General features: G+C 72.8%; 52 protein-coding genes and 1 pseudogene (2 of these 53 only partly in view). 27 read left to right on the top strand and 26 right to left on the bottom strand.

Annotation, left to right across the window (positions count from 1 at the left end):
- Together ACQUQD_RS09000 and ACQUQD_RS08995 are read right to left on the bottom strand one after the other, a co-directional pair.
- Positions 1–496, bottom strand: the 5' portion of a protein-coding gene (locus tag ACQUQD_RS09000) for a LysE family translocator (protein ID WP_428951507.1). It extends 149 nt beyond the left edge of the window; only the first 496 of its 645 coding nucleotides appear in the window; the start codon lies at positions 494–496; its stop codon lies beyond the left edge, outside the window.
- A 145-nt stretch (positions 497–641) separates the two neighbouring features.
- Positions 642–1,475 (bottom strand): response regulator transcription factor, encoded by an 834-nt coding sequence (locus tag ACQUQD_RS08995; RefSeq protein ID WP_428951506.1) that lies wholly within the window; start codon positions 1,473–1,475, stop codon positions 642–644.
- 129 nt (positions 1,476–1,604) lie between these two features.
- On the opposite strand from ACQUQD_RS08995, the gene ACQUQD_RS08990 reads away from it, so the two are divergent.
- Both ACQUQD_RS08990 and ACQUQD_RS08985 read left to right on the top strand, forming a co-directional pair.
- Entirely contained in the window at positions 1,605–3,296 is a 1,692-nt protein-coding gene (locus tag ACQUQD_RS08990) for an AMP-binding protein (protein WP_428951505.1), read from the top strand.
- Positions 3,293–4,906: an AMP-binding protein gene (locus tag ACQUQD_RS08985; RefSeq protein WP_428951504.1), complete on the top strand. Its 1,614-nt coding sequence runs from the start codon at positions 3,293–3,295 to the stop codon at positions 4,904–4,906. The genes ACQUQD_RS08990 and ACQUQD_RS08985 overlap by 4 nt, the downstream gene beginning before the upstream one ends.
- A gap of 20 nt (positions 4,907–4,926) precedes the next feature.
- On the opposite strand, the gene ACQUQD_RS08980 is transcribed toward ACQUQD_RS08985, so the two are convergent.
- Both ACQUQD_RS08980 and ACQUQD_RS08975 read right to left on the bottom strand, forming a co-directional pair.
- Entirely contained in the window at positions 4,927–5,433 is a 507-nt protein-coding gene (locus tag ACQUQD_RS08980) for a GNAT family N-acetyltransferase (RefSeq protein WP_428951503.1), read from the bottom strand.
- A gap of 26 nt (positions 5,434–5,459) precedes the next feature.
- Positions 5,460–6,152, bottom strand: a complete 693-nt coding sequence (locus ACQUQD_RS08975; RefSeq protein WP_428951502.1) for a hypothetical protein — start codon at positions 6,150–6,152, stop codon at positions 5,460–5,462.
- Between the two features lie 229 nt (positions 6,153–6,381).
- Here ACQUQD_RS08975 and gcl point away from each other — a divergent pair, with 229 nt between their 5' ends.
- The gene (gene gcl, locus ACQUQD_RS08970) at positions 6,382–8,160 is read left to right on the top strand and encodes a glyoxylate carboligase (protein WP_428957494.1); all 1,779 of its coding nucleotides are present in this window, start codon (positions 6,382–6,384) and stop codon (positions 8,158–8,160) included.
- Between the two features lie 90 nt (positions 8,161–8,250).
- Here the strand turns inward: gcl and ACQUQD_RS08965 are convergent, their stop codons facing one another.
- The 4 genes from ACQUQD_RS08965 to ACQUQD_RS08950 all read right to left on the bottom strand — a co-directional run bounded on the left by ACQUQD_RS08965 (position 8,251) and on the right by ACQUQD_RS08950 (position 12,899).
- Positions 8,251–8,931 carry a DUF4232 domain-containing protein gene (locus tag ACQUQD_RS08965; RefSeq protein ID WP_428951501.1) on the bottom strand — a complete coding sequence of 227 codons (681 nt, stop codon included), beginning with the start codon at positions 8,929–8,931 and terminating at the stop codon, positions 8,251–8,253.
- 517 nt (positions 8,932–9,448) lie between these two features.
- A complete protein-coding gene (locus tag ACQUQD_RS08960) occupies positions 9,449–10,906 on the bottom strand; it encodes a catalase (protein ID WP_428951500.1) in 1,458 nt (485 codons plus the stop codon).
- Between the two features lie 206 nt (positions 10,907–11,112).
- Positions 11,113–12,009: a 2-hydroxy-3-oxopropionate reductase gene (locus ACQUQD_RS08955; RefSeq protein ID WP_428951499.1), complete on the bottom strand. Its 897-nt coding sequence runs from the start codon at positions 12,007–12,009 to the stop codon at positions 11,113–11,115.
- Positions 12,010–12,056: 47 nt separating this feature from the next.
- Positions 12,057–12,899, bottom strand: a complete 843-nt coding sequence (locus tag ACQUQD_RS08950; RefSeq protein ID WP_428951498.1) for a TIM barrel protein — start codon at positions 12,897–12,899, stop codon at positions 12,057–12,059.
- Positions 12,900–13,068: 169 nt separating this feature from the next.
- On the opposite strand from ACQUQD_RS08950, the gene ACQUQD_RS08945 reads away from it, so the two are divergent.
- The 12 genes and pseudogenes from ACQUQD_RS08945 to ACQUQD_RS08890 all read left to right on the top strand — a co-directional run bounded on the left by ACQUQD_RS08945 (position 13,069) and on the right by ACQUQD_RS08890 (position 25,007).
- Positions 13,069–13,332: a hypothetical protein gene (locus ACQUQD_RS08945; protein ID WP_428951497.1), complete on the top strand. Its 264-nt coding sequence runs from the start codon at positions 13,069–13,071 to the stop codon at positions 13,330–13,332.
- Positions 13,329–13,697 carry a helix-turn-helix domain-containing protein gene (locus ACQUQD_RS08940; RefSeq protein ID WP_428951496.1) on the top strand — a complete coding sequence of 123 codons (369 nt, stop codon included), beginning with the start codon at positions 13,329–13,331 and terminating at the stop codon, positions 13,695–13,697. Before ACQUQD_RS08945 ends, ACQUQD_RS08940 begins: the two co-directional genes overlap by 4 nt.
- A gap of 149 nt (positions 13,698–13,846) precedes the next feature.
- Positions 13,847–14,362, top strand: coding sequence for a 2-oxo-4-hydroxy-4-carboxy-5-ureidoimidazoline decarboxylase (uraD, locus tag ACQUQD_RS08935; protein ID WP_428951495.1), 516 nt, complete (start codon positions 13,847–13,849; stop codon positions 14,360–14,362).
- Positions 14,362–14,751: a hydroxyisourate hydrolase gene (gene uraH, locus ACQUQD_RS08930; protein WP_428951494.1), complete on the top strand. Its 390-nt coding sequence runs from the start codon at positions 14,362–14,364 to the stop codon at positions 14,749–14,751. The genes uraD and uraH overlap by 1 nt, the downstream gene beginning before the upstream one ends.
- 5 nt (positions 14,752–14,756) lie before the next feature.
- Positions 14,757–15,692 (top strand): factor-independent urate hydroxylase, encoded by a 936-nt coding sequence (pucL, locus tag ACQUQD_RS08925; protein WP_428951493.1) that lies wholly within the window; start codon positions 14,757–14,759, stop codon positions 15,690–15,692.
- 84 nt (positions 15,693–15,776) lie between these two features.
- Positions 15,777–17,195, top strand: a complete 1,419-nt coding sequence (locus tag ACQUQD_RS08920; RefSeq protein WP_428951492.1) for a nucleobase:cation symporter-2 family protein — start codon at positions 15,777–15,779, stop codon at positions 17,193–17,195.
- Between the two features lie 45 nt (positions 17,196–17,240).
- Positions 17,241–18,626: an 8-oxoguanine deaminase gene (locus ACQUQD_RS08915; protein ID WP_428951491.1), complete on the top strand. Its 1,386-nt coding sequence runs from the start codon at positions 17,241–17,243 to the stop codon at positions 18,624–18,626.
- 239 nt (positions 18,627–18,865) lie between these two features.
- Positions 18,866–20,326 (top strand): nucleobase:cation symporter-2 family protein, encoded by a 1,461-nt coding sequence (locus ACQUQD_RS08910; protein ID WP_428951490.1) that lies wholly within the window; start codon positions 18,866–18,868, stop codon positions 20,324–20,326.
- Positions 20,327–20,418: 92 nt separating this feature from the next.
- Positions 20,419–20,776 (top strand): annotated as a pseudogene (locus ACQUQD_RS08905) (hypothetical protein).
- 98 nt (positions 20,777–20,874) lie between these two features.
- Positions 20,875–22,287 (top strand): hypothetical protein, encoded by a 1,413-nt coding sequence (locus ACQUQD_RS08900; RefSeq protein WP_428951489.1) that lies wholly within the window; start codon positions 20,875–20,877, stop codon positions 22,285–22,287.
- A gap of 108 nt (positions 22,288–22,395) precedes the next feature.
- On the top strand, positions 22,396–23,667 hold the full coding sequence (locus ACQUQD_RS08895) for an AAA family ATPase (RefSeq protein ID WP_428951488.1): 1,272 nt from the start codon (positions 22,396–22,398) through the stop codon (positions 23,665–23,667).
- Positions 23,664–25,007, top strand: coding sequence for a vWA domain-containing protein (locus ACQUQD_RS08890; protein WP_428951487.1), 1,344 nt, complete (start codon positions 23,664–23,666; stop codon positions 25,005–25,007). Before ACQUQD_RS08895 ends, ACQUQD_RS08890 begins: the two co-directional genes overlap by 4 nt.
- A gap of 72 nt (positions 25,008–25,079) precedes the next feature.
- Here ACQUQD_RS08890 and ACQUQD_RS08885 read toward each other — a convergent pair whose 3' ends face one another.
- The 3 genes from ACQUQD_RS08885 to ACQUQD_RS08875 all read right to left on the bottom strand — a co-directional run bounded on the left by ACQUQD_RS08885 (position 25,080) and on the right by ACQUQD_RS08875 (position 29,253).
- Positions 25,080–25,910, bottom strand: coding sequence for a chitosanase (locus tag ACQUQD_RS08885; protein WP_428951486.1), 831 nt, complete (start codon positions 25,908–25,910; stop codon positions 25,080–25,082).
- Between the two features lie 129 nt (positions 25,911–26,039).
- The gene (locus tag ACQUQD_RS08880) at positions 26,040–28,229 is read right to left on the bottom strand and encodes an alpha-N-acetylglucosaminidase (protein WP_428951485.1); all 2,190 of its coding nucleotides are present in this window, start codon (positions 28,227–28,229) and stop codon (positions 26,040–26,042) included.
- Between the two features lie 124 nt (positions 28,230–28,353).
- Complete coding sequence (locus ACQUQD_RS08875) at positions 28,354–29,253, bottom strand: helix-turn-helix domain-containing protein (protein ID WP_428951484.1); 900 nt, start codon at positions 29,251–29,253, stop codon at positions 28,354–28,356.
- Between the two features lie 96 nt (positions 29,254–29,349).
- Between ACQUQD_RS08875 and ACQUQD_RS08870 the strand changes: the two genes are divergently transcribed.
- Positions 29,350–30,207, top strand: coding sequence for an SDR family oxidoreductase (locus ACQUQD_RS08870; protein WP_428951483.1), 858 nt, complete (start codon positions 29,350–29,352; stop codon positions 30,205–30,207).
- A 32-nt stretch (positions 30,208–30,239) separates the two neighbouring features.
- Here ACQUQD_RS08870 and ACQUQD_RS08865 read toward each other — a convergent pair whose 3' ends face one another.
- The 3 genes from ACQUQD_RS08865 to ACQUQD_RS08855 form a co-directional block, all read right to left on the bottom strand.
- Complete coding sequence (locus tag ACQUQD_RS08865) at positions 30,240–30,662, bottom strand: acyl-CoA thioesterase (RefSeq protein ID WP_428951482.1); 423 nt, start codon at positions 30,660–30,662, stop codon at positions 30,240–30,242.
- Positions 30,663–30,777: 115 nt separating this feature from the next.
- On the bottom strand, positions 30,778–31,416 hold the full coding sequence (locus ACQUQD_RS08860) for a hypothetical protein (protein WP_428951481.1): 639 nt from the start codon (positions 31,414–31,416) through the stop codon (positions 30,778–30,780).
- 60 nt (positions 31,417–31,476) lie between these two features.
- Positions 31,477–32,079 (bottom strand): histidine phosphatase family protein, encoded by a 603-nt coding sequence (locus ACQUQD_RS08855; protein WP_428951480.1) that lies wholly within the window; start codon positions 32,077–32,079, stop codon positions 31,477–31,479.
- Positions 32,080–32,293: 214 nt separating this feature from the next.
- On the opposite strand from ACQUQD_RS08855, the gene ACQUQD_RS08850 reads away from it, so the two are divergent.
- Together ACQUQD_RS08850 and ACQUQD_RS08845 are read left to right on the top strand one after the other, a co-directional pair.
- Positions 32,294–35,155, top strand: a complete 2,862-nt coding sequence (locus ACQUQD_RS08850; protein ID WP_428951479.1) for a DEAD/DEAH box helicase — start codon at positions 32,294–32,296, stop codon at positions 35,153–35,155.
- On the top strand, positions 35,152–36,462 hold the full coding sequence (locus tag ACQUQD_RS08845) for an SWIM zinc finger family protein (RefSeq protein ID WP_428951478.1): 1,311 nt from the start codon (positions 35,152–35,154) through the stop codon (positions 36,460–36,462). Before ACQUQD_RS08850 ends, ACQUQD_RS08845 begins: the two co-directional genes overlap by 4 nt.
- Before the next feature lie 61 nt (positions 36,463–36,523).
- On the opposite strand, the gene ACQUQD_RS08840 is transcribed toward ACQUQD_RS08845, so the two are convergent.
- Positions 36,524–39,283, bottom strand: a complete 2,760-nt coding sequence (locus tag ACQUQD_RS08840) for an ATP-binding protein (protein ID WP_428951477.1) — start codon at positions 39,281–39,283, stop codon at positions 36,524–36,526.
- 67 nt (positions 39,284–39,350) lie between these two features.
- Here ACQUQD_RS08840 and ACQUQD_RS08835 point away from each other — a divergent pair, with 67 nt between their 5' ends.
- Complete coding sequence (locus tag ACQUQD_RS08835; RefSeq protein WP_428951476.1) at positions 39,351–40,592, top strand: GNAT family N-acetyltransferase; 1,242 nt, start codon at positions 39,351–39,353, stop codon at positions 40,590–40,592.
- A 15-nt stretch (positions 40,593–40,607) separates the two neighbouring features.
- Entirely contained in the window at positions 40,608–40,748 is a 141-nt protein-coding gene (locus ACQUQD_RS08830; protein ID WP_428951475.1) for a hypothetical protein, read from the top strand.
- A 9-nt stretch (positions 40,749–40,757) separates the two neighbouring features.
- Here the strand turns inward: ACQUQD_RS08830 and ACQUQD_RS08825 are convergent, their stop codons facing one another.
- Positions 40,758–41,216 carry a hypothetical protein gene (locus ACQUQD_RS08825; protein ID WP_428951474.1) on the bottom strand — a complete coding sequence of 153 codons (459 nt, stop codon included), beginning with the start codon at positions 41,214–41,216 and terminating at the stop codon, positions 40,758–40,760.
- Positions 41,217–41,266: 50 nt separating this feature from the next.
- On the opposite strand from ACQUQD_RS08825, the gene ACQUQD_RS08820 reads away from it, so the two are divergent.
- Positions 41,267–41,575, top strand: a complete 309-nt coding sequence (locus tag ACQUQD_RS08820) for a hypothetical protein (protein ID WP_428957788.1) — start codon at positions 41,267–41,269, stop codon at positions 41,573–41,575.
- Between the two features lie 68 nt (positions 41,576–41,643).
- Here the strand turns inward: ACQUQD_RS08820 and ACQUQD_RS08815 are convergent, their stop codons facing one another.
- Entirely contained in the window at positions 41,644–42,288 is a 645-nt protein-coding gene (locus tag ACQUQD_RS08815) for a peptidase (RefSeq protein WP_428951473.1), read from the bottom strand.
- A complete protein-coding gene (locus ACQUQD_RS08810) occupies positions 42,285–43,493 on the bottom strand; it encodes a pyridoxal phosphate-dependent aminotransferase (RefSeq protein WP_428951472.1) in 1,209 nt (402 codons plus the stop codon). The genes ACQUQD_RS08815 and ACQUQD_RS08810 overlap by 4 nt, the downstream gene beginning before the upstream one ends.
- Positions 43,494–43,604: 111 nt before the next feature.
- On the opposite strand from ACQUQD_RS08810, the gene ACQUQD_RS08805 reads away from it, so the two are divergent.
- Entirely contained in the window at positions 43,605–44,249 is a 645-nt protein-coding gene (locus tag ACQUQD_RS08805; protein WP_428951471.1) for a winged helix-turn-helix transcriptional regulator, read from the top strand.
- Between the two features lie 169 nt (positions 44,250–44,418).
- Here ACQUQD_RS08805 and ACQUQD_RS08800 read toward each other — a convergent pair whose 3' ends face one another.
- The 3 genes from ACQUQD_RS08800 to ACQUQD_RS08790 form a co-directional block, all read right to left on the bottom strand.
- On the bottom strand, positions 44,419–45,180 hold the full coding sequence (locus tag ACQUQD_RS08800; RefSeq protein ID WP_428951470.1) for a hypothetical protein: 762 nt from the start codon (positions 45,178–45,180) through the stop codon (positions 44,419–44,421).
- Positions 45,180–46,457, bottom strand: coding sequence for a VWA domain-containing protein (locus tag ACQUQD_RS08795; protein ID WP_428951469.1), 1,278 nt, complete (start codon positions 46,455–46,457; stop codon positions 45,180–45,182). Before ACQUQD_RS08795 ends, ACQUQD_RS08800 begins: the two co-directional genes overlap by 1 nt.
- A 61-nt stretch (positions 46,458–46,518) precedes the next feature.
- On the bottom strand, positions 46,519–46,713 hold the full coding sequence (locus ACQUQD_RS08790; RefSeq protein WP_428951468.1) for a hypothetical protein: 195 nt from the start codon (positions 46,711–46,713) through the stop codon (positions 46,519–46,521).
- Positions 46,714–46,749: 36 nt separating this feature from the next.
- Between ACQUQD_RS08790 and ACQUQD_RS08785 the strand changes: the two genes are divergently transcribed.
- Both ACQUQD_RS08785 and ACQUQD_RS08780 read left to right on the top strand, forming a co-directional pair.
- On the top strand, positions 46,750–47,664 hold the full coding sequence (locus ACQUQD_RS08785) for a HipA family kinase (protein ID WP_428951467.1): 915 nt from the start codon (positions 46,750–46,752) through the stop codon (positions 47,662–47,664).
- 8 nt (positions 47,665–47,672) lie between these two features.
- Positions 47,673–47,951, top strand: a complete 279-nt coding sequence (locus tag ACQUQD_RS08780) for a SelT/SelW/SelH family protein (protein WP_428951466.1) — start codon at positions 47,673–47,675, stop codon at positions 47,949–47,951.
- Positions 47,952–48,044: 93 nt separating this feature from the next.
- Here the strand turns inward: ACQUQD_RS08780 and aceB are convergent, their stop codons facing one another.
- Positions 48,045–49,667: a malate synthase A gene (gene aceB, locus ACQUQD_RS08775; protein ID WP_428951465.1), complete on the bottom strand. Its 1,623-nt coding sequence runs from the start codon at positions 49,665–49,667 to the stop codon at positions 48,045–48,047.
- Positions 49,668–49,864: 197 nt separating this feature from the next.
- Positions 49,865–50,467, bottom strand: a complete 603-nt coding sequence (locus ACQUQD_RS08770) for a nucleotidyltransferase family protein (protein WP_428951464.1) — start codon at positions 50,465–50,467, stop codon at positions 49,865–49,867.
- Positions 50,468–50,662: 195 nt separating this feature from the next.
- Between ACQUQD_RS08770 and ACQUQD_RS08765 the strand changes: the two genes are divergently transcribed.
- Entirely contained in the window at positions 50,663–50,983 is a 321-nt protein-coding gene (locus ACQUQD_RS08765) for a DUF5955 family protein (protein ID WP_428951463.1), read from the top strand.
- A gap of 37 nt (positions 50,984–51,020) precedes the next feature.
- Here the strand turns inward: ACQUQD_RS08765 and ACQUQD_RS08760 are convergent, their stop codons facing one another.
- Positions 51,021–52,496 carry a PLP-dependent aminotransferase family protein gene (locus ACQUQD_RS08760; RefSeq protein ID WP_428951462.1) on the bottom strand — a complete coding sequence of 492 codons (1,476 nt, stop codon included), beginning with the start codon at positions 52,494–52,496 and terminating at the stop codon, positions 51,021–51,023.
- 100 nt (positions 52,497–52,596) lie between these two features.
- Between ACQUQD_RS08760 and ACQUQD_RS08755 the strand changes: the two genes are divergently transcribed.
- Positions 52,597–53,202: a universal stress protein gene (locus tag ACQUQD_RS08755; protein ID WP_428951461.1), complete on the top strand. Its 606-nt coding sequence runs from the start codon at positions 52,597–52,599 to the stop codon at positions 53,200–53,202.
- Positions 53,203–53,316: 114 nt separating this feature from the next.
- On the opposite strand, the gene ACQUQD_RS08750 is transcribed toward ACQUQD_RS08755, so the two are convergent.
- The gene (locus ACQUQD_RS08750; RefSeq protein WP_428951460.1) at positions 53,317–53,943 is read right to left on the bottom strand and encodes a response regulator; all 627 of its coding nucleotides are present in this window, start codon (positions 53,941–53,943) and stop codon (positions 53,317–53,319) included.
- Positions 53,940–55,118: a sensor histidine kinase gene (locus ACQUQD_RS08745; RefSeq protein WP_428951459.1), complete on the bottom strand. Its 1,179-nt coding sequence runs from the start codon at positions 55,116–55,118 to the stop codon at positions 53,940–53,942. The genes ACQUQD_RS08750 and ACQUQD_RS08745 overlap by 4 nt, the downstream gene beginning before the upstream one ends.
- A 136-nt stretch (positions 55,119–55,254) precedes the next feature.
- On the opposite strand from ACQUQD_RS08745, the gene ACQUQD_RS08740 reads away from it, so the two are divergent.
- On the top strand, positions 55,255–56,001 hold the 5' portion of the coding sequence (locus tag ACQUQD_RS08740; RefSeq protein WP_428951458.1) for an ABC transporter permease. It continues 330 nt past the right edge of the window; 747 of the gene's 1,077 nt are visible here — the first part of the coding sequence; it begins with the start codon at positions 55,255–55,257; its stop codon lies off the right edge, out of view.

Below are 56,001 nucleotides of genomic sequence, written 5' to 3'. Positions count from 1 at the left end.
CCAGGCCGATGGAGATCGGCACCAGCCCCAGCAGCAGCATCTGCGCGGGCAGCCGGCCCGCGTCGTGGTTCACGAACTGCGGCAGCACCGCCGCGAAGAACACGATGCCCTTCGGATTCGTGACGCCCACCAGCACGCCGTCGAGCACGGTCCGCAGATCGCCGCGCGCCGGTCCGGCCGGACCACGTATGTCGGCCGCCTTCATCGCGTGCCGGTGCCGGAACGCCTGGATGCCCAGAAAGACGAGATACGCGGCGCCCGCCAGCTTCACCGCGAGGAACAGCCCGGCCGAGCGCTCCACCAGAGAGCCGATGCCGAGCGCCACCGCCACCACCAGCAGGTACGAGCCGACGACATTGCCGAGCGCCGTCGCCACCGCCGTGCGCCGCCCGTGCGCGAGCGCCCGGCCGATCACGAACAGCACGCTCGGGCCCGGAATCACGATCACCAGCAGCGACATCGCCGCGAACGCCAGGAACCGTTCCGTCGACACCATGGACCTCACCCCCACGCCATTGACGACCAGAAGCCATTCAAGACCAGACGTCATTCAAGACAGACGTCATTCAGGACCAGAAGCCATTGAAGACCATCCCACCGACCATCGGGTCCTGAAGGCCTCGCCCGGGCCACCGGAACGGCTACGGCAGCAGCCCCGCCCGTCGCGCCGCCACCACGGCCTCGCCCCGCGTGTGCGCCCCCAGCTTCCGCATGGCGGACCGCAGATAGCCCTTGACCGTCTCCGGGCGCAGGCCGAGCCGCTCGGCCGCCACCGCGTTCGTCGCGCCCGCCGCCACGCACGCCAGGACGTCCACCTCGCGCGGCGCGAGCACCACCGCGGCCTCCCGGGCCGGCGGCGCCGTCGCCGACGCCAGCCGGCCGCACACCGCCAGGAGCTCGGCGCGCAGCGCCGGGTCGACGATCCGCGGAGCCAGTGCCCGCAGCGCCCCGTGCGCCTCCCGGACCTCCTCCCACGCCCCGGCGCCCTCGGCCACCGGCGCGCTCGCCGCCGCCAGCAACGTCCGGGCCTCGTCCCGCACCACCAGCGCCTGCTCCACGTCACGGGCCGCCATCACCGCAGCGTTCAACGCCCGGTCGCCCAGCGGCTGGGCCGAACGCAGCGCCCCGTACAGCACCCCGCGCACCCGGCGGCGTACGACCACGGGAACCGCGAGGACCGAGCGCAGCCCCTCGGCCGCCACGGCGGCGTCGTACTCGTGGCTGATGTGCCGCGAGTCCTGGTAGTCGGTGACCGCGCAGGCCCTGGCCAGGGTGAGGGCCTTGCCGCCCAGCCCGTTGCCCGCCGCCACCGCGAGGCCGCGCAGCGCGTTCGTCGACGCGCCGCTCAGCTCGGCGATCCGTACCTGGCCCGCGCTCGGGGTGAGCCCGCCGAACGCCACGGGCAGGCCCGTGCCCCGGCGCAGCCGCACCAGCGCGGCGCGCATCTCGACCGCCTCTGCGGCTTCTGCGGTCACCCTCAATCTCCTCGCCGTGCTCCGTTCACCCCCGTTCGGGGGTGGTGAGACCTGCGTCACGGACTACACGATGGCAGACACGGTCCGCAATGACGCGGGTGCGGGACAAGAAGGATTCCAGGAGCGCACATGACGACGCCGAACGGCCCCACGCAGCAGTTCCGCACGGCCCGTGACTTCCTGCTGCAGCACGCCCAGGACTACGAGACGGCGTACGAGGGCTTCGCCTGGCCCCGGCCCGACCGGTTCAACTGGGCCCTCGACTGGTTCGACGTCATCGCCGAGGGCAACGAGCGGACCGCGCTGCACATCGTCGAGGAGGACGGCCGCGAGATCACCCTCTCGTTCGCCGAGATGTCGCTGCGCTCGGACCAGGTCGCCAACTGGCTGCGCGCCCGGGGCGTACGGGCGGGCGACCGGGTGCTGCTGATGCTCGGCAACCAGCAGGAACTGTGGATGACCATGCTCGCCGCGATGAAACTGCGCGCGGTCGTCATCCCGGCGACGCCGCTGCTGGGCCCGGAGGACCTGCGGGACCGGATCGAGCGGGGCCGCGCCGCCCACGTCATCGTGCGCACGGAGGACACGGCCAAGTTCGACGGCGTGTCCGGCGACTACACCCGGATCGCCGTCAAGCCGGCGGGCGCGGACCCCGTCCCCGGCTGGCTGGACTTCGACGACGCCTTCGGCGCGGCCGCCGCCTTCGAGCCCGACGGGGTCACGCTCGCCGACGACCCGCTGCTGCTGTACTTCACGTCCGGCACGACGGCCCGCCCCAAGCTCGTCGAGCACACTCATGTCTCCTACCCTGTCGGCCACTTGGCGACGATGTTCTGGATCGGCCTGCGCCCCGGCGACGTCCACCTGAACATCTCCTCGCCCGGCTGGGCCAAGCACGCCTGGTCGAACTTCTTCGCGCCGTGGAACGCCGAGGCGACCGTCTTCCTCTACAACTACACGCGCTTCGACGCGGGCAAGCTGATGGCCGCGATGGACCGAGCGGGCGTCACGTCGTTCTGCGCGCCGCCCACCGTGTGGCGCATGCTCATCCAGGCCGACCTCACCCAACTGGCCACGCCGCCACGGGAAGTGGTCGCCGCCGGAGAGCCGCTCAACCCCGAGGTCATCGAGCAGGTAAAGCGCTCCTGGGGCATCACCATCCGGGACGGCTTCGGGCAGACCGAGACGGCCGTGCAGGTCTCCAACAGCCCCGGCCAGCTGCTCAAGCCGGGCTCCATGGGCCGCCCCAGCCCCGGCTTCAAGGTGGAGCTGCTCGACCCGGTCACCGGTGAACCCGGCGCGGACGAGGGAGAGATCAGCCTCGACCTCGCCGCCCACCCCGTCGGTCTGATGGTCGGCTACCACGGAGACCCGGAGCGCACGGCCGAGGCGATGGCGGGCGGCTACTACCGCACCGGCGACATCGGATCCCGGGACGCCGACGGCTACCTGACGTACGTGGGCCGGTCCGACGACGTCTTCAAGGCCAGCGACTACAAGATCAGTCCCTTCGAGCTGGAGAGCGCGCTCCTGGAGCACGAGGCGGTCGCCGAGGCGGCGGTCGTGCCCGCGCCCGACACGCTCCGGCTCGCCGTCCCCAAGGCGTACGTCGTGCTCGCCGAAGGGATCGAACCCGGCCCGGACACCGCCAAGTTGCTCTTCGAGCACTCCCGGGCCGTCCTCGCTCCGTACAAGCGGCTGCGCCGCATCGAGTTCGCCGAGCTGCCCAAGACGGTCTCCGGCAAGATCCGCCGCATCGAGCTGCGCGAGCGCACCGCGCAGGGTTCCACCGCCGAGTACCGCGAGGAGGACTTCCGGTGACCACCGAGCTCTCGTACGCCCACGGCACCAGCACCACCCCGCTCCTCGGCGACACCATCGGCGGCAACCTCCAGCGGGCCGTCGAGACCTGGCCGGACCGGGAGGCCCTCGTCGACGTGCCGAGCGGACGACGCTGGACGTACGCCCAATTCGGCGCGGCGGTGGCGGAGTTGGCGCGCGGACTCCTCGCGCGCGGCGTCGCCAAGGGGGACCGCGTCGGCATCTGGGCGGTGAACTGCCCCGAGTGGGTCCTCGTCCAGTACGCGACGGCCCGCATCGGCGCCATCATGGTCAACATCAACCCGGCCTACCGCGCCCACGAGCTGGCGTACGTGCTGAAGCAGTCGGGCATCTCCGTGCTGATCTCGTCGACCGGGCACAAGGGCACCGACTACCGGGCGCTGGTCGGGGAAGTCGCCCCGGACTGCCCGCAGCTGCGCGAGCGCGTCTTCATCGGCGAGGAGAGCTGGGACGCCCTCGTCGAGGCCGCGTCGGCCGTCACGGACGACCGACTCGCGGCCCTGGAAGCCGAGTTGTCTTGCGACGACCCGGTCAACATCCAGTACACCTCCGGCACCACCGGCTTCCCGAAGGGCGCCACGCTCTCCCACCACAACATCCTCAACAACGGCTACTGGGTGGGCGAGACCGTCGGCTACAGCGAACAGGACCGCGTGTGCCTGCCCGTGCCCTTCTACCACTGCTTCGGCATGGTCATGGGAAACCTGGGGGCCACCACGCACGGCGCCTGCATCGTCATCCCCGCCCCCTCCTTCGAGCCGGCGACGACCCTGCGCGCCGTCCAGCAGGAGCGGTGCACGTCCCTGTACGGCGTGCCGACGATGTTCATCGCCGAGCTGAACCTGCCGGACTTCGCCTCGTACGACCTGTCGTCGCTGCGCACCGGCATCATGGCCGGCTCCCCGTGTCCCGCCGAGGTGATGAAGCGGGTCGTCGCCGAGATGCACATGGCCGAGGTGTCCATCTGCTACGGCATGACCGAGACCTCGCCCGTCTCGCTGCAGACCCGCCGCGACGACGACCTGGAACGCCGCACCGGCACCGTCGGCCGGGTCCTGCCGCACATCGAGGTCAAGGTGATCGACCCGGTCACCGGGGTGACCCTGCCCCGCGGCGAGCCCGGCGAGCTGTGCACCCGCGGCTACAGCGTGATGCTGGGCTACTGGGGCGAGCCGGAGAAGACCGCCGAGGCCGTCGACGCCGGGCGGTGGATGCACACCGGGGACCTCGCGGTGCTGCGCGAGGACGGCTACGCGCAGATCGTCGGCCGCATCAAGGACATGATCATCCGAGGCGGCGAGAACATCTACCCGCGCGAGATCGAGGAGTTCCTCTACGGGCACCCGAAGATCGCCGACGTGCAGGTGGTGGGCGTGCCGCACGAGAAGTACGGGGAAGAGGTCCTGGCCTGCGTGATCCTGCGCGATCCGGCCGACGGCCTCACCCTCGACGAGCTGCGCGCCTACTGCGACGAGCGGCTCGCGCGCTACAAGGTGCCGAGCCGTCTGCGGATCCTCGACTCTTTCCCGATGACGGTCAGTGGAAAAGTCCGGAAGGTGGAACTCCGCCAAGGGTACGGCGAGTTGTAGGACGTGAGAGGGAGCGGCCGCTACAGCTCACGACGCATACAGACCCTGGGCCACCGGTCCAGGCCGTGCTCAGCCTCCGCCGCGCGGATGTCGCGCAGCCCGGGGGTGAGGGCGGCCTCGGGAAGCCGGCGGAAGCCGAGACGCTCGTAGTAGGGGGCGTTCCACGGCACGTCGGCGAAGCTGGTCAGGGTGAGACCGGCCCGGCCCTGGTCGCGCGCGCAGTCGGCGGCGTACGCGATCAGGGCCCGGCCCATTCCCCGGCGGGCGGCGTCCGGATGCACGGTGACCTGCTCGATGTGGAAGGCGCCGTCGACCACCTCGCCGACGAGATACGCGGCCACCGTCCCGTCCTCCGCCACGGCGACCCAGGCGTGTCCCGCGCGCCGGTAGCGCTCCAGCTCCTCGACGGCGGGCGGCTCGTCATCGGCGACGGCGTCCATGCCCAGCGTGCGGAAGACGGCGCCCGCGGCGACCTCGATCTCCTGGAGGCGGGGCAGTTCGGCCGCGGTGGCGTTGCGAATGATCATCGGGCCAGTATCGCGGAGGGCTCCGCTCAGGCCCCGCTCGCGATCAGTTCGTCCGCGGGGCTGTTCACCGGCTGCGGCACCCCGGCGAGATCGAGGACGAACAGCGGGACGCCCAGTTCGTCCGCCCGGGCGGGGGCCCCGTCCGTGTACCCGGCGAGCGAGAAGAGCACGCAGGCCGCCGACTCCGTCATCGACTGGAGCCACAGGCACTCCACGTCGCGCACCGTCGCGGGCCGTACCGACGGCTCGACCTGGGCGACGACTCCGCGCGCGGCGAGGCCGATCCCGGACGACGGACGCTGGTCGGCACGCCGTACGTCGCGGTAGCCGAGCCAGCCCAGATACAGCGCGGCCGCGGTCACCGCGTCGCGCGCGGTGCGGATGGGGACGGGCTGGAACGCGGGCCGCGGCGCGGGCGCCGTCCGCGGCAGCGGTATGTGGGACGGAGCGGGGGCCTGGTCGCTCTGGACCGGGACGCGCAGCAGGGTGCCGCAGTCGCAGCCCAGTTCCGGCCGGGGCCAGCGGTCGTGGCGCCCGCACATGGGGCAGCGCAGCGTGACCCAGTCGTCGGCCCAGGTGCGGGCGCTGACCGGCTCGGGCTCGGCGCCCCGCAGCAGCGGCGGGGCGACAGGGGCACCGCATGCGCAGGGCAGCACCGCGGGCGCGTAGAGGTGCTCCCGCCGACAGGCCGGACACCGAACGCGCACTGGCTCTGCCATGCCACACCCCCCTGGGCCCCGCGATGCCGGATCGACGTGAGTCTCATCATCCACCTTGACGGCCTCCGAGACCCCCCTCTACATTGCTTCCATATAGCAGAACATACTTTCCGCATTATGGAAGTACGGAATTCAGAGCTCGCCGCGGGGCGCGACGGGAGCGCGAATCCGACAGCCGGACACAGACGTACTCAGTCACAGCAGAAGTCGGGAGCACCTCATGGCTCGAATGACCGCCGCCCGCGCGGCCGTTGAGATCCTCAAGCGCGAAGGCGTCAGCAACGCGTTCGGCGTGCCCGGTGCCGCCATCAACCCCTTCTACAAGGAGCTCAAGGCGAGCGGCGGCATCGACCACACGCTCGCCCGCCACGTCGAGGGCGCCTCGCACATGGCCGAGGGCTACACCCGTGCCAACCCGGGCAACATCGGGGTGTGCATCGGTACGTCCGGCCCGGCCGGCACCGACATGATCACCGGCCTGTACTCCGCCATCGGTGACTCCATCCCGATCCTGTGCATCACGGGCCAGGCGCCCACGCACCTGATCCACAAGGAGGACTTCCAGGCCGTCGACATCTCCTCGATCGCCAAGCCGGTCGCGAAGATGGCGGTCACGGTCCTGGAGGCCGCGCAGGTCCCCGGCGTCTTCCAGCAGGCGTTCCACCTGATGCGCTCGGGCCGTCCCGGGCCGGTCCTCATCGACCTGCCGATCGACGTCCAGCAGACCGAGATCGAGTTCGACCCGGAGACGTACGAGCCGCTGCCGGTCTACAAGCCGGCCGCGACCCGCGCCCAGATCGAGAAGGCGATCGGCCTCCTCCTGGAGTCCGAGCGGCCGCTGATCGTCGCGGGTGGCGGCATCATCAACGCCGACGCGAGCGACCTGCTGGTCGAGTTCGCCGAGATCACGAACACGCCCGTCGTGCCGACCCTCATGGGCTGGGGCACCATCCCGGACGACCACGACCTGAACGCGGGCATGGTCGGACAGCAGACCGGCCACCGCTACGGCAACGCCACGTTCCTGGAATCGGACTTCGTCCTCGGCATCGGCAACCGCTGGGCCAACCGCCACACCGGCTACAAGCTCGACGTCTACCGCGGCGAGCGGAAGTTCGTGCACGTCGACATCGAGCCGACCCAGATCGGCAAGATCTTCGCGCCGGACTACGGGATCACCTCCGACGCCAAGGTCGCCCTCGAACTCTTCGTCGAGGTCGCCAAGGAGCTGAAGGCCGAGGGCAAGCTGCCCGACCGCGGCGCCTGGGTCGCCTCGCACCTGGAGCGCAAGGAGACCCTCCTGCGCCGTACGCACTTCGACGACATCCCCATGAAGCCGCAGCGCGTCTACGAGGAGATGAACAAGGCGTTCGGCAAGGACACCCGGTACGTCACGACGATCGGCCTCTCGCAGATCGCCGGCGCCCAGATGCTGCACGTCTACAAGCCGCGCCACTGGATCAACTGCGGCCAGGCCGGCCCGCTCGGCTGGACCATCCCGGCCGCGCTCGGCGTCGCCAAGGCCGACCCGGACACCCAGGTCGTCGCCCTCTCCGGCGACTACGACTTCCAGTTCATGATCGAGGAGCTGGCGGTCGGCGCGCAGCACCGCATCCCGTACGTGCACGTCCTGGTGAACAACGCCTACCTGGGCCTGATCCGCCAGGCCCAGATCGGCCTCGACATCAACTTCCAGGTCAACCTGGAGTTCGAGAACCAGAACAGCCCCGAGCTCGGCGTCTACGGCGTCGACCACGTCAAGGTCGCCGAGGGCCTGGGTTGCAAGGCGATCCGGGTCACCGACCCGAACGAGCTGGGCGAGGCCCTGGAGCGGGCCAAGAAGCTCGCCCAGGACCACCAGGTCCCCGTCGTCGTCGAGGCGATCCTGGAGCGCATCACCAACATCTCGATGAGCCCCACCGCCGACATCAGCGCGGTCAAGGAGTTCGAGGAGATCGCGACGGAGCCGGGCCACGCGCCCACGTCGATCCGTCCGCTGAAGGTCTGACCCGACCCACGCGAAAGAAGGGGGCGGGCCACCGGTTCATCGAACCGGTGGCCCGCCCCCTTTTCTTCTTGTGCCGTCGGCCCCGGCCGCCTACCGCATCAGAATCCGCTCGATCTCCTGCCGCTCGAGGTTCCAGTACGTGACGTGGGGGTGCGGCCCGACGTTGGCGCCGCCCGAGGGCGCCCGGACGTCGAGCGCGGCCACATCGCGGTTGCTGCCCGGCGCGCGGTCCTGGTAGCCGATGCCGAACTGCTCCACGGCGTTGCCGGTCCGCTCGCCCGCCCGGAAGAGGTGCACCCCCGCGTACGCCTTCTGGTGCGGTGCGAGCGTCGCGAGCGCCCGCGGCTCGCTGCCGAGCGAGGGGACCGGCACGTCGGAGTCGCGGAAGTACACGTACGGGTAGTGGTAGAGCGTGCAGGTCCTGCCGGTGACGTTGGTGGCCGTGATCAGCATGTTCTGGCCCGAGTCCATCCGCCAGTACGACGTGCTGATCGACAGGTCCGGGTCGGAGCAGGCGGGGCTCGCGGAGGCGGGCGTGCCGGCCGGGCTCGTGCCCGGCGCGGAGGAGCCCGTGGGGGCGGCGGACGCGGACGGCGCGGCGGAGGCCGACGGAGCGGCGGAGGAGGCCGTGGGCGACGGTGCCGCGGAGGTGGCGCTGCCGTTCGCCCCGTCGCGCGTGTCGTCCGGGCCGCAGGCCGCGGTGGACAGGAGCGCGACGACGGCCACGGCTCCCAGCAGGCAGGTTCTCCAGGTCTTGCGGGCAGCATGCATGGTGGTCCCCCGTACGGTCAGTGGATGGCCCCGGTCTCGCCGGCCAGCGGGATTCTGCCCGGCGGGCTCGCCGAATCCCGCCCGCGCACAGGACTGTTACCGATCAGGGACGCCTCTGTGCAGGTGCGCCCCGGGGCATGCCGAAAGCCCCGGGTACGGACCGTCGTACCCGGGGCTGGTTCGGGAGGTTGCTGCCGTCCGACGGCACGCGACTGGCGATACATGCATGCGCGCCGCCGGACGGATTCCGTTGTCCCGTCAGGGAGTTGGCTGGGACCGCGGCGGCTGTCGTGCTCTGCGACAGCTCCTCGGACCGCCCTTCCTCAGGTCGAAAGGGGGGCCGGGGAACCTTCACCACCGCACTGGCTCGCACGAGCACGGGCCGCCGCGGTCCTCGTCCTCCCGCGCCCACCGGCAGACCACCCCTCATCCGGGTCGTGCCAGTGGTGCGGGCTTGTGCGTACGGAGCTGACCTCCCGTCAAACCCCGTACGCAGTATGGGGGTTATCTCGAAGGACTAGTCCTCGCGCAGGGCGCGGACCGCCTCCTCCACGCGCTTGCCGTAGTCGGCGTCGGCGGCGTGGAAGTGGGCGAGGTTCTTCTCCACGATGTCGTCGCGCGAGACCTGGGAGAGACCGCCGGCGATGTTCGCCACCAGACGCCCCTTCTCGTCCTCCGACATCAGGCGGTACAGCTCGCCCGCCTGGAAGAAGTCGTCGTCCTTGGTGTGGGCCGGGGCCTCGTGCGTCCCCGTGTAACCGGAGACGGCGAGCGGCGCGGCGAGCGCGCGGCCGGTCTCGACGGGGCCGTCGAAGGAGTTCGGCTCGTAGTTCTTGCGGCTGCGGGCGTAGGCGTTGGCGGCCATGACGCCGTCGCGGCCGTAGTTGTCGGCCTTGGTCGCCTTCGGCGCGTTCACCGCGAGCTGGGTGTGGTTGACGCCCAGGCGGTAGCGGTGCGCGTCCGCGTAGGCGAACAGCCGGCCCTGGAGCATCTTGTCCGGCGACGGGCCGATGCCCGGCACGAAGTTGTTCGGCGAGAACGCGGCCTGCTCGACCTCGGCGAAGACGTTGTCCGGGTTGCGGTCGAGGACCAGGCGGCCCACGCGCTGCAGCGGGTAGTCCTTGTGCGGCCACACCTTGGTGAGGTCGAACGGGTTGAAGCGGTAGTCCGCCACCTCGGCCGCCGGCATGATCTGCACGTACAGCGTCCAGGACGGGTTCACACCGCGCTCGATGGCCTGCAGCAGGTCCGTCTGGTGCGAGTTGGCGTCCTTGCCCGCGAGCTCGGCGCCCTGCTCGGCCGAGAGGCAGCGGATGCCCTGGTTCGTCTTGAAGTGGTACTTCACGAAGAAGGCTTCGCCCTGCTCGTTCGTCCACTGGTAGGTGTGCGAGCCGTAGCCGTTCATGTGGCGGTACGACGCGGGGATGCCGCGGTCGCCCATCAGCCAGGTGATCTGGTGCGTGGCCTCGGGGGCGTGCGCCCAGAAGTCCCAGACGTTCTCCGGCTCCTGCTTGCCCGTGAACGGGTCGCGCTTCTGGGAGTGGATGAAGTCGGGGAACTTCAGCGGGTCCTTGATGAAGAACACCGGGGTGTTGTTGCCGACGAGGTCGTAGTTGCCCTCTTCGGTGTAGAACTTCACCGCGAAGCCGCGCGGGTCACGGACGGCGTCCGCGCCACCGAGGTTGTCGGCCACGGTCGAGAAGCGCAGGAAGAGCTCGGTGCGCTTGCCGATCGTGGAGAGGAAGTCGGCGTACGTGTAGTCGGTGACGTCGTCGGTCACCTCGAAGTAGCCGTACGCGCCGGAGCCACGGGCGTGCACCACGCGCTCCGGGATGCGCTCGCGGTTGAAGCGGGCGAGCTTCTCCAGGAGGTGCTGGTCCTGGAGCAGGATCGGGCCGCCCACGCCTGCGGTGGCGGAGTTCTGGTTGTCGGCGACAGGGGCGCCGGACTCGGTCGTGAGCACACGCTTCGGCATTATTCGAGGCGACCTTCCGTGCAGTGGCTGCTGACTGTGTGGGGGAGCGTAAGGACCCCTGAACTGCTGCGTCAACAGTTTGTTGAAGTTATGGGCGTACTTCGTTCAACTTTTTGTTGAAAGAAAAGCATGGGTTCCGGGCCGCGGCGACGCCTGGGCGCGACAGGACAGGTGTCAGCGCCGCCGCGGCCCGGAAGTCTCGAGGGTCAGGCCACCTGGTTGCCGGAGAGGCGCTCGACCGAGCGCAGCAGCGCGGAGTGGTCCAGGCCGCCGTCGCCCTGGGCGCGCAGCGAGGCGACCAGCTGGGCGACCACACCGCCGACGGGCAGGGCCGCGCCGACGTTGCGGGCGGCGTCGGTGACGATGCCCATGTCCTTGTGGTGCAGGTCGATGCGGAAGCCCGGCTTGAAGTCCCGGTTCAGGAAGTTGTCCTTCTTGCGGGTCAGCACGGTGGAGCCGGCGAGCCCGCCGTTGAGGACGTCGAGCGCGGCCTTCAGGTCCACGCCGGACTTCTCCAGGAAGACCACGGCCTCGGCGCACGCCTGGATGTTCACGGCGACGATCAGCTGGTTGGCGGCCTTCACGGTCTGGCCCGAGCCGTGCGGACCGCACAGCACGATGGTCTTGCCAAGGGCCTCCAGGAGCGGCTTGGCCTCGTCGAAGTCGGCCTGCTCACCGCCGACCATGATGGACAGCACGGCCTCGATGGCGCCGGCCTCGCCGCCGGAGACGGGGGCGTCCAGGACGCGGATGCCCTTCTCCTTGCCGGCCGCGGCCAGGTCGACCGAGGTCTGCGGGGTGATCGACGACATGTCGACGATCAGGGCGCCCGACTTCGCGTTCTCCAGGATGCCCTCGGGGCCGTAGGAGATCGCCTCGACCTGCGGGGAGGCCGGGACCATGGTGACGATCACGTCGGCGTCCCGGACGGCGTCGGCGATCGACTTCACGGCCGTGCCGCCGGCGGCGGCCAGGCGGTCCAGCTTGTCCTGCTCCAGGGTGAAGCCCGTGACGTCGTAACCGGCCTTGATCAGGTTCTCCGCCATGGGCGAACCCATGATGCCGAGACCGATCCACGCGACCTTGGGGAGGTTGTTGCTCATGAGGGTGACTCCAAAAGCTCTGGTACGTCGATGGGGTGGCGCGCGGTTCAGTGACGCGCGGCGCGGGCCTCGTGCGGCAGCCAGCCGAAGGACTCGGCGCTCGGGGCGTCGCCCGGCTTGTACTCCAGGCCCACGTAGCCCTCGTAACCGGCCTTCTTGAGCTGGTCGAGGAGCTCTTCGAGCGGCAGCGAGCCGGTGCCCGGCGCACCGCGGCCCGGGTTGTCGGCGATCTGCACGTGCGCGGTCTTGTCGGCGTAGGCGCTGATGACGCCCGGCAGGTCCTCGCCGTTCATGGACAGGTGGTACAGGTCCATGAGGAACTTGGCGTTGCCGAGGCCGGTCGCCGCGTTCACCTTGTCCACGATCTCGATCGCCTTGGGGGCGCTCACGATCGGGCAGGCGGGCGACTCCGGCTTGTTCAGCGCCTCGATCAGGAGCACGGCGCCGACGCGGTCGGCCGCGCGGGCCGCCAGCACCAGGTTCTCCAGGGCGAGTTCGTCCTGGACGGCCGGGTCCACGCCCTCCACGCGGTTGCCGTACAGCGCGTTCAGTGCCGTGCAGCCGAGGGACTGCGCGAAGTCGGCCGCGATGTCGAGGTTGGTGCGGAACTTCTCGCTCTCCTCGCCGGGGACCGACAGGGCGCCCCGGTCCGGTCCCGGCAGCCGGCCGGCGTAGAAGTTCAGCCCGGTCAGCTGGACGCCGGCGTCCTTGATCGCGTCACGCAGGGCGTCGAGCTCGGACTGCTCGGGGACAGGGGCGTCGACCCAGGGCCACCACAGCTCGACCGCGGTGAAGCCGGCCGCGGCGGCGGCCGCGGGACGCTCCAGGAGCGGGAGTTCCGTGAAGAGGATCGACAGGTTGACGTTGAAGCGCTGGTCTGCGAATCCCATCGGGGTCGGCGCTCCCTTCTGGTTCGTGTTCCGCATGGTCTAGCTCCGCGTTGCTGTCTAGTTCCGTATTGCGGAAGTTCGTTTCTGCTTGATGGAAGGTTGCCTGCGATCCGGGGGAGCTGTCAAGAGGGGCTGCCGGAAAAACGCCGATCGGGATTAGGTTGGCCCCGTGCGATTGAGAGTGGAGTTCACGACCGAACCCTTCGACCTCGACGAGGCGCCGCCCCATGCGGTCGTCGCCCGGGACGTCGTCCAGGGGGCCGACCTGGACGCGGTCGACGTCGGCCCGTTCGGCAACACCGCCGAAGGGGAGGCCGGCCGCGTGCTCACCGCGGTCGACGCGCTGCTGCGGCAGGCACTGGAGGCGGGGGCCACCCGGGTCTCGCTCCAGGTGAACGTGATCGACGGTGAGTCGGGGGAGGGGGATAAGTGACCGGTCTGGGGGACGAGCCCTTCGTCCGGGCGGTCAAGCCGCTCGTCGACGCCATGGGGGCCGAGATGCTGCCGCCGAGCGAGGCGGCCAAGGACGACGTCGTGCTGAGCTGGGAGGGCGCCGAGGTGATAGCCGTGCGGTTGCCCCAGCTGGCCGACTCGCTCGATCACATTCTGGCCGCCATGGAGCGCAAGGAGGGCAAACCCCTCGCCGAGCTCGACCGCAAGGAGAAGCAGGAGGTCGTCCGCGTGCTGGAGGCGCGCGGCGCGTTCTCCGTGCGGCACGGGGTGGAAACCGTGGCCGGGGCGCTCGGGGTTTCCCGATTCACCGTGTACAACTACCTCAACCGCGAGAAGGCCACCTGACCTGCGGTGACTCCGTGGTCACCGAACCGCCGTCCGGATACCGGACGGCGGTTTTTGTAACTCCAAGTTTTCAACAAAGTGTTGACGCGGTGTTTCCGAGGGCGTTAGCTATCCGCAGCCCGTCCAGCACAAGGCCACGGAGGCACCCCGTGACTTCAGGTACGACACCGGGTCTCACCCGGTTCAACACCTCGGACGAGAGCACGGCCCAGGCCGAGCTCCACGAGGTGTGTGCTTCATCGGCGTGGGGGAGCAAGCTCCTCGCCCAGCGCCCCTTCGCCACCACCGAGTCCCTCTTCGGGGCCAGCGACGCCGCGATGGCCGAGCTCACCGCCGAGGACCTCGCCGAGGCGATGGCGGGGCACCCGCCGATCGGCCGCCCGAAGCCCGGCGACCCGACCTCGTCGCGCGAGCAGCGCGGCATGGCGGGGGCCTCCGAGGAGCTCAAGGCGGAGATGCTCGAACAGAACCTGGCCTACCAGGACCGGTTCGGACATGTCTTCCTCATCTGCGCCACCGGCGCGAGCGCGGAGCAGATGCTCGCCGCGCTCAGGACGCGGATCGGCAACACGCCCGAACAGGAGCGGGAGATCGTCCGCACCGAACTGGGCAAGATCAACCGCATCCGCCTCACCCGCCTCGTAGAAGAAGGGGACAACGCCTGATGAGCACCGAGACCACAGCGTCGGTGTCCACGCACATCCTGGACACCAGCATCGGACGCCCCGCCGAGGGCGTCGTCATCTCCCTTGCGGCGCGCGCCGGTTCGGGCGCCGCGTGGGTGGCGCTCGGCGGTTCGGCGACCGATGCGGACGGGCGCTGCAAGGACCTCCCGGCCCTGCCGGAGGGAACCACCCACGTCCGTCTCGACTTCGAGACGGAGGCGTATTTCGACAAGAAGCAAGCCGATGCGCAGCAGGACGCCCCCGCGAATCGGGACAGCGACACGTTCTTCCCGGAGGTGGCGATCACGTTCGCCGTCAAGCCGGGCGAGCACTACCACGTGCCGCTGCTGCTCAACCCGTTCGGCTACTCCGTTTACCGAGGGAGCTAGCAGACATGCCTACGATTCTGGGTTCGAACCAGTACGGCAAGGCGGAGAACCGCGTTGTCAAGATCACGCGGGACGGCGACACCCACCACGTCAAGGACCTGAACGTCTCGGTCGCCCTCTCCGGTGACCTCGACGACGTTCACCTCACCGGGTCGAACGCCAACTGCCTGCCGACCGACACCACCAAGAACACCTGCTTCGCCTTCGCCAAGGAAGTCGGCATCGAGTCCGCCGAGCAGTACGGCATCGCTCTCGCCCGGCACTTCGTCGACAGCCAGCCGTCCATCCACCGGGCGCGCATCCGCATCGAGGAGTACTCCTGGGAGCGCATCGCCGGCTCCGACGCGGGCTCCAACTTCATCGGCGCCGACGAGGTCCAGCACTCCTTCGTCCGCAAGGGCCAGGAGACGCGCCTGGTGCAGGTCACGTACGACGGCGAGAAGTTCGAAGTCCTGTCCGGGCTCAAGGACCTGACCGTGATGAACACCACGAACTCCGAGTTCTGGGGCTACATCAAGGACAAGTACACGACGCTCCAGGAGGACTACGACCGCATCCTCGCCACGTCCCTGTCGACGTGGTGGCGGCACAGCTGGACGGGCGAGAACGACCAGCGCACGCCCCACTGGAACAAGTCGTACGAGCAGGCCAAGAAGCACATCCTCCAGGCCTTCGTCGAGACGTACTCGCTCTCGCTGCAGCAGACCCTCTTCCAGATGGGTTCGCGCGTCATCAACAACCGCAGCGAGATCGACGAGATCCGCTTCTCCGCCCCGAACAAGCACCACTTCCGCCAGGACCTGTCGCCCTTCGGCCTGGACAACGAGGCGAAGGACGGTGCCGTGTACTGGGCCGCCGACCGCCCCTACGGCCTGATCGAGGCCACGATCCTGCGGGACGGCGCCGAGCAGCGCATCCCGGTCGACATGACCAACCTCTGACGCCTCGTGCGTAGTTGACGCGGTCGCGCACCCCCGTCCACCCGCAGTCGGCGGGGGTGCGCCGCACCGGAGGGAACATAAGCAATGGCAGTGCCAGCAAAGGGGCCGGCAAAAGCTGAGGGCCCGTGTTCTGATTCGACCGGCCCATCGGAGAGCACCGAAGCGGTGCACCCGGTGGACGAAAAGCTCCACGTCTCGCGGCTCGTCCCCGCCGCACTCCAGCACATCGCCGCCATGTACGCGGGCGTCGTCACCCCTCCGCTCATCATCGGCCAGGCCGTCCGCCTGGACACCGCGGGCCAGACCCGGCTGATCGCCGCGTCCCTGCTCATCGCGGGCGTGGCCACCCTGCTCCAGACCCTCGGCGTCAAGGGCTTCGTCGGCAACCGGCTGCCCTTCGTCAACGCCGCCTCCTCGGCCGGCATCGCACCGATGCTCGCGATCGCCGAGACCAACGCCAGAGGCGACCAACTCCCCGCCATCTACGGGGCGGTGATGGTCGCGGGCGTCTTCTGCCTCGCCATCGGCCCGTTCTTCGGCCGGCTCCTGCGCTTCTTCCCGCCGCTGGTCACCGGCGTCGTCATCACCCTGATCGGCGTGACCCTGATGCCCGTGCCCGTCGGCTGGGCCCAGGGCGGCGACAAGACCGCCGCCGACTACGGCGACATGCGCTATCTCGCGCTCGCCGCGTTCACCCTCGTCGTGATCCTGCTGATCCAGCGCTTCGGCAAGGGCTTCGTCAAGCAAGTCGCCCTGCTCTTCGGCCTGTTGATCGGCACACTCGCCGCGATCCCGTTCGGCATGGCGGACTTCAGCTCCATCAAGTCCGCGCCCGTGGCCGCGCTCCCGACGCCGTTCGCCTTCGGCACACCGGAGTTCCAGCCCGCCGCCATCATCTCGCTCTGCCTCGTCATGCTCGTCCTGATGACCGAGTCGTCGGCCGGCATGCTCGCCATCGGCGAGATCTGCGAACGCGACTGCACCGGGAAGACCATCACGCGCGGCCTGCGCACCGACGGCATCGCCACCTTCATCGGGCCGGTCTTCGGCGGCTTCCCGACCTCGGCCTTCGCGCAGAACGTCGGCGTCGTCTCCCTGACCAAGGTGCGCAGCCGCTACGTCGTCGCCGTCGCGGGCGGCGCCCTCCTCGTCCTCGGCATCTTCCCGATGCTCGGCGCGGTCGTCTCCCTGGTCCCCATGCCGGTCCTGGGCGGCGCGGGCATCGTCCTGTTCGGCTCCATCGCCGTCAGCGGCATCCGCACCCTCTCCGAAGCGGGCCTCGACGACAGCTCCAACATCATCCTGGTGGCCGTCTCGCTCGGCGCGGGCATCATCCCGCTGGCCGCGCCCACCTTCTACGCCGACTTCCCCGCCTGGGCGCAGACCGTGCTCGGCTCCGGCATCAGCGCCGGCGCGCTCGTCGCCGTCTCGCTGAACCTCTTCTTCCACCATCTCGGCACCCGCGGCAGCGCCAACGCCGCCGCGGCACTCAAATCCTCCTAGGGTCCTGCCGTGCCCAATCGCCACTCACGAAATGAAGGAAGCACCATGGCACCTTCTACGGCAGACCGCATCGTCATCGAGAACGTCGCCATCGCGACGGTCGACGCGAACGACACCGAGTACGCCTCCGGGTACATCGTCGTCGCGGGCAACAAGATCGAGTCCATCGGCGCGGGCAAGGCGCCCGAGGGCCTGGAGAACGTCGTGCGCCGCATCGACGGCACCGGCCACCTCGCCACGCCCGGCCTGGTCAACACGCACCACCACTTCTACCAGTGGATCACCCGGGGCCTGGCCACGGACCACAACCTGTTCAACTGGCTGGTGGCGCTGTACCCGACCTGGGCGCGCATCGACGAGCAGATGACGTACGCGGCGGCGCAGGGCTCCCTCGCGATGATGGCCCGCGGCGGCGTCACCACCGCCATGGACCACCACTACGTGTTCCCGCAAGGGTCGGGCGACCTCTCCGGGTCGATCATCCGCGCCGCCTCCGAGATGGGCGTGCGCTTCACCCTGGCCCGCGGCTCCATGGACCGCAGCGAGAAGGACGGCGGCCTGCCGCCGGACTTCGCCGTCGAGACCCTCGAAGGCGCGCTCGCCGCGACCGAGGAGACGGTGAAGAAGCACCACGACTCCTCCTTCGACGCGATGACGCAGGTGGCCGTCGCCCCCTGTTCACCGTTCTCCGTATCCACCGAACTCCTCAAGCAGGGCGCCGAGTTGGCGCGCAGCCTGGGCGTACGGCTGCACACCCACGGCAGCGAGACGGTCGAGGAGGAGAAGTTCTGCCACGAGCTGTTCGGCATGGGCCCGACCGACTACTTCGAGTCGACGGGCTGGCTCGGCGAGGACGTGTGGATGGCGCACAGCGTCCACATGAACGACTCCGACATCGCCGCGTTCGGCCGGACGAAGACGGGCGTGGCCCACTGCCCGTCCTCCAACGCCCGCCTCGCGGCCGGCATCGCCCGCGTCCCCGACATGCTCGCCGCCGGTGTCCCGGTCGGCCTGGGCGTCGACGGCACCGCGTCGAACGAGTCGGGCGAGCTGCACACCGAGCTCCGCAACGCCCTGCTCATCAACCGCCTCGGCGCCCACCGCGAGGCCGCCCTGAACGCCCGTCAGGCCCTGCGCCTGGGCACGTACGGCGGCGCGCAGGTGCTCGGCCGCGCGACCCAGATCGGGTCGCTGGAGGCCGGCAAGCTCGCCGACCTGGTCCTGTGGAAGCTGGACACCCTGGCCCACTCGTCCATCGCCGACCCGGTCACCGCGCTCGTCTTCGGCGCGGCCGCCCCGGTCACCCTCTCCCTCGTCAACGGCAAGCCGGTCGTGGAGGACAGCCGCCTCCTGCATGTCGACGAGGACGCCATCGCCCGCTCCACGCGGGACGAGGCGCAGCGCCTGGCGCGGATCGCCGCGCAGGCGTAACACCCCCTGGAACTCCGGCCGGGGAGGACGGTCCCCGGCCGGACCCGAGCAGCCGAGCGGGCTGCTCGGGTGCCGCCCCGGAACGTGGCCCGAAGCTTCACGTTCCCGGGGCGGTCAGCACTGCCTGGGCGCACCACCACAACTCCATATCGAGTTCGACAGCACGACCTTGCACCACCTCCCAGAAGCGAAAAGTGCCGGCGGCTCGCCGGGGCTGGAAAACAACCGGAGGAGCCGCAGTGGCGACGAAGCCCAGGTTCACCAAGCAAGGCACCACCCCCGCCGAGTCCACCGAGGGCACCGCGGGGCACACCAAACATCCGGTCGACGAGACGCTGCCCCCGCTGAAGATGGCGACGACGGGTCTGCAGCACGTGGCGGCGATGTACGCGGGGGTGGTCGCACCCCCGCTGATCGTCGGCGCGTACATAGGCCTCTCGGCGAAGGAACTCACCTTCCTCACCGGCGCCTGCCTCTTCACGGCGGGTCTCGCGACCTTCCTCCAGACGCTCGGCATCTGGAAGATCGGCGCCCGGCTGCCCTTCGTGAACGGTGTGACGTTCGCGGGCGTGGCCCCGATGCTCGCCGTCGTCGACTCGACGAAGGACAAGGACGACGCGCTCCCGATCATCTTCGGGGCGGTGATCGTCGCGGGCGTCCTCGGATTCATCGCGGCCCCCTTCTTCTCGAAGGCGATCCGTTTCTTCCCGCCGGTCGTCACCGGCACCGTCATCACGCTCATCGGCATCTCCCTGATGCCGGTCGCGTTCGGCTGGGCACAGGGCCCCGACGCCAAGGCGTCGGACTACGGCTCCATGAAGAACCTGGCCCTCGCCGGCGTGACCCTCGTGATCGTGCTGCTGCTGCGCCGGTTCACGACCGGGTTCGTCAAGCAGATCGCGGTCCTGCTCGGCCTGGTCATCGGCACCGTCGTCGCGATCCCCTTCGGTGTCACCGACTTCTCGCCGATCGGCGACGCGGACGTCGTCGGCTTCCCGACCCCGTTCCACTTCGGCGCACCGCAGTTCGCCGGAGCGGCCATCGTCTCGATGATCGTCGTCATGGTCGTGTCGATGACGGAGTCGACGGCCGACATGCTGGCGCTCGGCGAGATCGTCGACCGCCCGGCCGACGAGAAGACGATCGCGGCCGGCCTGCGCGCCGACACCCTCGGCACGGCGATCAGCCCGGTCTTCAACGGCTTCATGTGCAGCGCCTTCGCCCAGAACATCGGCCTGGTGGCGATGACGAAGATCCGCAGCCGGTTCGTGGTCGCGGTCGGCGGCGGCTTCCTCGTCCTGATGGGTCTGTGCCCGATGGCCGCGTCGCTGATCGCGGTCGTGCCCCGCCCGGTGCTCGGCGGCGCGGGCGTCGTGCTCTTCGGATCGGTCGCGGCCAGCGGCATCCAGACCCTGGTCAAGGCGGGCCTGGACAAGGACAACAACGTCCTCATCGTCGCGGTCTCGCTCGCCGTGGGCCTGATCCCCATCGCGGCGCCGGAGTTCTACCACGCCTTCCCGGAGCGCGCGAAGATCATCCTGGACTCGGGTATCTCGACGGGCTGTGTCGCGGCCGTCCTCCTCAACCTCGTCTTCAACCACATCGGGCGGGGCAGGGAAGCGGACGACGTGACGGCGCCGATGGAGTCCGGCGGGGCCATCGCCGACCAGCGGAGGAGCTCCGCGGCCGGGGTCCACTGACGGCCGGCCGCATCGGGTGCGGCGGGTGCCGGAGCGGGGGAAGACCGACCGCATGGCTCCGACACCCCCCCGACCCGACGACGCCGCACCCGATGCCCGGCCAGAAGCGCGTGGTCCTCCTCAAGCCGCTGATCACCGCGGACCTCGTCGAGGTGGGCGAGTTCGGCCACGACGTGTGGTGCGGCAACGGCGTCACCGTGATGCCGGGCGTCACCATCGGGCACGGAGCCGTCGTGGCGACCGGCTTTGTGGTCACGGACGACATCCCGCCGTACGCGATCGGCGGCGGCAACCCGGCACGCGTCATCCGCTCCCGCCTCGAGCCGGACACGGTCCGCCGGCTCCTCGAACTCGCCTGTTGGGACCGACCGTTGGGCCACATCACCCGGCACGTGAGGGGGGATCATGGCGGGCTCGGCCGAAGCCCTGGAGAAGGCGGCGCCCCGATAAGTGGACTGACAGATCGGCATCGGCGTGGTTACGATGCGCGCGATGAAGACTTCCTCCTCGTACGGAACGGGGGACTCGTTCGTGCAAGGTGAGTGCTGATGGCACATCACTTCGCGAACGGGATTCCGACCCGCCTGTTGATGTGGCAGCGCGTACGCGAGTACGCCGTGCCACCGTCCATGATCGAGACCGCGGCCGCGCGACGTGCGGCCGGTGACTGGGCGGGGGCCTGCGCCGCCGCCCGCGTCGACGTCGACCTCGATCTGCGCGCCGTGCGCGACCGGTACGGCACCGATCTCGCCCACCGCCTCCGGGCGGATCTGCGCCGCCTCGCGCCCGATCTGCTCCGCTGGCACATGCCCCGGATCGCCCCCGACGGGCGGCTCCGCCCCGGCCTCACCCTCACCCTGGCCCGCTACCCGGGCTCCGGCGCCACGCCGCCGCACCTGGTGGTGCGGACACCGCCGGCCAGGGCGGACGCCGGGCAGCGCATGTCCCTGGCTCTGTGGGAGGGGCCCGGGAACGGCGCCCCCGGACACCATCCGCACCCGCATCCCGACCGCCGGTTCCGCCTCGACCTGCACCGGCATCTCTGGGACGGCGAGCGCAGCTCCGAACTGGCCCTGCGGTGCGGGGCCGATCAAGCGCCGCGGGTTGTGCCGGACCGGTTCGACGGGACCGACTCCCCCTGGGCGCAGGCGCGTTGGGCCGCCGAGGCCGACCTGCTGCTGCGGGACGCCGGGCGCCCGCGCGGCGCGTTCACCGTGCGGCTCGCAGCGCGCAGCCGCGCTGTCCTCGAACTGGCCGCTCCGGACGACAGCCACGCCCCGGTCCTCCGGCCGCTGCACGAGGCGCTGCCCGCACAGGAGGTCGCGGCGCTTCCGGTGCTGCCGGAGGCGGCGGCCCGCATCCTCCCGGACCTGGAGCTGCTGCGGGCCGGCCTCGTCCCGGCCGGTCGGCTGCATCCGCTCGTCGCCGCGGCGCTGCCGACACCCCGCGCGGCGGCGGCCTCCACCGTCGTGGCGCGGCCCGGCGATCCGCACCGCGTCGAGTGCCGTGGCGAGGTCCACCGGATCGCGCTGCGGGACGGGACACTGACGGCGATCGACCACGACCCGGACCAACTGCGCCGCGAGGAACTGCTGGTGGCGCTCGGCGGCCCGCCGCTGCCGTGCCTGCGGGCGATCGACGCGGTGCACCGCAGCCCCGAGGCGCTGCCCGCGGTCCGGGAGCGGCTCGGCCACGGCGACGTCACCGGGGCGCTGGCCGTCATCGAGGGGCTGCTCGGTCCCGGCGCCGTCCTGCGCGACGGACCGCTCCTGGCGGCACTGGAGTCGGCCGTGGCCCGCCGGGTCGACCACGGACTCTTCCGCGCGGGCCTGTCGCACGCCGAGCACCCCGCGGCGGACACGCAGGCCGGCCGCCGGCCCCGGCTGGGACGCCACACGCCCCTCTCGGCGCGCCACAAGCGCGTCAGCCGCAGCCGCCCCCGCACCACTCTCTACCCCTGACCGGCCCCCCCGGCCGCCCCTCTCCTCCTCGTACGGCTCTGTACGTGCCGCACACCTTCACGCCCTCAGGGACGCGCTCGTCCCCCTGCCTCTCCCCAGGTGATGCCCATGACGCCCAGCACTCTCCTGCCCCTGCCCGCCGACGCACCCGCGCTCGACCACCAACTCGCTGTCGCCGACGACCTGTTGACGCTCCTTCGGACGACGACCACCGAGCCGCGCCCCGACGAGCAGCTCGAAGCGCTCACCCTGGCCGTCGCGGCCGACCTGCCCGTGCTGCTCTGGGGCGAGCCGGGCATCGGCAAGACCGCGGCCCTGACCCAGCTCGCCGCCTCCCTCGACCTCCCGCTGACGACCGTGATCGCCAGCGTCCACGAGCCGACCGACTTCTCCGGGCTGCCCATCGTGGGCGACGACCCGGCGACGCAGGGGGTGCCGATGGCGCCGCCGCAGTGGGCCGTGGAGCTGGTGCGGGCCGGGCGGGGGCTGCTCTTCCTCGACGAACTCTCCACCGCCACCCCGGCCGTCCAGGCCGCCCTGCTCCGGGTCGTCCTGGAGCGCCGCGTCGGCGCGCTCCAACTGCCGCCGGACGTACGGATCGTGGCCGCCGCCAACCCGCGCGCCTCCGCGGCGGACGGCTGGGAGCTGAGCCCGCCGCTGGCCAACCGGTTCGTCCACCTGTACTGGGTGCACGACCGGGACGTGGTGGTGCGCGGCCTGGGCGGTGTCTGGCCCCGCGCCGAGCTGCCCCGGCTGGCGCCCGAACGGATGCCGGAGGCGGTGGCGTTCGCCCGGCGCGCGGTCTGCGGTTTCCTCGCGGCCCGGCCGACGCTGATCCACCGGCTGCCGAGCAGTGAGACCCGACGCGGCGGGGCCTGGCCCTCGCCCCGCAGCTGGGAAGCAGCGCTGACCCTGCTGGCCTTCGGTACGGCCGCCGCCGTCTCCCGGGACGTGCTCGCGCTGCTGGTGCGGGGCGCGGTGGGGGACGGGCCGGGGCTCGAACTCCTCGCCCACCTGGACCGCATGGACCTGCCCGACCCGGAGTCCCTCCTCGCCGATCCGGCCGCCGCCGAGCTGCCGGAGCGGGGCGACCTGCGGCAGGCGGCGCTGGAGGCGGTGGTGGCCGCCGTCGGCGCCCGCCCGGTACGGGAGCGCTGGGACGCGGGCTGGGCCGTACTGGTCCGGGCCCTGGAGACCGGCGCCCCCGATCTGCTGGTCGGCCCGGCCACGGCGCTGGCCGGGCTGCGGCGCGACGACTGGGAGGTGCCCGACGCCGTGGAACGGCTGGCCGGCGTGATCGGCCTCGCCCGGCGCGCCGACCGCTCGGTGGCACGGGCCGAGGCGGCCACCGCGGGCCGGCCCGCGCAGGCACGCCGATGACGGGGACCACGAAACGCCCGCAGGCGCGCCCGCTGCCCCGCCCGATGGCGCCGCCCCCGCCGCCGCGCCCGGTGCGCGGTCCGCTGCGGCAGCCCCCGACCGGCCGGACAGACGGTCCGCGACTGCCGCTGGACAGGGAGAAGCTGCTGGCCGCACGCCTGCACGCGGTGAAGGTCCGCCCCTACCTCGCCGACGCGCTCTTCGCCCTGAGCGTGGTGGAGGACCGGTCGGTGCCCACGATGGCGGTCGACGCGTACTGGCGCTGCTACGTCTCGCCCGGCTTCGTGGAGCGCACCCCCGTCGAGGACCTGGCGGGCGTCTGGGTGCACGAGGTCTCCCATCTGCTGCGCGATCACCACGGACGCGGCGCGCGCTACGCCCGCGAGCACGAGGAGTACGGGCCGGGCGAGCGGCTGCGGCGCAACATCGCCGCCGACTTCGAGATCAACGACGACATCTACGGCGACGGTCTGCCCCGGCCCGCGGGGGTGGTGCTGCCGTCCCTGCTCGGGCTGTCCGACGGGCTGCTGATGGAGGAGTACCTGCGGACGTCGTCGATGTCCGGACTCGCCGCGGATCTGGCCTGGCTGGACTGCGGCGGGGGAGCCGACGGGCACGACCGGCCGTGGGAGCTCGGCCCCGACGGGGCGCACGGCCTGACCCGGCAACAGCGGGACGCGGTCCGTTTCCGGGTCGCCGAGGGGATCAAGGGGCGGCCGGGCAGCGCGCCCGCGGGCTGGCAGCGCTGGGCGGACGAGGCGTTCCATCCGCCGCAGCCGTGGCGGCAGTTGCTCGGGTCCGCGCTCCGTTCGGCGGCCGGCGCGCCGGGCGTGGGCGAGAACCACAGCTACCGGCGCCCGTCGCGGCGCTCGGCCGGTGTCCCCAGCGTGCTGCTGCCGAGTCTGCGCCGCACGCCGCCCCGGGTCTGCGTCGTGATCGACACCTCCGGGTCGGTCAGCGACGCCGAGCTGGGCGGCGCGCTTCTGGAGGTGGCGGCGATCGCGCGGGCGGTGGGCGGGCGGCGCGACCTCGTCTCGGTGATCTCCTGCGACGCGGCGGCCGGGGTCGCCGTGCCGCTGTGCCGCGCCGAGAACATGGCGCTGATGGGCGGCGGTGGGACGGATCTGCGCTCCGGCTTCGCCCGCGCCCTGCGCGCCCGGCCACGGCCCGACGTGATCGTCGCCCTGACGGACGGTCAGACACCGTGGCCCTCCGTGCAGCCGCCCTGCCGCACCGTCGTCGGACTCTTCCCGCGCCCCGCCCGGGCGGCGGACGAGGAGAACCCCGACTACGTCCCGGACACGCCGCCGCCCTGGGCGCGGGTCGTCACGATCGGCTGATGGCGGACCGGTCGACGCGCGGCCCGTTCGGGGTGAGCAGGTCCCGAACGGGCGTCAGCCGCAGGGGTGTTGTCACCCGATGTGGTAACTGTCCCCGTACACCTTCCAGTCCAGCGGCGGGTCCAGGTCCAGGTTCCCCTTCTGCAGGAACACGCGCTGAGCGGTGTCGACGCGGCTGGTGTCGCTGTGTGCCTCCTCCTGCTTCATGGCCCACACCCGCGCGTCGAGGAAGGCGTTGAGCCAGCTGACCTCGTCGCCGCCCTGGGACGGTGGCTTCGCCTGGCCGAGGGCGCGCTGACGGATGCTGCGGAAGCTCGTGGGGTCGGAGCCGTCGCCGTGCATCACGATGGCGTCGTAGTACGTGAACTGGCCGAGCGTACCGACCCCGTCGGACCGGCCCTGCCGGACCGCCGGGTCGAAGTAGACCCGGTCGCGCTCGTCGTTCTGCGCCTGCTGGAAGGCGCTGTCCTGCGCGGCCCGCTCCCAGTCCGCCGGGAAGCCCGGGTCGAGGCCGTCGTGCGAGTCGCTGCCGTCGACCTCGCGCAGCGCGGGGAGGTACTTGGCGAGGACGTTGCCGGGCTCGCGCTCGGTGTACAGCTCGACGAGGTCCAGCATGTCGCCGGTGCCCGAGCAGAATCCGATGATGCCGGCGGTGTAGCCGCGGCCGTCGCCGATGTCCTCGATGTACCGGTACTGGGCCTTCCAGTCGAGCGAGGAGTTCTCCGCGCTCGACACCAGCTTCATGGCGATCTCTTTCTTCGCCGGATCGTCGAGGCCGCTCGCGGCGGCCGGGACGGGAGCGGCGCCGGCGAGCTGTGTGGAGAGCAGCGGCGCCGCGACGACAGTGGCGCCGATGAAGGCGAGGAGTGTGCGACGGGAGGTGCGTATGTGGGGGGTGGACACGGGTCCTCCTAGAGGGAGTTCGTCGTTCCGTCGACTGTTAGGAAGGTTTCCTACCAGAGATTCGGGGTGACGTATACCCGTCAAGACAGCTTCGTGTGCACGCCGATCGGGACCCCGATGACGGGCGCTTCAGGCTCCGCGCAGGCGTTCGCGCACCTGAACAGCGACTTTGTACGTGTCCCCGGTGGGGCGGGCGGGGAGCGTGCCGGGATCGCGGACCCAGGCGTCCTCCAGCGCGAACCAGTCGACCGGACGGACCGGGCGCCGCTCGTCGAGCGCGGTGCGCAGCGCCTCGAAGTACGTGGCCCAGCGTCGCCGGTAGAGCCCGCCGACGAGCCCCGCCCACTCCCGGTTCGCGTAGTCGTGCAGCCCCGCCTCGGCCCCCGCGCGCGTCCCCCACACCGTCACCAGGGACAGCTGGTCGTACGCGAGACGCTCCCGCTCCGCGTCGTCGGAGCCCCAGGCGCGCGCGTCCGCTACCCAACGCCCCAGCAGATGCCGGGCGTCGGTGGCGAGCAGCCGCTCCAGGAGATCCATCAGGCCGAGCCACTCACGCGTCAGTCGGTCCAGGCCGGCCGCGTCTCCGGACCCGTACACATCCTTGATCCGGGGCAACAGCGTCCGGCTGCGGTTCGAGAGGGCCTGGCGCGCCACGTCGAGAAGATCCCCGCGGTACGCCGACGACTGCCGCAGTCCCGGCCGCACCGTCAGCAGGTGGTCCAGGGAACGCTCGAACTCGGCGGCGTCGTACCGCAGTTGCTTCGGTGACCAGGCCGCCGCGGACCGCGCCGTGAGAGAGGGGCGCGCCCCGAACAGGCCGTCCGCGCCCTCGGCCCAGCCATCGGCGCGCGTCGTGCCGTACGCGGTGCGGCGCAGCACGTCCCAGGCCGCGACGGCCCCGGCGTCGCGCGCGCCGTACCGTGCCACGGACCAGTCCTCGAACCACTCGCGCAGATCCAGCTGGCCGCCGCGCCAGGCGAGTTCGGAGAACAGCTCGAACGCCGCCGGGTTGTTGTCCGCCGCCTCCGGCAGCAGCGCCGTACCGCGCAGGGCGCCGCCGGGCCGGGTCCGCCAGCGGTCGTAGAGCTCGGCCCAGTCACGGGTGTTGGCGCCGAGCGTCGTGTGGCCGCCGAAGTTCCAGATGGAGCCGAACGCATACGGAGTGCCGTCCCAGTCGGCGTCGCGGTCCGTCACCGTCGGGAAGCGGTCGGAGATACCGTCGACGACGAGCATGCGGCGCTTGTCGACGGCGTTCACGATCTCCTCGGGCGGGTTGTCGCGCCAGCCGAGGATCACCCAGAGCGCCTCCGGGTGCGCGGCGCGCAGGGCCTTCTCGACTCCGCGCGCCGCGTCGGCGACCGGCACGTCACCGGCCCGGCCGCCCTCGTGCAGCAGATCCATCTTGAAGAGCCGGGCCGGACCGAACATCTCCTCCTGCGCTCGGTAGAAGGCGGCCGCAACCCGCGCGAAGTGCGGGCCGCGCGGATCCAGCCAGTCCGGCCGCCGGTACCCGCACCAGTCGCCCTGCGCCACCATGTGCGCACCGGAGTTGCGCTCCGCGAACCCCGGCGGCACCGTCCCGTAGTAGCCGGGCAGCACCGGCTCCATCCCCAACTCCCTGATCCGGTCGGCGATCCGGCGCCCGAGACGGGCCCGTGCCGCGAGCAGACCGGCCGGCACGGGATCGCCGGCCGGGCCCGCCATGTTCTGCAGCAGCCACCACGGCTGATGCGCGGGGAAGGGAATCCACTGCCGCAACTCCCCGTCCGCATAGCCGAATCCGGCCATCACCCGGTGGTACAGGGCGTCCGCGCCGACGTACACCAGTACCTCGTTGAAGCCGTGCAGGGCGAGCACGTCCAGCTCCCGCTCCCAGTACGCCCAGTCGTGGTACGCGCCCGTGTAGCCGTCGTTGGTGTCGTTCAGGACGAAGCGGTGCGGGACGTTCGCGCGGCCGGTGAGCGGACGTGACGGCGCGGGCAGCCGGTCGGGAAGGTTCAGCTGCTCGCCCGCCCAGGAGATGTTGGCGTGCGCCACCTGCTTCAAGTGCTGCCGCAGTCCCGCCAGTTGCACGGCAGGGGAGGTGCCCGCGATCCGGATGCGGCCGGGGTGCCCGTCGACGCGGAAGCCGTCGCGCGCACCGGTCAGCGGACGGAAGTCCAACTGGTCCGCGTGGCGGCCGAGGAGTCTGCGCGCGGCCGCCGCCGCGGCGTGCGGAGCGGGCGGCGCGGCATCCGCACGGTCGGCGGAGGCGTCGGTGCACGACACCGCGGCCGATCCGGCGAGCGCGGTCAGGAACGTACGGCGGGCCAGGGGCATGGTGCGTGCATACCCGACCCGGCGGCGCGGAGCGTGACGCCGCGCCAACGGCGTGGGTGGCGGACATGAACGCGGGGTGCGGACGGCGGAGTGCCGGCCCCGGTGGACCGGGGCGGGCAGGGGCTCAGCGCCCGGCCAGGGAAGGGCACGGGCTGCCCTTCGGGAGGCGGCCGTCCACGAACGCCGTCGGCGCCACCCCGAACAGGGCGCGGAACTCGGCGGCCATGTGCGACTGGTCGTAGTAGCCCGTGGTCTGGGCGAGACCCGCCCACGCCACCTGCGCGCCGGGCCGCTCGGCCGCCCCGGCCAGGAGCTGGCGCACACGGTCGATGCGAGCGAAATGCTTGGGCGACAGACCCACGTCGGCCGTGAACAGCTTCCTCAACTGGCGCTCACTGACCGCCAGTTCACGCGCCACCTCGGTGACCTGCGCGGGCCGCGGGCGGCCGGGCCGGGTCGACAGGCGGTCGACCGCCGAGCGCACCAGAGCGGCACGCGCACGGTCCAGCGGATCGCGCGGCGCGAACACCGGAGCCAGCACCTCGGCCAGCGCGGCCAGGGCCTCGTCCACCGTCGCGTCGTCGGCCAGCCGCGCAAGCTCCCGGACGATCCGGGGTGTCACCGGGCCCGGCAGCTCCGCCAGCGGCACCACGCGGCCCACCAGCTCCCGGGCCGACGCCCCGAGCAGCGGCCGCGCGGCCCCCGGCCGGATCCGCAGATCCAGGCAGAGCGGCAGCCGCTTCCCGGTGTTGTACGAGGCCCGGGTGCGGGGGCCGACCGCCAGGACGTCGCTGCCGCCGCCCGGCACCGTCCGCAGCACGAGCCGTACCGCCGCGTCCGGCACATGCGCGACCGAGCGCGGGCCGTCCGGGTCGTGCGCGGTGACCCCGACGTCGGTGATCCACGGGCGCAGCGCGGCAGGCGGCTCGATCAGGCGCGCCGGCGCCCGGGAGGCCCCGGCGGCCGTCCTGATCGCCGTCTGCCGCGCGAGGTCGGAGGGGAGGGGCCCGGTCACGGTGGTCACCGCACCACGGTAGCCAGGCGGGGCCGCCTCGCGGGCGGCGCAGGCGTGCCGGAATCTCCTATCCGCGGGGCGGGCCGCGGCGGCAGCGTGGAGCGCATGATCCTCATCACCGGTGCCACCGGCACCATCGGCAGTGAACTCGTCCGCCTCCTCGCCGCGCGCGGCGTCCCGCACCGCGCCCTGACCCGCGATCCGGGCCGCGCCCGGTTCGGCCCCGGCACGGACGTGGCGCGCGGCGACTACGACGATCCGGACTCGCTCGCGGCCGCCGTCACCGGCGTCGACGCCCTGTTCCTGGTCAACGCCCCGGGCGCCGCCGGCCCCGGTGTCCACGACCGGGCCGTGCTCACGGCCGCCCGGGCGGCGGGTGTCCGGAGGGTGGTGAAACTCTCCGCGATCGGCACCGGTGAACCGGCGACGGGACGGTTCGGCCAGTGGCACGTCCCCGGCGAACAGGCGCTGCGCGACGGCCCGTCGGAGTGGACGGTGCTGCGCCCGTCCACGTTCGCCTCGAACTTCCTGTGGTGGGCCGGCGAGATCCGGGCCGGCCGCCCCGTACCCGACCAGTACGGCGGCGGCGCCCAGGGCGTCGTCGACCCGGCGGACATCGCGGCCGTCGCCGTCGAGGCGCTCCTCGCGGACGGTCACCACGGGCAGACCTACACCCTGACCGGGCCGGAGCTGCTCAGCGTGCCGGAGATGACGGCGCTCGTCGGCAAGGAACTCGGCCGGGAGATCGGCTCGGTCGAGGTGTCCGAGGCGGACTCCCGCGCGTTCGTGATCTCCAGCGGCATCCCGGAGGAGTTCGCGGAGGGCGTCCTGGAGGGGCTCGCCCACGTACGGGCCGGGGGCAACGCCGTCGTCACCGACGACGTCGAGCGGGTGCTCGGGCGGCCGCCGCGCACGTTCGGGCAGTGGGCGCGCGAGCACCGCGGGGCGTTCGCGCGGCCGTGAGCGCCGGACACGGGGCGGCCCGCGGCGTCCGGCTACAGACCGAGGACGCCCGGGTCCGTCGCCAGCTCCTTGAAGACCTCCCGCGGATCCTTGACGAGCTTGCGCTCGGTGAGGTCCAACAGGCCGCCCACCGCGGTCACTTCGGCCGACACGGTGCCGTCGGCCTTCCGCACCGTCTGCCGGATGCGGAACGTCTTCCCCTCGCCCCACTCGAAGGTGCACTCCACGTCCACCTCGTCGCCGGCGCGCAGCTCCCGCAGATAGCGGATGTTCGTCTCCAGGGCGACCGGCCCCACCCCGCGGGCGAGCAGATCGCTCTGCGCGATACCGCTGTGGCGCAGGATCGACCAGCGCGCGTGCTCCGCGTACTGCAGGTACACCGCCTGATTGAGGTGCCCCTGCGTGTCGGTCTCGTATCCGCGGACCTCGACCCGGACGGAAAACGGCTCTGCCACGACGTTCCCTTCGACGATGCGGCGGTGTCCCGCCCGATGCGCGGGTGAGCGCTTGCTCAGCCGCCTTCGACGAGTCCAACCCGCCGGCCCGGCCGGGCATTCCGCCGAAGCCTCCCTAGGCCCGTCTCGGGGACGCCAGCAGGTACCGGCCGCCGCGCGGCGCCGCGTGCTCGCTCACCTGCCACCCCGCCCGCTGGAGCGCCGCCGCGCAGGCCCCGAGACCGGCGGGCTCCGGATGGTGCACGGCGACGGCCTCGGGCTGCGGGGTGTCCGTCACCCGGTAGCCGGGCGCGGTGTCGGTCGCCGGGGCGCAGCCCGCCGCCTCCAGGGCGAGCGCCGCCGCGTGCGTCAGGCGGCCCCGCTCCCAGGCGCAGGGCCGGTCGGTGGCGCCGCCCGGATCGGTCATACGGCGTATCTCCAACAGCCCCTGCCAGGCCGTGCGCACCTCGCGCGCCCGCGCCGCCGGGGCCACGGGAGCCGGCTCCCCGCCGAGCCGCGCCGCGAACACCCCGTCGGACGCGGCCGGCGGGACCGGGGCCGGAACCGGCGCGGGCCGCTCGGGCTCCGGTCCGGCCTCGCGGACCCGGTGCCCGGCAGGGGTGAGGAAGTGGTCGTGCGGCGGCCGCGGATGCCGGAACGCCAGCTTCAGCACGACGAGCCGCGCCAGCTGGGCCGCGCTGCCGCTGATCCGGCCCGTCTCCGGATCGGCGGCGTCGATGATGCGCCGCTGCGCGGCGGTCGGCGGTCTGGTCATGGCGCACCTCCTGCCGACGATGGTGCACGACGGCACTGACAACGGCGCCCGGCCGGCGGTTCAGTCGGCCGGCGGCCGCAGGTTCCAGCCGGAGACCACGGGCCTGCCGTGCTCCGTGCTCAGCCGGCTCACCGTGCCGGTCGCCAGCAGGAAGTGCGCGCCGCCCGACGGCGGCAGACCCAGCCGCCGCGCGGTCAGGACCCGCAGGAAGTGACCGTGCGAGACCAGGACGACGCTGCCCTCGTTGTTGGAGAGCGCCGCGTCGACCTTGGAGAGCATCCGGTCGGCACGCGCGCCCACCTCGTCCGGCGTCTCGCCCGGATGCTCGGGCGGGCCGGGCGGCACCCCGTCGTCGAACAGGTACCAGTCGGGACGGGTGCGCTGGATCTCCCGCGTGGTCACGCCCTCATAGGCGCCGTAGTCCCACTCCCGCAGGTCCGCATCGACGGTGACACGGTGCAGACCGGCGAGCTCGGCGGTCTCGCGGGCCCGCTGCAAGGGACTCACGAAGACGGCGCCGATGTGATAGCTGCCGACGAGGGGCGCGACCCTGCGCGCCTCCTCGCGGCCGTTCTCGGTGAGCGGAAGGTCGGTGAGGCCGGTGTGCTGACCGGTCAGCGCCCACTCGGTCTCACCGTGCCGGACGAGAAGCAGATCACCCACGGTTCACGCCTGTTCGGTCAGGGGTCGGTACGGGCTACGGACATTACCGCTCGAACCGTACACGTGGTCGCCGGGTCCGGCCGCGTGGCCCGTACCCGCCCCCCGGGCCGCGCCGACGGTGCCGCGACCGGGTCGGTCGGGATTGTCGGACCCGGCCCGTAAGGTCTAGAGGTCCGACGAACCGTGAGACAGGTGAGCCCAGAGGGGAGGTGGCGTGCTCGTGCCGGAGCAGCCCGGCGTCGCTCTCGACGCCGCCGCCGTCTTCCTGCCCGCCGCACTGCCGCGCGAGGGGAAGGTCGCCTTCTGGTCGCCGGACGGGTCCGGCCTCCCCGGCGCCGCCGAGGAGATCACGGTCGTGCGCCCGCACGGGCCGGGCGTACGCAGCCGCAGGGTGCCCGCACTCGTGCTCCCGGTCGTCGACGCGCTGCCGCTGCTCGTGCGGGCCCGCCGTACCCGGGGCGCGCACCCCGCCGCGGCCGCCTGGGGCGCCGCCGCCGCGCACGCCCTGCACCTCGTGGCGCGCGGCCGCCTGCTGCCCGGGCTCACCGTGTCCGACCACGACGCGTGGCGCGTGGGCCCGCTCGACGCGGACGACGTCGCGCAGCTCCAGGGCATCGCCGCCGCCCTGCCGCCGGAGGGGTACGCGACACCGGTGCCGGGCCGCAGGCCCGTCCGGCTGCCCGAGCCGGAAGCGCTGGTCCGCGCCTTCCTCGACGCGGTCGCCGACGCGCTGCCGCGCACCCCGGCCGCGGCGCACGCGGCGGGCGCCCCGTTCGCCGCGGCCGCGGCCCAGCACATCCCGCAGGCGCGGCCCTGGGCCGTCGAGGCGGCCGCCGGGCTCGACGCGGGAGTGCGCATCTCCCTGCGGCTCGACCTCTCGCACCACCTGCTGTTCGACGCGGCGGAGGAGAGCGAGTCGCCCGACGACCCGGGGGCGCGCCGCGCCGGGGCCGCCGTCGTCCAGGTGCACAGCCTCGCCGACCCCACGCGCGTGGTGGACGCCGCGCACCTGTGGGCGGGAGCGGGCGACGAGCACTTCGGGCCGCGCGCCCGCATCGACGCGGTGCTCGCCGTGCGCCGCGCGGTCGCCGCCTGGCCGCCGCTCGGCCGGCTCCTGGAACAGGACGTGCCGGACGTCCTCGCGCTCGCCGAGAGCGAGCTGATCGATCTGCTCGGGCCCGGCGCGGCCCGCCTCGCCAAGGCCGGGGTCACACTCCACTGGCCGCGCGAACTGGCCAGGTCCCTCACCGCGACGGCCGTGGTGCGGGCGCAGACCGCGCCCGGCTCGGCCACCGACGGCACGACGTTCTTCGACAGCGACGAACTGCTCACGTTCAACTGGCAGGTGGCGCTCGACGGGGACCCGCTCACCGAGAGCGAGATGGACACCCTGGCCGAATCGCACCGGGCCGTGGTCCGGCTGCGCGACCAGTGGGTCGTCGTCGATCCCGACCTGGTCCGTAAGGCGCGCAAGCGGGAGCTGGGCCTGCTCCAGCCCGTCGACGCGCTGGCCGTCGCGCTCACCGGCGAGGCCGAGGTCGACGGGGAGCGGGTCGCCGCCGTGCCCACCGGTCGGCTCGCCGAACTGCGCGACCGTCTCACGCGCGGCATCGACGGCGTCGAGCAGCCCGCGGGCCTCCACGCGACCCTGCGCGACTACCAACTGCGCGGCCTGGCCTGGCTCGACCTCATGACCTCGCTCGGCCTCGGCGGCTGCCTCGCCGACGACATGGGCCTCGGCAAGACGGTCACCCTCATCGCGCTGCACCTGCGACGCGACCGCAGCGCGCCCACGCTCGTCGTCTGCCCCGCCTCCCTGCTCGGCAACTGGCAGCGGGAGATCGGCAGGTTCGCCCCCGGCGTCCCCGTACGCCGCTTCCACGGCGCCGACCGCACCCTGGACGGACTCGACGGCGGATTCGTCCTCACCACGTACGGCACCCTGCGCACCCGCGCCGCCGAACTTGCCGGTCACACCTGGGGCATGGTCGTCGCCGACGAGGCCCAGCACGTCAAGAACCCGAACTCGGCCACGGCGAAGGCCCTGCGCACGATCGACGCCCCCGCGCGCGTGGCGCTCACCGGCACCCCCGTCGAGAACAACCTGTCCGAGCTGTGGGCCCTGCTCGACTGGACGACGCCGGGCCTGCTCGGCCCCCTGAAGGCGTTCCGCGCCCGGCACGCCCGCGTGGTCGAGGGCGAGGTCCCCCTCCAGGGACAAGGCGGCGTGAACCCGGAGGCCATCGAGCGCCTGTCCCGACTCGTGCGCCCCTTCATCCTGCGCCGCAAGAAGTCCGACCCCGGCATCGTGCCCGAGCTGCCGCCCAAGACCGAGTCCGACCACCCGGCGCCCCTCACCAGGGAACAGGCATCGCTGTACGAGGCCGTGGTGCGCGAGTCCATGGCGAACATCGAGGCCGCCGAGGGCATCGGCCGCCGCGGCCTCATCATGAAGCTGCTCACCTCCCTCAAGCAGATCTGCAACCACCCGGCGCAGTACCTGAAGGAGGGCGAGGCCGACGGCGGCCGCGCCCGCCTCGCGGGCCGCTCGGGCAAACTCGCGCTGCTGGACGAGCTGTTGGACACGATCGTCGCCGAGGACGGATCGGTCCTCGTCTTCACCCAGTACGTGTCGATGGCCAGGCTCCTCGCCACGCACCTGACGACCCGCGGCATCCCCAGCCAGCTGCTGCACGGCGGCACGCCGGTCGCCGAGCGCGAGCGCATGGTGGACCGCTTCCAGTCCGGCGAGGTCCCCGTGTTCCTGCTCTCCCTCAAGGCCGCCGGCACCGGCCTCAACCTCACGCGCGCGGGCCACGTCGTGCACTTCGACCGCTGGTGGAACCCGGCGGTCGAGGAGCAGGCCACGGACCGCGCCTACCGCATCGGCCAGACCCAGCCCGTCCAGGTGCACCGTCTTATCACCGAGGGGACCGTCGAGGACAGGATCGCCGAACTGCTCGCGGTGAAGCGCCAGTTGGCGGACGCCGTACTCGGCTCCGGAGAGGCCGCGCTCACCGAGCTGACCGACCGGGAGCTGACCGACCTGGTCTCGCTGAGGAGGGAGACGGCATGAGCCCCGCCCGCACCCGACGGCACACCGCGCACATCCCCGGCCGGGCCGGCGCCGCCGAGCAGGCGCAGGCCCGGCACACGGACACCCGCCGCACGTTCCCGCCGCTGCCGCCGCGCGCACAGCAGGGCGACGGCTCCGCCCTGACCTGGTGGGGCAACGCGTGGGTGGACGCCCTGGAGGACACCGCCCTCGACCCGGCCCGGCTCCAGCGCGGCCGCGCCTACGCCGACCGCGGCCACGTCGACGCGATCACCGTCACCCCGGGCCGCGTCATCGCCTACGTCCACGGCTCCCGGCCCCGCCCGTACCGGGCCGAACTGCGCCTTCGCACCCTGTCGGACGAGGAGTGGACCCGCTTCGCCGAGACGGCCGCGGCCCGCCCCGACCACATGGCGTCCCTGCTCGACAAGGACGTCCCGCACGCGCTCGCCGCCGCCGTCGACCTGCTGCCCGCGGTCGACGACCTGACCCCCGAGTGCACCTGCCCCGACCGCGCCCACCCCTGCAAGCACGCGGCGGCGCTCTGCTACCAGACGGCGCGGATCATCGACGAGGACCCGTTCGTCCTGTTCCTGCTGCGCGGCCGCGGCGAGCAGGAGCTCCTGGGCGACCTCACCCGGCGCAACGCCGCGCACACGGCCCAGGAGCAGCGCACGGCCGAGGCGCCGTCCCTCGACTCGGTCCCCGCCCGCGACGCGCTCGCCCGCTCGGCGCAACTCCCGCAGCTGCCCCCGGAGTTCCCCGCCCCCGCGCACCCCGAGCGCCCGCCGTCCTACCCGCAGGCCCCCGGCGCCCCCGACCCGCTCGCCCTCGACCTGCTGGCCACGGAGGCCGCCGCCCGCGCGCACGCCCTGCTGACCACCGGCACGGACCCCCTCCGCGGCCTCACCCCGTGGCAGGACGCCGTCCGGCTGGCCGCCGCCCACCCCGGCTCGGGCCTCACCGCCGCCACCCGTGCGCTGTACGCCTCGCTCGCCCGCGGCACCGGACGCACCCCGGGCGACCTCGCCCGCGCGGTCGCGGCCTGGCGCCAGGGCGGGCTCGCCGGGCTCTCCGTCCTGGAGGAGGAATGGGACCCGCCGGCCGGCCCGTTCGACCGCGCCCGCCCCGCCCTCCTCGCCACGGGCCACCCGGAGTTCCGCCCCCGCCGCAACCACCTGTCGACCGCGTCCCTCCAACTGCGTCTGGGCCGCGACGGGTTGTGGTACGGCTACGAGTCGGACCCGGGGCGCGAGGACTGGTGGCCCAGGGGCGAGCCGGGCCCGGATCCGGTGGCGGCCCTGGACTCGTTGCTGAGCGGCGGCTGAACCCCTGCCACGGGCGCGGGGCCCGTCGAGGGGAAAGCCGGGGGCCGAGGGGAAGGCGACGTCAGCCCGTCAGGCCCTGCCGGTAGGCGATGGCCGCCGCCTGGGTGCGGGTGGTGGCGCCGAGTTTGGCCAGGATGTGGGAGACATGCACGCCCGCCGTGCTGGGCGAGATGTGCAGCCGCTCGGCGATGCGACGGTTGCTCAGCCCCTGCGCGACGAGAGCGAGCACGTCGAGTTCACGCGCGGTCAGACCACCGTCCGCAGCGGGGGAGGGCGGCGCGATCCGCTCGGTGGGGGGTGCCGCGCCCAGGGAGGCGGCCAGCTCCGCCGCTTCGTCGAGCAGGACCGCGCCGTCGCTCCGCTCTCCCGCGGCCAGGGCGGCCCGGCCGCTGTGGAACAGGCTCTGGGCCAGCTCGTAGGGCTGTCGCAACTCCCGCCACGCGGCCACCGCCCGGTCCCAGCCGTCGTCGTCGAGCAGGGCGTGGAGATGATGACGCAGGGCCCGGTCGTACGGCCCGTCTTCCGCGAAGTCCCCGTCGAGCGTGGCGAGTTCGGCGCGCCGGGCGGTCACTCGCCGCGCCGATGCCGGCTCCCCGTCGCGGGCGGCGCGGGCCCGCTGCACCAGCGCCCCGGCGATCAGGACGCCGCGGGCGTCGAAGGCGTGGATCCCGGCGAGTCCCGGATCGGCCAGCGCCTCGCCCAGCAGCCGGTCGGCACGTTCCACATCCCCCTGCGCCAGCGCCAGCAGGCACAGCCACGCACGGCGTTCGAACAGGCCGCTGCCCCGCAGCGCCTCATGAGGTTCGGCGGCCCGCGCCTCGGCCGCCCGCACGTCGCCGCGCAGCAGCGCCAGCCGGCCGGCGAGCGAGCACAGATCCTGTCGTGCCGACGGCGGAGGCTCCTCGGCGAGGGTCTCGTCGATCAGCGCGGCGGCGTCGTCCCACTGCCCGGTCCGGATCAGCCCGCGTGCCGCGTGACAGGCCAGATCGGCCCCCCTGCTCCGGCCGAGTCCGAACCGCCGGGCCAGACGGATGCCGTCCATCGCCGCGTCGAGACCGCGCTGGTGCTCCCCGTTCCCCGTGTGCAGCGTCGCCTCGTACATCGGCACGGTCAGCAGCAGGTCCTGGCTCTCCAGGCGTTCGGCGAGCGTACGGGCCTCGGCCAGCGCCGCCAGGTCGCGGTCGCGGGCCCCGACGCCCAGGAGCCCGCGGACCGTGACGGTCGGGTCGCCGGTCAGCCGCCCGATGCGCAGCGCCTCGTCGAAGGGCTCCCGCGCCGCGTCCGAGGCCGGCAGCAGACCCATGGCCAGTACCCCGAGCACCCGCCCCCGCCGGACCTGCGCCCGGCCCTCGGGCAGCAGCCGCAGTGCGTGTTCCCAGTCGTCCAGACCGCTGCCGTCCAGGCGGTGCCGGAGCCGGCCGCGGTGCTCCAGCAGCAGGGCGGCGCGCTCGGGGGCGGCCGACTCGTCCACGGCCGCGAGCCCGGCCGTGGCGTGCTCGACGCCGCGCCGGTAGGCGCCGCCGAGCATGCAGGACTCGGCCGCCTCGGTCAGGACACCGACCAGATCGGTGCCGAGCCGGCCCTGCGGTTCCGGTACGCGGTCCCACAGTTCGAGGACCCGCTCGAGCATGCGGCCCTGCTCCTCGTAGGCGTAGGAGCGGCGGGCCTGGCCCGCCGCCCGGTACGCGACGGTCAGCGCCCGCGTGTGATCGCCCGCGGCGTACGCGTGCGCGGCCAGCTCCGCGGCACGGGCGTCGTCGGAGCCCAGCGCCTCGGCGTAGCGGGCGTGCAGCCGGGCGCGCTCGCCGGGCAGCAGATCCTCGTACACCGCCTGCCGGATGAGCGCGTGCCGGAACGCGTATCCGTCGCCGGACGTCACCAGCAGGCCCTGGTCGACCAGGATCCGCAGCACCGCGTCGAGTGCCGCGCCGCTCTCGTCGGCCAGGTCCTCCAGCAGCCGGTGCGCGACGCGGTCGCCGCCCGCCGACGCCAGGTTCAGCAGGCCGCGGGCGGCCGGGGGCAGGCCGCGCGGCCCCTGCAGGAGCAGGTCGCGCAGGCTGTCCGGGGTCTGCGCGCCACCGTGCGCGAGGGCCTCCACGAACAGCGGGTTGCCGTCGCTGCGCCGGTGCACCTGCTCCACGGCGGCCGCATCCGGCTCCGTGCCGAGGATCGCCGCGAGCTGGCGGCCGACGTCCTGCGCGGTCAGCCGGGGCAGCCGCAGCGTGGTGGCGCGCGGGTTGCGGGCGAGTTCGGACAGCAGCGGCCCGAGCTGCGCGGCGTCCCCCTGCCCCGGCCGGTAGGTGGCGAGCAGCAGGACGCCGGGCCGGGTCATGTTGCGGGCCAGGAAGGCGAACAGCTCACGGGAGGCGGTGTCCGCCCAGTGCAGGTCCTCGACCGCGAGGACGACGGGCCGGTCGGCGGCCGCCCGCTCGACCAGGGCCAGGATCTCCTCGTAGAGCCGGTGCCTGCCGGTGTCCGCCTCGCCGGCCTCACCCAACTCCGGGAACCAGCGCGCCAGTTCGCGATACCGCCCGGACCGTGCCGCCCCGTCCCGGATCAGCCGGCGCAGCACCGCCACGAACGGGGTGTACGCGAGCCCCTCGCCGCCGAACTCCGCACAGGCGCCCGTCACCATCCGCGCCGGAGCCGTGAGCGACGCGGCGAACTCGGCGAGCAGCCGCGACTTCCCGATCCCGGCCTCACCGGCGACCATGGCCACTCCCGGACCGAGCGCCCGCGCCGAGTGCCATGACTGCGCCAGCGCCGCCAGCGCGTCGCCGCGGCCGACGAACACCGGACTGACCACGCGATCCGCCACCATGACGGCAGCATATAAATACCGAGGTCGCCCGATGCGGCGCGGGTGTTTACCCGGCGAAGCTCGACCCATGACCGCTTCCCACCTCGCTGATCCCCATCCACTGCGCACCATCGAGGCCCATGAGTTCGACGCCTGGGCGCGCATGATCACCACCACCTACGGCCAGGACTGGCGCGAGGGCGCCCTGCGCAACGCTCGCTCGGTGATCGACCCGGCGCGCACCCTCGCCGCGTACGACGGCCCGGACATCGTCGGCGGCGTGTCGGTCTACGGCCGGACCATGACGGTCCCCGGCGGTGTCACCCCCGTCGCGGGCATCACGCTCGTCGCGGTTCTGCCCACCCACCGGCGGCGCGGCATCCTCTCCGCGATGATGCGCAGGCAACTCACCGGCCTGCACGAGTCGGGCGGCGAACCGGTCGCCGCGCTCAACGCCGCCGAGGCCACCATCTACGGCCGCTTCGGCTACGCCGTAGCCTCCCACTGTGCCCGACTCCGCGGCGACCTGCGGGACATGGCCCTGCGCCCCGATGCCGACCACGGCGACGGCACGCTCCGGCTGCTCGGCCGCGACGAGGCCAGGCCGTTCCTGGAGAAGGTCCACGAGACGGCCCGACGGCAGACCGCCGGCTGGGTCGACCGCACCGAGAAGTACTGGGACGCCCGGCTGCACGACGCCGAGCCCTTCCGCGACGGCGCGACCGAGCTCCGCTGCCTGCTGCACACCGAACCCGCAGGAGAGGCCACCGGCTACGCCCTCTACCGCTCCAGGGGGAGCACCGTGCAGATCGTCGAACTCGCCGCCACCACCCGCCGGTCGTACACGGCCCTGTGGCGCTACTTCGTCCATCTCGACGCCCACGACCAGCTCACCTGCGACGTGGCGGTCGACGAACCGCTGCCGCACCTGCTGCTCGACCCGCGGGCCGCCCGCACCACGGTGGTCGACAACCTGTGGGTCCGCCTCGTCGACATCGACCGCGCGCTCACGGCCCGCCGCTACGCCGCCCCGCTGGACGTGGTCCTGGAGGTCGAGGACACCTTCTGCCCCTGGAACGCGGGCCGGTACCGGCTGACGGCCGACGGCGCCGACGCGGCCGACTGCACCCGCACCCGCGACCGCGCCGACCTGCGGCTGGACAGCGCCACCCTCGGCGCGGCCTACCTCGGCGGCCCCACCTTGACCGCGCTGGCGGCCGCGGGCCGGGCCGAGGAGCTGCGCCCCGGCGCGCTGGCCGCCGCCGCACTCGCCTTCCGCGGCGCGCGCGAACCCTTCCACCCTTCCGGCGCGGCCTTCCCCGCCTTCTGAACAGGAGACCCCACCATGACCTCGGTCCGTACCCCGCGGCGCCGCCTCTTCCCGCCCCGCCGCAACCACCGCCGGCCGCACGGTTTCCGCCCCCAGATGGACCACCGCACCCCGCAGCCCGCGGAGTGGCTGGCGTTCGTCCGCCTGATGTCCTGAGCCCCGCGCCTACTGCACGCTCGGCGCCGCGGCCTCCACGAACGCGCTCAGCGCGTCCTTGCAGCGCTGCGAGCGCCGGTCGCGGTCCTGCTCGTCCGTGGCCTCGTGCAGGCAGTTCGCCAACTCAAAGGCGATCTCGGCGAGTTGGCGCACTCGCGGCACGTCGCACACCAGCTGGACGCGGGCCAGCGCCTGACGGGCCGCGATCCGGGCCTCGTACGAGGCGAAGCGCGCGGCCTCCGCCTCGGGTGCACCGGGGCGTTCCTGGGCCCGGAACCAGCGGTCGTTCTGGCCGCGCCGATAGTCGAAGAGGGCACTCGCGAACCCGCTGTAGCTCGCGATGCGTTCCTGGCGCAGCTGCTCCGCCCGGGCCAGCTCCGCGCCGCGCACCGTCGCACGGCCCTGGAAGTAGTGGGTGACCACCGAGCCGAGCAGGGTGCCGAGCACCGCTATCAGAGCCGCGTCCAACGTTCCGTACTCCTCAACAGGCAGGAAAAACAGGTCGATTCCGAGCGCCCGTGCTGGCTGCTGTCATGGGCGTGTCCACGAGACTCAATCAGATCATCGCTGTCGAGAAGGGCGTGAAGGCCAAGGCTCACCAGGACCTGACGGCAGCTCACCACGGATTGCAGAAGACCGCGTTGCTGGCCGGCATCGCGCGCACCTACCAGCCCAAGGACGAGGAGGTGGCCGAACACCGGGTCGCCCACGCGCTGGCCGACGACCCCCGACCCGTTCGTCTCCTCCCGGGCGAACTTCACCGCCTGCTGCACCTTCTCCACCCAGCGCGACGGGCGGTGGTCCATAGGCAGGACGCGGGACCGTGACACTGACCAGGGTCCTCAAGGGCACGGGTGTGCGCGACGAGTGGCATCCATCGGGCCCAGGGGGCCGGCTACGCCTCCGGGCCCACCTGCGCGTCCGCGCGAGGGGCGACCAGTGACATGCCCCGACCCGCGAAGTAGTCCCCGAACCGCGCCACCGGCAGGTCGGCCGTCCGCGTCGCCCGGTCCGTGCCCGACGGGTTGTGGAAGTGGAAGCCCGCCCCGTCCGGCGTGCGGGCCGTGATCAGGACCAGATGGCCGCCGCGGCCCGGCGCGGGCTCGTGCGGGCGGCGGATCGCGTAGTGGACGGAGGCGATGACGAGACGCCCCGCGTCGAGCAGCGCCCCGATCCCGTCCGGTGTCAGCTCGCGGTGCACCTCGGCCTCGACGCCGTGCGCCTCCCGCAGGTACTCCACGGCGGGCCGGTAGACCATGCCGTGGATCTCACCGTCGGCGTCCACCGTGTACGCGCCGAACTTCACCGCCCCGTCGCGCAGTGCGAAGAGGGAGGGGGCGCCGGCGCCGAGCGCCATCCGCAGACACGTCACCCCGCACAGATGCCCGCACCAGCGCGCGTAGTCCTCCACCGTCGCCGCGCCCGACTCCCGCCACGCCGGGTCCTGCGCCCGGTCGAACCCGCCCGACACGATCGCGCCGACCAGTTCGGGCGAGGCGAACTGGGTGAGGCTGGGGCGGGCGCAGGTCGTGCAGGTCACTGACGGTATCCGTTCAAGAAGCGGCCGATCCGGCTGATCGCGGCGTCGAGATCGTCAGCGTAGGGGAGCGTGAGGATGCGGAAGTGGTCCGGACGCGGCCAGTTGAAGCCGGTGCCCTGCACGACCTGGATCTTCTCGCGCAGCAGCAGATCGAGGACGAACTTCTCGTCGTCGACGATGGGGTGGACCTTGGGGTCGATGCGCGGGAAGGCGTACAGGGCGCCCTTCGGCTTGACGCAGCTGACGCCGGGGATCTCGTTGAGCTTCTCCCACGCCTTGTCGCGCTGCTCGTGCAACCGGCCGCCAGGAGCGGTGAGTTCCTGGATCGACTGGCGGCCGCCGAGCGCGGCCTGGATGGCGTACTGGGCGGGCGCGTTCGGGCACAGCCGCATGGAGGCGAGCATCGTCAGGCCCTCCAGGTAGTTCTTCGCGTGCTGCTGCGGGCCGGTGACCACCATCCAGCCCGAGCGGAACCCGGCCACGCGGTACGTCTTCGACAGCCCGGAGAAGGTCAGGACGACCAGGTCGGGGGCGAGGGCGGCGGCGCTGTGGTGCACCGCGCCGTCGTACAGGATCTGGTCGTAGATCTCGTCGGCGAACACCATCAGGCCGTGCCGGCGGGCGAGGCCGAGGATGCCCTCGACGATCTCCTTCGGGTAGACGGCGCCCGTAGGGTTGTTCGGGTTGATGATGACGACGGCCTTGGTGCGGTCGGTGATCTTGGCCGCCATGTCGTCCAGGTCCGGGTACCAGTCGGCCTGCTCGTCGCACAGATAGTGCACGGCCCGGCCGCCGGAGAGCGTCGTGACGGCCGTCCACAGCGGGAAGTCCGGCGCGGGGACGAGGACTTCGTCCCCGTCCTCCAGGAGGGCCTGTACGGCCATGGAGACCAGCTCGGAGACGCCGTTGCCGAGGAACACGTCGTCGACGCCCACCTCCAGGCCGAGCGCCTGATAGCGCTGGGCGACGGCCCGGCGGGCGGACAGGATGCCGCGCGAGTCGGTGTAGCCGTGCGCCTGGGGAAGCATCCGGATCATGTCCTGGACGATCTCCTCCGGCGCCTCGAAGCCGAACAGCGCCGGGTTTCCGGTGTTCAGGCGCAGCACGCTGTGGCCTGCCTCCTCGAGCGCGTTCGCGTGCTCGATCACCGGGCCGCGGATCTCGTAGCAGACCTCGCTCAGCTTGCTCGACTGCCGGAACTCCATGCGCGTGCCCTCCAGGCGGACCAGGTGTCTGTGCGTACCGGGTGACTCTTGATACTTGGTTTTACCAAGTGGACGCTTGGAAAGTCCAACAAGTTGCATAGACTGCGCGTCATGCCACGCCGAAGCTACGACCAGTACTGCGCAGCCGCCCGCGCCCTCGACGTCGTCGGGGACCGCTGGACGCTCCTGATCGTGCGGGAACTTCTCGCGGGTCCGCGCCGCTACACCGATCTGCATGCCGATCTGCCGGGTGTCAGTACGGACATGCTGGCCACACGCCTGAAGGACATGGAGCGCGACGGCCTCGCGGTGCGGCGCAGACTCGCCGCGCCCGCCTCGGCGTACGTGTACGAACTGACGGCGCGGGGGCGGGAGTTGCTGCCCGTGCTGCAGGCGCTGGGGGAGTGGGGTGCCCCCGGTCTTGCCGAGCGCCGGCCGACCGATGCGGTGCGGGCGCACTGGCTGGCGCTCCCGTTCCTCCGGCAGCTGGCGGAGCTGGGGGAGCCGGGCGTTGTCGAAGTCCGCCTGGACGAGGGGGAGTTCCACGTGCGGGTGGGGGGTGATCCGGTGTACGGGGAGGGGGCGTACGCCGAAGGCGAGCCGGATGTGCGGATCGCGCTCGATGCGGAGGTGGGGGGAGAGGTGGCTCGGGGGGTTGTGGGGCTGGTGGAGGCGGTGCGTCAGGGCAGGGCCGATGTCGCGGGTGAGGGTGCGCTCGCGAAGGCACTGCGCAGCTCACGCCCCGCCGGCGCTTGAGGAGCTGGGTCCGGGGCGGAACCCCCTGGCCCTCGCGCCGCCGGGGCGTGCGAGGCGTTCGCGGGCGCGGCACCGTCGTGGCTGGTCGCGCAGTTCCTCGCGCCCCTGGAGGCGCACCCGCTCGCGTCTGCCGGTGGGTGCGACCCCGCCGAGTCGCACCCTGGCAGCGTCAGACCGTGGGCGGGACCCGTGACGGGCGGCCCGAGCCGCGCGTCAGGGCGTAGCCGCCGATACCGGCGAGAGCCGCGAGCACCGCACCCGCGCCGGTCCAGAGCCAGCGACTGGTCCACCAGCCGGAGGCCCAGTCGTGGTCGTCCGCCGTCGTCTCCGTCGCCTCGGCCGACGGCCCCGCCGTCAGCGGAGCGGACAGCGTTCCGTCCACCGCCGCCGAGCCGCCGATGTCCTTGGACGTCGCCTCGACCGACGCCGACACGGGCAGGCCCAGATCGGCGTCGTCGAGCCCGGTCACCGTGAGCCGGACGTAGTACGTGCCGCGCAGCGGGTCGTTCGCCCACGGCTCGGACCACGCCCGCACCGTCCGCAGCGTGCACGCCAGATCGACACGTGCCGCGTCCGCGGCCGCCGCGCGCGCCTGCGTCCCGTACCTGCACGACTGGCGGCGCCGCAGCCCGTCGTACACGTCGATCCGCCAGGTCTGCGCGCCGTGCCGGGCCTGCGTCTCGGGAAGCTCGACGCTCGCCTTCACGGTCGGGCGCTGCCCCGTGTCCGCCGGGAACGACCAGTACAGGTAGTCACCGGTGGACGCGCTCGCCGTCGCCTTCTGGCCCTGCTCGAACGGCGTCGCCGTACGGAAGGACGTACCGGCCTCGGTCGGCGCCTTCTTCTCGTCGTCGGCGGCGGCCGGACCGCCCAGCGCCAGCAGCGCCGTGAGCCCCAGCAGAGTGCCCGTCAAAAGTCTTGTGCACCGCATCAGTTGGTCCTCCAGACGGTGACACGCCAGCGCGAGATCCAGCCCCACACCACACCCGCGAAGAAACCGACCACGACCAGCGCGGCCAGCAGCCACCAGCCGTGGCCCAGGCCGAACGCGGCCACGTCGGACGCCTCGTCGGGTCCGTCCACCACGTCGACGGTCAGCTCGACCGGCAGACCCGGGGTCGTCTTCACCGAGGCGGGCGCGGAGTAGGAGTTCGAGACCTGGAGGCAGACGGTCTCGGGCTGCGCCTCGTCGTCGTCCTGCTCGGCCTTCGGGTAGCGCAGCCCGGTCGAGACCACGTCGGTGCGCCCGTCGCCGGACTCCTGGCCGCGCACGATCTCCCGGCCGTGGGTGGTGACGGCCCGCAGCAGTACGCCGTAGTCCCGGTTCACGGCACGGTCGGCCGCGATGCTCACCGAGGCCCGCAGTTCCTTGCCGGGCTCCAGGTCCACGCGGTAGTAGCGGTGCTCGCCGAACTTCTCGCGGTCCGTGTACAGGCCGGACTTCAGCTGCGGTGCGTCGGCGCACTGCGCGGCGCCGTCGACGGCGACGGGGGTCACGACCGGATCGGCCGCCCGGTCGACCAACTGGCCGACCCTGTCCGTCAGTTCGTCCTTGTGACGGACCGAGGTGTACGTCCCCCCGGTGGCGTCGGCGATGCAGGAGAGCTGCGCGCGGGTCTTGGCGTCGGCCACCAGGCCGAGCGTGTCGATGGTGAGGCCGATGCCCTTCGCGGCGATCTCGCGGGCCACCTCGCACGGGTCCAGCGGCTGGCAGGTGTCCTCGCCGTCGCTGATGAGGACGATGCGGCGGGTGCCGGCGGCGCCCTGGTCCAGGTCGTCGGCCGCCTTCAGCAGGGCCGGGCCGATCGGTGTCCAGCCGGTGGGGCGCAGCGTCGCGACGGCGGTCTTCGCCTCGGTGCGGTCCAGCGGGCCGACCGGGTAGAGCTGCGCGGTGTCCTTGCAGCCCGTCTTGCGGTCCTCGCCCGGGTAGTTGGCGCCGAGCGTCCGTATACCGAGCTCGACCTCCTCGGGCGTCGCGTCGAGCACCTCGTTGAACGCCTGCTTCGCCGCGGCCATCCGGGAGTCGCCGTCGATGTCGCGGGCGCGCATGGAACCGCTGACGTCCAGGATGAGTTCGACCTTGGGGGCGGGCTTGTCCCCGGCGGGCTCGTCGGCGGCCACCGCGGTGCCGGCGGGCACGAGAGCGCCGAGGGTCAGGGCGGCGAACAGGGCGCACGCGCCCGCCGCCAGCCGTTGTCTTGTGATCATCGGCGGATCCTATGAAGCCGGGCGCGGCGATGCCAAAACGGGCCCCGGTACTGATGGAGTCTCAGTGCCCGCACAAAGTACGGAACTTCGGGTGGGTCCCCGCCCTGTCCACGGCCCCCGAGTACGCCGTCACCCAGCGGCCCGGTCCCGCAACCCGGTGGACCTCGCGGGCGACGGGCAGCGCGCGCACGTCGGACGGCGCGCGGTGGACGCTCCCGGCCGTCGCCCGGACCAGTGCGCCCTCCAGGTCCATCACGGTCGCGCCCGGGGCCGCTGATCTAGAGTTGCGGATGTGCTGCGCGAAGTGACTGCCACCCGCTATCTGAACCCCCTGCACACCGGAGGCTCCGTCCCCGGTGTCGTGGAGGCCGACGACCTGGGCACGTACGTCCTGAAGTTCACGGGTTCCGCGCAGGGCGTCAAGGCGCTCGTCGCCGAGATCGTCGTCGGGGAGCTGGCGCGCCGGCTCGGGCTGCGGTTCCCGGAGCTGGTGCTCGCCCACTTCGACCCGGCCGTCGCCGCCGACGAGCCGCACCAGGAGGTCCAGGACCTGCTGCGGGCGAGCGCGGGGCTGAACCTCGGGATGGACTTCCTGCCGGGCGCGGCCGACTTCACGCCGGACGTCGCCGCGGTGTTCCCCGTCGACCCGCTGGAGGCCGGCCGGATCGTCTGGCTCGACGCGCTCACCGTCAACGTCGACCGCACGGTGCACAGTTCGAACCTCATGGTGTGGCCCACCTTCGGCACGGCCCCGCCGCGGCTCTGGCTCATCGACCACGGCGCGGCGCTCGTCTTCCACCACCGCTGGGACGCGGCCGTGCCCGACAAGGCGTACGACTTCCGGCACCACGCCCTCGGCGGCTACGGCCCGGACACGCGCGCGGCCGACGCCGAACTGGCGCCGAAGGTGACCGAGGAGCTGCTGCGCGAGGTCGTCGCGCTCGTCCCGGACGCGTGGCTGACGGACGAGCCCGGGTTCGCCGCACCGGACGACGTCCGGGACGCGTACGTGACGTATCTCCTGGCCCGGGCCCGGTCCTCCGCGTCCTGGCTGCCCACGGACTTCCCCTCCCGCGACGAACTGGCGGCCGCCGACGCCCGGCGCGCCGCCGCCACCCAGAAGGGCCGCCCGGCCTGGCTCAAGCGGGTCCCGGACCTGCACGGCAAGCCGGCGGCGGAACAGGATTGGTCGGTGCATCTCCAGTGACATCCCCGGTGAGCCACAGGGTCCAGATCGAGTACTGCACGCAGTGCCGCTGGCTGCCGCGCGCGGCCTGGCTCGCGCAGGAGCTGCTGACCACCTTCGAGACGGACCTGCTGGAGCTGTCGCTCAAGCCCGGCACCGGCGGGGTCTTCGTCGTCCGCGTCGACGACGAGGTCGTCTGGGACCGCAAGGAGCAGGGCTTCCCGGAGCCGACCGCCGTCAAGCGGCTGGTCCGCGACCGCGTCGCGCCGGGCCGCAGCCTCGGCCACTCCGACAAGCCCGCCGAGTAGGCAGCCGGACAGGCAGCCCGGAAGACACGCGAAAGCCCCCGGCGCTGTGCGGTGCCGGGGGCCTTCTCACGGCCGTACGGGAGTACGGGAACGTCAGCCGAGCTGCTCGTAGGCGGGCAGCGTCAGGAAGTCCGCGTAGTCGGCGTCCAGGGAGACCTGGAGCAGCAGGTCGTGGGCCTGCTGCCACTTGCCGGCCGCGAAGGCCTCCTCGCCGATCTCGGCGCGGATGTTCGCCAGCTCCTCGGCGGCGACCTTGCGGGCCAGCTCGGCCGTGGCGGTCTCGCCGTTCTCGAACACGACGCCCGCGTTGATCCACTGCCAGATCTGCGAGCGCGAGATCTCGGCGGTGGCCGCGTCCTCCATGAGGTTGAAGATGGCGACGGCGCCCAGGCCCCGCAGCCACGCCTCGATGTACCGGATGCCGACCTGGACGGCGTTGACGAGACCGTCGTAGGTGGGCTTCGCGTCGAGCGAGTCGATGGCGATCAGGTCACCGGCGGCGACGGACACGTCCTCGCGCAGCCGCTCCTTCTGGTTCGGCTTCTCGCCGAGGACCTTGTCGAAGGACTCCATCGCGATCGGGACCAGGTCGGGGTGCGCGACCCACGAGCCGTCGAAGCCGTCGCCGGCCTCGCGGTCCTTGTCGTTCTTGACCTTCTCGAAGGCGACCTTGTTGACCTCGGCGTCCTTGCGGGACGGGATGAAGGCCGCCATGCCGCCGATGGCGTGCGCGCCGCGCTTGTGGCAGGTGCGGACGAGGAGTTCCGTGTACGCCCGCATGAACGGGGCGGTCATCGTCACCAGGTTGCGGTCCGGCAGGACGAACTTCTGGCCGCCGTCACGGAAGTTCTTGACGATGGAGAAGAGGTAGTCCCAGCGGCCGGCGTTCAGGCCGGAGGCGTGGTCGCGGAGCTCGTAGAGGATCTCCTCCATCTCGTACGCGGCCGTGATCGTCTCGATGAGGACGGTGGCGCGGACGGTGCCCTGCGGGATGCCGACGTAGTCCTGCGCGAAGACGAAGATCTCGTTCCAGAGGCGGGCCTCCAGGTACGACTCCGTCTTCGGGAGGTAGAAGTACGGGCCCTTGCCGAGCTCGATGAGGCGCTTGGCGTTGTGGAAGAAGTAGAGGCCGAAGTCGACCAGGGCACCCGGGACCGGCTTGCCGGCCTCGTCCACCAGGTGGCGCTCGTCGAGGTGCCAGCCGCGCGGGCGCATCACGACGGTCGCGAGCTGGTCGGCGTCCTTGAGGGCGTACGACTTGCCGGTGCGCTCGTCGGTGAAGTCGATGGAGCGGTTGTAGGCGGCGGTCAGGTTCAGCTGACCCCCGATGACGTTCTCCCAGGTCGGCGCCGAGGCGTCCTCGAAGTCGGCGAGCCAGACCCGGGCGCCCGAGTTCAGGGCGTTGATCGTCATCTTGCGGTCGGTGGGGCCGGTGATCTCGACGCGGCGGTCGTTCAGCGCGGCCGGAGCGGGGGCGACCTTCCAGGAGTCGTCCGCGCGGATCGCGGCGGTCTCGGGGCGGAAGTCGAGGGTGGAGGTGCGGGCGATCTCGGCGCGGCGCTCGGTGCGGCGGGCGAGGAGCTCGTCACGCCGGGGCGTGAACAGCCGGTGCAGCTCGGCCACGAAGGCGAGGGCCGCATCGGTGAGCACCTCGTCCTGCCGGGGCAGGGGCGCGGCGTCGACGATGGCCAGCGGGGACGGCGCTGGTGCGGACATGAGGCTGTCACTTCCTTCAGCGAGCGGGCGCGGACGGCACGGGGTGCCGAGGGCGCCGGGGTACGGCTGCTGGCCCCTCAACGGGGGACCGGCCCTTCTGATCGGTGGATACTAGTTTCCTTATCGTGGAAGTTCAATCGTTTGTTGATGTCGAGATTCTCTGAGTCGACAGAACGTGGCGCTCGGTGCCACGCCTTTCACTCAAGGTGGCGGAGATCCCTCTCGGTGTCGATGTCGTACGCCTCCGCGACATCCCCGCACTCGACCAGTCGCACGGCTCCCGCGTGTTCCTTGAGATAGGCGCGCGCCCCGCGGTCCCCGTCCGCGCTCGCCGCGATCCCCGCCCAGTGGTCGCGTCCGAACAGCACCGGGTGCCCCCGCTCCCCGTCGTACGCGGCCGCCGCGAGGGACGCGGGCGAGCGGTACGCCTCCCGGACCCGGGCCACCGCGGCGGCGCCGATGCCCGGCTGGTCCACGAGCAGCACGAGCGCGGCGGCCGCGCCGCCGCCGGCCAGCGAGCCGAGCCCGGCCCGCAGCGACGATCCCATGCCGTCCTCCCATGCCGGGTTCTCCACGAGGACGCAGTCGTCGAGCGCGGCCCGCTCCCGTACGTCGCCGGACGCCGCCCCGAGTACCACGTGCACCGGGCCGCAACCCCCCGCGCGCAGCATCCGTACCGCGTGTTCCACCAAGGGCCGTCCACGATGGGACAGCAGGGCCTTGGGGCGCCCGCCCAGTCGCCGTCCGCCCCCCGCGGCGAGCAGCAGCCCGGCCACCTCGTCCGTTTCTCCGGTCGTCATGCCCCCTGCATACCGCACGGGGCGGGCCGACGCCCGCGCGGTGGAAGTTGCCTTGCGCAACGGACTGGCGCGCAAGGCGGCTCGTGGCGTTAACTGGGCCGCCACGTATCCGAGTTGGGCGCCCGACCACCGCCCGGCGAGGGTCCGCGCTGTGGACGTACGACAGGCGCACAACGATGTGCGAGGGGGAGAACTGTGTTGCGGAGCGTGGAGCAGAGGCCGGTGACGGGCAGCGTCGACGAGGACCCGAGAGTGGCGGAGCTGCGCTCGGCCGTGTCCCGGCTGCGCCGGGAACTCGCCGCCCACCCGGCCGAATTCCCGGACCGGGGCATCGCCGAGGACGAGCTGGCGGCCCTCGACGCCATGGCGGGCGGCGGCAGTCCCGAGGTGCCGCGGCTGCGCCGGTCGCTGCTGCTGATCGCGGGCGCGATCGGGTCGGTGAGCGCCCTGTCGGCGTCCCTCGCCCAGGTGCGCGGCGCGGTGGAGCTGTTCGGCGGGCCGCCGGCCGAGCGCTGACCCGGCACCGGGCGGCCCGGATCGGGCGGGCCCGGCCTCAGGCCACCCAGTGCGGGCGCCCCGGCTCCTCGACGGTCGCGCCGAGCCCCGCGTCGACGGCCGCCGCGACCCGCCGCACCGCCTCCTCGGCGACCTCGGCCGGCTGCGTGTAGGGCCAGCGCAGCCGGTTCTCGAACGTGCCGGGATCCGCGCCGAACCGGGACCCGCCCTCGATCCGCACCCCGTGCCGCAGCGCCGCCCCGGCGAGCGCCGAGGCGATCGGCCGGCCCAGATCGATCCAGAGGGACATCCCGCCGGGCGGCACCTGCCACCGCCAGTCCGGGAACTCCTCGCCGAGCAGGCCGCCCAGCCGGTCGCGCTGGTCGCGCAGCAGGGGCAGGCGCCGGCGCAGGATCTCCTCCTCGCGGCCGAGCAGCCGCAGCGCCACCAGCTGGTCGAGCACGGAACCGGACATGTCGGCCATGACCCGCTGCGCCGTCAGCTCGGTGATCAGCCGCGCGCCCGCCCGCACCCAGCCGACCCGCAGACCGCTCCAGTGCCCCTTGCTCAGCGAGCCGACGGTGACGATCTGTTCACCGCCGTGCGGCGCCAGCGAGGCGAACGGCGGCGGTGTCGGGACGTCGAGCGCGATGTCCGCGATCGTCTCGTCGACGACCAGCCAGGTGCCGGTCGCGCGGGCGTCGGCGATGATCCGGCGGCGCTGGTCGAGCGGCATCAGCCGGCCCGTCGGATTCTGGAAGTCCGGGATGAGATAGGCGAGCCGGGGCGCCGACTGCCGCAGGATCGCCCCGAACAGCTCGGCGTCCCACCCGTCCTCCGTCACCGGCACGGGAGCGGTGCGCAGCCCCAACTGCCGGATCACGGAGAGGGCGTTGGCGTACGACGGGTTCTCCACCGCGATCCGGTCGCCGGGCCTGCCGAGCAGCGTGAGGGTGAGCGCGACCGCCTGCTGGGCGCCGGAGGTCACCAGGATCTGCTCCGGCCGCGTCGGCAGACCGCGCCGCGTGTACCGCTCGGCGATCGCGGCGCGCAGTTCCGCCAGACCGTACGGGTGGTAACCGGGTGTCAGCGCGTGCCGGGCCACGTCCTCGCTCGCCGCGGCGTACGCGGCCGCCAGTTCGTCGGCCAGCGCGCCGGGTGCCGCGACGGCCAGATCGATGACGTCCTCGCCGGCCTCCGGGGTGCGCACGCTCGTCAGCCGCGCGCCCTCGGGCAGCTCGGTCCAGGTCCCGGCGCCCCGTCGGCTGCGCGCGTACCCGCTCTCCCGCAGCAGGTCGTACGCGGCCGTCACCGTGGCCCGGCTGACCCCGAGCGCCGTCGCGAACTCGCGCTCGGCGGGCAGCCGCGTGTGCAGCGCGACGCGCCCGTCGAGCAGCAGCGTGCGCATCCCCTGCGCGAGCGCGCGATAGCCCGGCCGCTCCCCGGCGACGCCCGTCACCAGAGCGGCGAGCCGCTTGGCGCCCGGGCGCCCGGCCGCGTTGTCCATGCTGCGGACTCCTGTGCCGACTGCCATGCCACATTCCTGTCATTGGCCCTGCTCTCCAGGCCAATCAATCTACAGACTCGGAACCGGCCGACCAGAAGTGGCCTGGGTGGGAACGAGGAGGCACATCATGCACGCCGACAGGAGTGGCTTCAGCGACCGGTACGAGCGGGTGCTGCAACGCCGCGCGGAGGAAGCGGCGGGCGGGCGGCCGTGGGGCGGCCGTCGCCGTCCGCGGACCCCGGCCGCGCCGGAGCGGCCCGGCCGGGTCGTCGTCGGCGTCAGCGGTTCCCCGGCGAGCCGCGTCGCCCTGCGCACGGCGGCCGACGCGGCGGGGCGCTCCGCGCGGGAGCTCGTGGTGGTGCTGGCCTGGGAGCCGCCGGAGGGCGAGGGCATGTACCGGCGCTGGCCGGACCGTGCGTGGGCCCGGCACTGGCACGACTCGGCGCGCGCCGAGCTGGCCCGGGCCGTCGAGGAGACGCTGGGCGGACCGCCGCCCGGCCTGGCCGTGTCGCTCCGCGTCGAACGCTCCCGGCCCGGCCCCGCGCTCCTCGGGCTGGCCGCGCGCCCGGACGACCTGCTCGTCCTCGGGGTGCGGTCCCGCCGCGCGGCGGTGCACCGGTATGTGCGGCGGCACGCGGTGTGCCCCGTCCTCACGGTGCCGGTGCGCTCCGCTCGGCGGGCGGAGCTGCGTGCCCTGCGCCATCTGACACCGGGCGACTTCTGTGCCCCGTAAGGAGAGTGGGGAACTGCGCGACCAGCCACGGCAGAGCCGCAGACGCGTCTGCTCATGGAGCGAGCAGACGCGTCCGCGGCTCTTCGTGGGTTGCTCGCGCAGTTCCCCACGCCCCTAGCGGGGTCTCAGCAATCCGGATCGCGTCGCTCGGGCCACGGCCGACGTCCGCGAATCCACCCCCAGCTTCGCGTAGATGTGCACCAGATGGGACTTCACCGTGGCCTGGCTCAAGAACAGCTCACGAGCGATCTCCGCGTTCGACAAGCCGTCCCGCACCAGCTGAAGAACCTCCAGCTCCCGCCGGCTCAACGCCTCGGAGGGCGCCCGCAACCGGTCCATCAGGCGGAGCGCGATCGCCGGGGCGAGCGCGGAGCGGCCCGAGGCGGCCGTGCGGACGGCGGCCGCCAGCTCCTGCGGCGGCGCGTCCTTCAGCAGATAGCCGGAGGCCCCCGCCTCCACCGCGGCGAGAATGTCCGCGTCGGTGTCGTACGTCGTCAGGACGAGCACCCGCGGCGCCCCGTCGAGGGCCGCGATCCGCGCCGTGGCCTCGGCGCCGTGCATCCCCGCGCCGAACTGCAGGTCCATCAGCACCACGTCCACGGGTTCCGCGGCGGCCAGCTCGACCGCCCGTTCCGCCGTGGCGGCCTCCGCGACGATCGCGAAGTCCGGCTCGGCGTCCAGGACGGCCCGCAGACCGGCGCGTACGACGGGATGGTCGTCGGCGAGCAGCAGCCGGATCACACGTCACCCCCGGCGGGAACCGGCAGCGTGACCGCCACCGCCGTGCCCTGGCCGGGCGCCGACTCGACGGTGAACGTGCCGCCGAGGGCGCGGACCCGGGCCCGCATCGCGGGCAGCCCGAAGCCGCCGTCACCGGGCACGGCCAGGTCCGGGTCGAAGCCGCGTCCGTCGTCCACCACGTCCAGGGCCACCGAGGTCTCCATGAAGCTGAGGGTGATCTCCGCGCGGGACGCGTGGGCGTGCCGCACCGTGTTGCCGAGCGCCGACTGGGCGATCCGCAGCAGCGCCACCTCGTACGGGGTGGGGAGGGCGAGCGGGGTGCCGCTCGTCGTGAAGCGGGCGACGAGGCCGGGGGCCGTGGCGCACAGCCGCTCCAGGGCCCCGGCCAGCGAGCCGTTCGCCAGGTCGGGCGGGGTGAGGGCGCGGACGAAGCGGCGGGCCTCGGCGAGGTTGTCCTGCGCCGTCGACCTGGCCTGCTCGATGTGTCCGGCGGCCGGGGAGTCCCCGGGCAGGTCGCGCTGGGCCGCGCGCAGCAGCAGCTGGATCGAGGACAGCCCCTGGGCGAGGGTGTCGTGGATCTCGCGGGCCAGCCGCTCGCGCTCGGCGAGGGTGCCCGCGGCGCGCTCCGCGTCGGCGAGTTCGGCGCGGGTCGCGATGAGTTCCTCGATGAGGCGGCGCCTGCGCTCGCTCTCCCGGTACAGCGCCTGATAACCGAGCACGGTGGCCACGGCGACGGCCGCGCCGAGCAGCGGCCCGATGAACGCGCCCGGGTTCAGCGCCGCGCCGTGCCCGACGTACGAGGCGATGGCCGCGCCCGCCGCGAGCACCACGGCCGGGACGCTCCACCGCGCGGGCAGCAGGTGGAGCAGGAGGAAGTACAGCGGGAAGGCCAGCCACAGGGCGTCGGGGGAGAGGACGAGCAGCGCCGCCCACACCGCCCCCAGCGCGGCGAGCCAGCACGCGGCGCCCGCGCGCGTGGCCCGTACGGCGGGCATCAGCGGACCCGCCGCGTACACGGCGCCCAGAGCCACGGTCACCGCCACCACGGCCGCGACCGGCTCGGCGGAGCGGCCGGTCAGGCCACGGGCCACGACCAGCGCGAGCAGCCCCGCCATCAGCAGATGCAGGCACAGGCGCAGGGCGCGCAGAGCGGGGGTCAGGGAACGTGGATCCATACTGCTCACCAGCGTACGAAGCCGGCCGCCGAAGCCGGTCAACCGAAAGGTGGAAAGCGGCGTCCTTCCTTCGATCCGGGTGAAGCGTGCTGTGGCGCGATGCCCGTGCGCGGCTCGGGGCAGCAGGGTGGACGGCATGTTCGTCGCATGGAGAGACCTACGGTTCGCCAAGGGCAGGTTCGCCCTGATGGGAACCGTGATCGTACTGATCACGCTGCTGGTGGGGCTGTTGTCCGGGCTGACCGCCGGGCTGGCCCGGGACAACACGTCGGCGCTCACCGGGCTGCCCGCCGACCGCATCGCGTTCGCCCGGCCGGCCGGGGACCAGTCGGTGTCGTTCACCGGCTCCACCGTCCACCGTGCGCAGTGGCGGGAGCTGGCCGCACAGCCGGGCGTCAGCGGCGCGCGGCCGATCGGCATCGGCACCGTCAGCGCGCGGTCCGGCGACCACACCGCGGCCGTCTCCGCGTTCGGGGTGGAACCGGACTCCGGCCTCGCGCCCGACACGACCGCCCCCGGCACCGCCGTGCTGTCGCACAAGGCCGCGGACGAACTCGGCGTCGGTGTCGGCGACCCCCTCACCCTCGGCGGCACCACCGTGAAGGTCACGGCCGTCTCCGGCGACGCCTCCTACAGCCACACCCCGGTCGTCTGGATCGACCTCGACGACTGGCAGTCGCTCGCGCCCCGGGCCGGCGGCAACGGCCCGCAGGCCACCGTCGTCGCCCTCGACACCACCGCCGGATACGACGCGCCGGCCGCGGACCGCGCCGCGGGCACCCGGACCACGACCGTGCAGGGCGCCCTCGAAGCCATAGGGTCCTACCAGGCCGAGAACGGGTCGCTGCAGCTGATGCGCGGCTTCCTCTTCGTCATCTCGGCC

The sequence above is a fragment of the Streptomyces sp. cg35 genome, assembly GCF_050410835.1.
GTDB lineage: Bacteria > Actinomycetota > Actinomycetes > Streptomycetales > Streptomycetaceae > Streptomyces.
The sequence above is the reverse complement of the archived record's forward strand: the minus strand, read 5'-3'. Positions and strand labels throughout refer to the sequence as shown.

What these genes read in the sequence shown, in the direction of transcription:
- ACQUQD_RS08990 (WP_428951505.1), top strand. Translation starts at nt 1,605, where the DNA reads ATGACGACGCCGAACGGCCCCACGCAGCAGTTCCGCACGGCCCGTGAC.
- ACQUQD_RS08980 (WP_428951503.1), bottom strand. Translation starts at nt 5,433, where the DNA reads ATGATCATTCGCAACGCCACCGCGGCCGAACTGCCCCGCCTCCAGGAG.
- ACQUQD_RS08975 (WP_428951502.1), bottom strand. Translation starts at nt 6,152, where the DNA reads ATGGCAGAGCCAGTGCGCGTTCGGTGTCCGGCCTGTCGGCGGGAGCAC.
- gcl (WP_428957494.1), top strand. Translation starts at nt 6,382, where the DNA reads ATGACCGCCGCCCGCGCGGCCGTTGAGATCCTCAAGCGCGAAGGCGTC.
- ACQUQD_RS08965 (WP_428951501.1), bottom strand. Translation starts at nt 8,931, where the DNA reads ATGCATGCTGCCCGCAAGACCTGGAGAACCTGCCTGCTGGGAGCCGTG.
- ACQUQD_RS08960 (WP_428951500.1), bottom strand. Translation starts at nt 10,906, where the DNA reads ATGCCGAAGCGTGTGCTCACGACCGAGTCCGGCGCCCCTGTCGCCGAC.
- ACQUQD_RS08955 (WP_428951499.1), bottom strand. Translation starts at nt 12,009, where the DNA reads ATGAGCAACAACCTCCCCAAGGTCGCGTGGATCGGTCTCGGCATCATG.
- ACQUQD_RS08950 (WP_428951498.1), bottom strand. Translation starts at nt 12,899, where the DNA reads ATGGGATTCGCAGACCAGCGCTTCAACGTCAACCTGTCGATCCTCTTC.
- uraH (WP_428951494.1), top strand. Translation starts at nt 14,362, where the DNA reads ATGAGCACCGAGACCACAGCGTCGGTGTCCACGCACATCCTGGACACC.
- pucL (WP_428951493.1), top strand. Translation starts at nt 14,757, where the DNA reads ATGCCTACGATTCTGGGTTCGAACCAGTACGGCAAGGCGGAGAACCGC.
- ACQUQD_RS08920 (WP_428951492.1), top strand. Translation starts at nt 15,777, where the DNA reads ATGGCAGTGCCAGCAAAGGGGCCGGCAAAAGCTGAGGGCCCGTGTTCT.
- ACQUQD_RS08915 (WP_428951491.1), top strand. Translation starts at nt 17,241, where the DNA reads ATGGCACCTTCTACGGCAGACCGCATCGTCATCGAGAACGTCGCCATC.
- ACQUQD_RS08900 (WP_428951489.1), top strand. Translation starts at nt 20,875, where the DNA reads ATGGCACATCACTTCGCGAACGGGATTCCGACCCGCCTGTTGATGTGG.
- ACQUQD_RS08895 (WP_428951488.1), top strand. Translation starts at nt 22,396, where the DNA reads ATGACGCCCAGCACTCTCCTGCCCCTGCCCGCCGACGCACCCGCGCTC.
- ACQUQD_RS08890 (WP_428951487.1), top strand. Translation starts at nt 23,664, where the DNA reads ATGACGGGGACCACGAAACGCCCGCAGGCGCGCCCGCTGCCCCGCCCG.
- ACQUQD_RS08880 (WP_428951485.1), bottom strand. Translation starts at nt 28,229, where the DNA reads ATGCCCCTGGCCCGCCGTACGTTCCTGACCGCGCTCGCCGGATCGGCC.
- ACQUQD_RS08870 (WP_428951483.1), top strand. Translation starts at nt 29,350, where the DNA reads ATGATCCTCATCACCGGTGCCACCGGCACCATCGGCAGTGAACTCGTC.
- ACQUQD_RS08860 (WP_428951481.1), bottom strand. Translation starts at nt 31,416, where the DNA reads ATGACCAGACCGCCGACCGCCGCGCAGCGGCGCATCATCGACGCCGCC.
- ACQUQD_RS08845 (WP_428951478.1), top strand. Translation starts at nt 35,152, where the DNA reads ATGAGCCCCGCCCGCACCCGACGGCACACCGCGCACATCCCCGGCCGG.
- ACQUQD_RS08840 (WP_428951477.1), bottom strand. Translation starts at nt 39,283, where the DNA reads ATGGTGGCGGATCGCGTGGTCAGTCCGGTGTTCGTCGGCCGCGGCGAC.
- ACQUQD_RS08835 (WP_428951476.1), top strand. Translation starts at nt 39,351, where the DNA reads ATGACCGCTTCCCACCTCGCTGATCCCCATCCACTGCGCACCATCGAG.
- ACQUQD_RS08830 (WP_428951475.1), top strand. Translation starts at nt 40,608, where the DNA reads ATGACCTCGGTCCGTACCCCGCGGCGCCGCCTCTTCCCGCCCCGCCGC.
- ACQUQD_RS08810 (WP_428951472.1), bottom strand. Translation starts at nt 43,493, where the DNA reads ATGGAGTTCCGGCAGTCGAGCAAGCTGAGCGAGGTCTGCTACGAGATC.
- ACQUQD_RS08805 (WP_428951471.1), top strand. Translation starts at nt 43,605, where the DNA reads ATGCCACGCCGAAGCTACGACCAGTACTGCGCAGCCGCCCGCGCCCTC.
- ACQUQD_RS08800 (WP_428951470.1), bottom strand. Translation starts at nt 45,180, where the DNA reads ATGCGGTGCACAAGACTTTTGACGGGCACTCTGCTGGGGCTCACGGCG.
- ACQUQD_RS08795 (WP_428951469.1), bottom strand. Translation starts at nt 46,457, where the DNA reads ATGATCACAAGACAACGGCTGGCGGCGGGCGCGTGCGCCCTGTTCGCC.
- aceB (WP_428951465.1), bottom strand. Translation starts at nt 49,667, where the DNA reads ATGTCCGCACCAGCGCCGTCCCCGCTGGCCATCGTCGACGCCGCGCCC.
- ACQUQD_RS08770 (WP_428951464.1), bottom strand. Translation starts at nt 50,467, where the DNA reads ATGACGACCGGAGAAACGGACGAGGTGGCCGGGCTGCTGCTCGCCGCG.
- ACQUQD_RS08760 (WP_428951462.1), bottom strand. Translation starts at nt 52,496, where the DNA reads ATGGCAGTCGGCACAGGAGTCCGCAGCATGGACAACGCGGCCGGGCGC.
- ACQUQD_RS08755 (WP_428951461.1), top strand. Translation starts at nt 52,597, where the DNA reads ATGCACGCCGACAGGAGTGGCTTCAGCGACCGGTACGAGCGGGTGCTG.
- ACQUQD_RS08745 (WP_428951459.1), bottom strand. Translation starts at nt 55,118, where the DNA reads ATGGATCCACGTTCCCTGACCCCCGCTCTGCGCGCCCTGCGCCTGTGC.